Source organism: Burkholderia alba (assembly GCF_034721475.1).
GTDB lineage: Bacteria > Pseudomonadota > Gammaproteobacteria > Burkholderiales > Burkholderiaceae > Burkholderia > Burkholderia alba.
Genome location: NZ_JAWJWL010000036.1, coordinates 1 through 53,227 on the forward strand (window position 1 = coordinate 1; position 53,227 = coordinate 53,227).

General features: G+C 66.9%; 45 protein-coding genes and 4 pseudogenes. 28 read left to right on the forward strand and 21 right to left on the reverse strand.

The genetic code is table 11. The annotated features are described in order from the left end of the window. Positions 1 to 82: 82 nt before the first annotated feature. Positions 83 to 193 (forward strand): annotated as a pseudogene (locus RZR99_RS28140) (helix-turn-helix domain-containing protein); the annotation flags it as partial. Positions 194 to 348: 155 nt separating this feature from the next. Here RZR99_RS28140 and RZR99_RS28145 read toward each other — a convergent pair. Then, positions 349 to 2,187 (reverse strand): RNA-directed DNA polymerase, encoded by a 1,839-nt coding sequence (locus RZR99_RS28145; RefSeq protein ID WP_323123052.1) that lies wholly within the window; start codon positions 2,185 to 2,187, stop codon positions 349 to 351. Between the two features lie 836 nt (positions 2,188 to 3,023). Between RZR99_RS28145 and RZR99_RS28150 the strand changes: the two genes are divergently transcribed. From RZR99_RS28150 to RZR99_RS28160, 3 genes are all read left to right on the forward strand, one after another. After that, positions 3,024 to 3,317 carry a hypothetical protein gene (locus tag RZR99_RS28150; RefSeq protein ID WP_323123053.1) on the forward strand — a complete coding sequence of 98 codons (294 nt, stop codon included), beginning with the start codon at positions 3,024 to 3,026 and terminating at the stop codon, positions 3,315 to 3,317. Positions 3,318 to 3,446: 129 nt separating this feature from the next. Further along, positions 3,447 to 3,680: a hypothetical protein gene (locus tag RZR99_RS28155; protein WP_323123054.1), complete on the forward strand. Its 234-nt coding sequence runs from the start codon at positions 3,447 to 3,449 to the stop codon at positions 3,678 to 3,680. Between the two features lie 108 nt (positions 3,681 to 3,788). Further along, complete coding sequence (locus tag RZR99_RS28160; protein ID WP_323123055.1) at positions 3,789 to 4,913, forward strand: serine hydrolase; 1,125 nt, start codon at positions 3,789 to 3,791, stop codon at positions 4,911 to 4,913. A gap of 45 nt (positions 4,914 to 4,958) precedes the next feature. Here RZR99_RS28160 and eco read toward each other — a convergent pair whose 3' ends face one another. Next, positions 4,959 to 5,489 (reverse strand): serine protease inhibitor ecotin, encoded by a 531-nt coding sequence (eco, locus tag RZR99_RS28165; RefSeq protein ID WP_323123095.1) that lies wholly within the window; start codon positions 5,487 to 5,489, stop codon positions 4,959 to 4,961. A gap of 156 nt (positions 5,490 to 5,645) precedes the next feature. On the opposite strand from eco, the gene RZR99_RS28170 reads away from it, so the two are divergent. Then, on the forward strand, positions 5,646 to 5,963 hold the full coding sequence (locus RZR99_RS28170; protein WP_323123056.1) for a hypothetical protein: 318 nt from the start codon (positions 5,646 to 5,648) through the stop codon (positions 5,961 to 5,963). A gap of 649 nt (positions 5,964 to 6,612) precedes the next feature. Here RZR99_RS28170 and RZR99_RS28175 read toward each other — a convergent pair. Beyond that, positions 6,613 to 6,999, reverse strand: coding sequence for an ecotin precursor (locus RZR99_RS28175; RefSeq protein WP_323123057.1), 387 nt, complete (start codon positions 6,997 to 6,999; stop codon positions 6,613 to 6,615). Positions 7,000 to 7,217: 218 nt separating this feature from the next. Between RZR99_RS28175 and RZR99_RS28180 the strand changes: the two genes are divergently transcribed. From RZR99_RS28180 to RZR99_RS28195, 4 genes are all read left to right on the forward strand, one after another. Then, positions 7,218 to 7,598 (forward strand): DUF5594 family protein, encoded by a 381-nt coding sequence (locus RZR99_RS28180; protein WP_323123058.1) that lies wholly within the window; start codon positions 7,218 to 7,220, stop codon positions 7,596 to 7,598. A 216-nt stretch (positions 7,599 to 7,814) separates the two neighbouring features. Beyond that, positions 7,815 to 8,318, forward strand: coding sequence for a YbhB/YbcL family Raf kinase inhibitor-like protein (locus tag RZR99_RS28185; RefSeq protein ID WP_323123059.1), 504 nt, complete (start codon positions 7,815 to 7,817; stop codon positions 8,316 to 8,318). Between the two features lie 118 nt (positions 8,319 to 8,436). After that, positions 8,437 to 9,804, forward strand: a complete 1,368-nt coding sequence (locus RZR99_RS28190) for an MFS transporter (RefSeq protein ID WP_323123060.1) — start codon at positions 8,437 to 8,439, stop codon at positions 9,802 to 9,804. Between the two features lie 141 nt (positions 9,805 to 9,945). Then, the gene (locus RZR99_RS28195; protein ID WP_323123061.1) at positions 9,946 to 10,548 is read left to right on the forward strand and encodes a glycine zipper domain-containing protein; all 603 of its coding nucleotides are present in this window, start codon (positions 9,946 to 9,948) and stop codon (positions 10,546 to 10,548) included. Positions 10,549 to 10,619: 71 nt separating this feature from the next. Here RZR99_RS28195 and RZR99_RS28200 read toward each other — a convergent pair whose 3' ends face one another. The 3 genes from RZR99_RS28200 to RZR99_RS28210 all read right to left on the reverse strand — a co-directional run bounded on the left by RZR99_RS28200 (position 10,620) and on the right by RZR99_RS28210 (position 12,915). Further along, positions 10,620 to 11,177 carry an AAA family ATPase gene (locus tag RZR99_RS28200; protein ID WP_323123062.1) on the reverse strand — a complete coding sequence of 186 codons (558 nt, stop codon included), beginning with the start codon at positions 11,175 to 11,177 and terminating at the stop codon, positions 10,620 to 10,622. Then, complete coding sequence (otsA, locus tag RZR99_RS28205) at positions 11,170 to 12,588, reverse strand: alpha,alpha-trehalose-phosphate synthase (UDP-forming) (RefSeq protein WP_323123063.1); 1,419 nt, start codon at positions 12,586 to 12,588, stop codon at positions 11,170 to 11,172. Before otsA ends, RZR99_RS28200 begins: the two co-directional genes overlap by 8 nt. Before the next feature lie 132 nt (positions 12,589 to 12,720). Continuing rightward, on the reverse strand, positions 12,721 to 12,915 hold the full coding sequence (locus RZR99_RS28210; protein ID WP_323123064.1) for a hypothetical protein: 195 nt from the start codon (positions 12,913 to 12,915) through the stop codon (positions 12,721 to 12,723). A gap of 276 nt (positions 12,916 to 13,191) precedes the next feature. On the opposite strand from RZR99_RS28210, the gene RZR99_RS28215 reads away from it, so the two are divergent. After that, positions 13,192 to 13,743, forward strand: coding sequence for a hypothetical protein (locus RZR99_RS28215; protein ID WP_323123065.1), 552 nt, complete (start codon positions 13,192 to 13,194; stop codon positions 13,741 to 13,743). After that, a complete protein-coding gene (locus tag RZR99_RS28220; protein ID WP_323123066.1) occupies positions 13,740 to 14,243 on the forward strand; it encodes a hypothetical protein in 504 nt (167 codons plus the stop codon). Before RZR99_RS28215 ends, RZR99_RS28220 begins: the two co-directional genes overlap by 4 nt. 65 nt (positions 14,244 to 14,308) lie before the next feature. On the opposite strand, the gene RZR99_RS28225 is transcribed toward RZR99_RS28220, so the two are convergent. After that, complete coding sequence (locus RZR99_RS28225; RefSeq protein ID WP_323123067.1) at positions 14,309 to 15,646, reverse strand: ABC transporter ATP-binding protein; 1,338 nt, start codon at positions 15,644 to 15,646, stop codon at positions 14,309 to 14,311. A gap of 22 nt (positions 15,647 to 15,668) precedes the next feature. Continuing rightward, complete coding sequence (locus RZR99_RS28230) at positions 15,669 to 17,423, reverse strand: ABC transporter permease (RefSeq protein ID WP_323123068.1); 1,755 nt, start codon at positions 17,421 to 17,423, stop codon at positions 15,669 to 15,671. A gap of 493 nt (positions 17,424 to 17,916) precedes the next feature. On the opposite strand from RZR99_RS28230, the gene RZR99_RS28235 reads away from it, so the two are divergent. Continuing rightward, on the forward strand, positions 17,917 to 18,183 hold the full coding sequence (locus tag RZR99_RS28235; RefSeq protein WP_252982384.1) for a double-stranded DNA-specific endonuclease: 267 nt from the start codon (positions 17,917 to 17,919) through the stop codon (positions 18,181 to 18,183). A gap of 87 nt (positions 18,184 to 18,270) precedes the next feature. Here RZR99_RS28235 and RZR99_RS28240 read toward each other — a convergent pair whose 3' ends face one another. Continuing rightward, a complete protein-coding gene (locus RZR99_RS28240; RefSeq protein ID WP_323123069.1) occupies positions 18,271 to 19,584 on the reverse strand; it encodes an ATP-binding protein in 1,314 nt (437 codons plus the stop codon). Beyond that, positions 19,568 to 20,293 carry a response regulator gene (locus RZR99_RS28245; RefSeq protein WP_323123070.1) on the reverse strand — a complete coding sequence of 242 codons (726 nt, stop codon included), beginning with the start codon at positions 20,291 to 20,293 and terminating at the stop codon, positions 19,568 to 19,570. The genes RZR99_RS28240 and RZR99_RS28245 overlap by 17 nt, the downstream gene beginning before the upstream one ends. A 233-nt stretch (positions 20,294 to 20,526) precedes the next feature. Here RZR99_RS28245 and RZR99_RS28250 point away from each other — a divergent pair, with 233 nt between their 5' ends. Then, a complete protein-coding gene (locus RZR99_RS28250; RefSeq protein WP_323123071.1) occupies positions 20,527 to 21,090 on the forward strand; it encodes a periplasmic heavy metal sensor in 564 nt (187 codons plus the stop codon). A 119-nt stretch (positions 21,091 to 21,209) separates the two neighbouring features. Here RZR99_RS28250 and RZR99_RS28255 read toward each other — a convergent pair whose 3' ends face one another. Next, the gene (locus tag RZR99_RS28255) at positions 21,210 to 21,908 is read right to left on the reverse strand and encodes a pirin family protein (RefSeq protein ID WP_323123072.1); all 699 of its coding nucleotides are present in this window, start codon (positions 21,906 to 21,908) and stop codon (positions 21,210 to 21,212) included. A gap of 313 nt (positions 21,909 to 22,221) precedes the next feature. Here RZR99_RS28255 and RZR99_RS28260 point away from each other — a divergent pair, with 313 nt between their 5' ends. The 4 genes from RZR99_RS28260 (at position 22,222) to RZR99_RS28275 (ending at position 25,362) form a co-directional block, all read left to right on the forward strand. Further along, on the forward strand, positions 22,222 to 22,998 hold the full coding sequence (locus RZR99_RS28260; RefSeq protein WP_323123073.1) for an ABC transporter substrate-binding protein: 777 nt from the start codon (positions 22,222 to 22,224) through the stop codon (positions 22,996 to 22,998). A 169-nt stretch (positions 22,999 to 23,167) separates the two neighbouring features. After that, positions 23,168 to 23,857 (forward strand): ABC transporter permease, encoded by a 690-nt coding sequence (locus tag RZR99_RS28265; RefSeq protein ID WP_323123074.1) that lies wholly within the window; start codon positions 23,168 to 23,170, stop codon positions 23,855 to 23,857. Further along, complete coding sequence (locus RZR99_RS28270) at positions 23,854 to 24,567, forward strand: ABC transporter permease (protein ID WP_323123075.1); 714 nt, start codon at positions 23,854 to 23,856, stop codon at positions 24,565 to 24,567. The genes RZR99_RS28265 and RZR99_RS28270 overlap by 4 nt, the downstream gene beginning before the upstream one ends. A 15-nt stretch (positions 24,568 to 24,582) precedes the next feature. Continuing rightward, positions 24,583 to 25,362 (forward strand): ABC transporter ATP-binding protein, encoded by a 780-nt coding sequence (locus tag RZR99_RS28275; RefSeq protein ID WP_323123076.1) that lies wholly within the window; start codon positions 24,583 to 24,585, stop codon positions 25,360 to 25,362. Between the two features lie 53 nt (positions 25,363 to 25,415). Here the strand turns inward: RZR99_RS28275 and RZR99_RS28280 are convergent, their stop codons facing one another. Next, the gene (locus RZR99_RS28280; protein WP_323123077.1) at positions 25,416 to 25,913 is read right to left on the reverse strand and encodes a GNAT family N-acetyltransferase; all 498 of its coding nucleotides are present in this window, start codon (positions 25,911 to 25,913) and stop codon (positions 25,416 to 25,418) included. Between the two features lie 92 nt (positions 25,914 to 26,005). On the opposite strand from RZR99_RS28280, the gene RZR99_RS28285 reads away from it, so the two are divergent. From RZR99_RS28285 to RZR99_RS28295, 3 genes are all read left to right on the forward strand, one after another. Beyond that, positions 26,006 to 26,968 (forward strand): LysR family transcriptional regulator, encoded by a 963-nt coding sequence (locus tag RZR99_RS28285; RefSeq protein ID WP_323123078.1) that lies wholly within the window; start codon positions 26,006 to 26,008, stop codon positions 26,966 to 26,968. Positions 26,969 to 27,468: 500 nt separating this feature from the next. Then, on the forward strand, positions 27,469 to 28,563 hold the full coding sequence (locus RZR99_RS28290) for a porin (protein WP_323123079.1): 1,095 nt from the start codon (positions 27,469 to 27,471) through the stop codon (positions 28,561 to 28,563). Between the two features lie 914 nt (positions 28,564 to 29,477). Continuing rightward, on the forward strand, positions 29,478 to 32,510 hold the full coding sequence (locus RZR99_RS28295; RefSeq protein ID WP_323123080.1) for a GH92 family glycosyl hydrolase: 3,033 nt from the start codon (positions 29,478 to 29,480) through the stop codon (positions 32,508 to 32,510). Positions 32,511 to 32,765: 255 nt separating this feature from the next. On the opposite strand, the gene RZR99_RS28300 is transcribed toward RZR99_RS28295, so the two are convergent. Next, positions 32,766 to 33,104, reverse strand: coding sequence for a P-II family nitrogen regulator (locus RZR99_RS28300; protein WP_252982396.1), 339 nt, complete (start codon positions 33,102 to 33,104; stop codon positions 32,766 to 32,768). Positions 33,105 to 33,202: 98 nt separating this feature from the next. Then, entirely contained in the window at positions 33,203 to 34,888 is a 1,686-nt protein-coding gene (locus RZR99_RS28305; protein ID WP_323123081.1) for an NAD+ synthase, read from the reverse strand. A gap of 106 nt (positions 34,889 to 34,994) precedes the next feature. On the opposite strand from RZR99_RS28305, the gene RZR99_RS28310 reads away from it, so the two are divergent. Together RZR99_RS28310 and RZR99_RS33405 are read left to right on the forward strand one after the other, a co-directional pair. Beyond that, positions 34,995 to 36,173 carry a GNAT family N-acetyltransferase gene (locus tag RZR99_RS28310; protein WP_323123082.1) on the forward strand — a complete coding sequence of 393 codons (1,179 nt, stop codon included), beginning with the start codon at positions 34,995 to 34,997 and terminating at the stop codon, positions 36,171 to 36,173. An 87-nt stretch (positions 36,174 to 36,260) separates the two neighbouring features. After that, positions 36,261 to 36,534: pseudogene (locus tag RZR99_RS33405) on the forward strand (GIY-YIG nuclease family protein); the annotation flags it as partial. 1,193 nt (positions 36,535 to 37,727) lie between these two features. Here the strand turns inward: RZR99_RS33405 and ppa are convergent. Further along, a complete protein-coding gene (ppa, locus tag RZR99_RS28320) occupies positions 37,728 to 38,255 on the reverse strand; it encodes an inorganic diphosphatase (protein ID WP_323123084.1) in 528 nt (175 codons plus the stop codon). 163 nt (positions 38,256 to 38,418) lie between these two features. On the opposite strand from ppa, the gene RZR99_RS28325 reads away from it, so the two are divergent. The 3 genes from RZR99_RS28325 to RZR99_RS28335 all read left to right on the forward strand — a co-directional run bounded on the left by RZR99_RS28325 (position 38,419) and on the right by RZR99_RS28335 (position 42,121). After that, positions 38,419 to 39,858, forward strand: a complete 1,440-nt coding sequence (locus RZR99_RS28325) for an aldehyde dehydrogenase family protein (protein WP_323123085.1) — start codon at positions 38,419 to 38,421, stop codon at positions 39,856 to 39,858. 161 nt (positions 39,859 to 40,019) lie between these two features. After that, positions 40,020 to 40,778 carry an SDR family oxidoreductase gene (locus RZR99_RS28330; RefSeq protein WP_323123086.1) on the forward strand — a complete coding sequence of 253 codons (759 nt, stop codon included), beginning with the start codon at positions 40,020 to 40,022 and terminating at the stop codon, positions 40,776 to 40,778. Between the two features lie 38 nt (positions 40,779 to 40,816). After that, positions 40,817 to 42,121, forward strand: coding sequence for an MFS transporter (locus RZR99_RS28335; protein ID WP_323123087.1), 1,305 nt, complete (start codon positions 40,817 to 40,819; stop codon positions 42,119 to 42,121). A 69-nt stretch (positions 42,122 to 42,190) separates the two neighbouring features. Here the strand turns inward: RZR99_RS28335 and RZR99_RS28340 are convergent, their stop codons facing one another. From RZR99_RS28340 to hemC, 4 genes and pseudogenes are all read right to left on the reverse strand, one after another. Next, complete coding sequence (locus RZR99_RS28340) at positions 42,191 to 43,381, reverse strand: heme biosynthesis protein HemY (protein WP_323123088.1); 1,191 nt, start codon at positions 43,379 to 43,381, stop codon at positions 42,191 to 42,193. A gap of 2 nt (positions 43,382 to 43,383) precedes the next feature. Next, positions 43,384 to 43,965 (reverse strand): annotated as a pseudogene (locus tag RZR99_RS33585) (uroporphyrinogen-III C-methyltransferase); the annotation flags it as partial. Positions 43,966 to 43,968: 3 nt separating this feature from the next. Then, a pseudogene (gene hemDX / locus RZR99_RS28350) lies at positions 43,969 to 45,494 on the reverse strand (fused uroporphyrinogen-III synthase HemD/membrane protein HemX); the annotation flags it as partial. Continuing rightward, positions 45,494 to 46,477, reverse strand: a complete 984-nt coding sequence (hemC, locus tag RZR99_RS28355) for a hydroxymethylbilane synthase (protein WP_323123089.1) — start codon at positions 46,475 to 46,477, stop codon at positions 45,494 to 45,496. The gene hemC and the pseudogene hemDX, both read right to left, overlap by 1 nt. A gap of 189 nt (positions 46,478 to 46,666) precedes the next feature. Here hemC and ppc point away from each other — a divergent pair, with 189 nt between their 5' ends. Next, positions 46,667 to 49,627 carry a phosphoenolpyruvate carboxylase gene (ppc, locus tag RZR99_RS28360; RefSeq protein WP_323123090.1) on the forward strand — a complete coding sequence of 987 codons (2,961 nt, stop codon included), beginning with the start codon at positions 46,667 to 46,669 and terminating at the stop codon, positions 49,625 to 49,627. A 181-nt stretch (positions 49,628 to 49,808) separates the two neighbouring features. On the opposite strand, the gene RZR99_RS28365 is transcribed toward ppc, so the two are convergent. Next, positions 49,809 to 50,561: a class I SAM-dependent methyltransferase gene (locus tag RZR99_RS28365; protein ID WP_323123091.1), complete on the reverse strand. Its 753-nt coding sequence runs from the start codon at positions 50,559 to 50,561 to the stop codon at positions 49,809 to 49,811. Between the two features lie 147 nt (positions 50,562 to 50,708). Between RZR99_RS28365 and RZR99_RS28370 the strand changes: the two genes are divergently transcribed. Further along, positions 50,709 to 51,524, forward strand: coding sequence for a helix-turn-helix transcriptional regulator (locus tag RZR99_RS28370; protein WP_323123092.1), 816 nt, complete (start codon positions 50,709 to 50,711; stop codon positions 51,522 to 51,524). Between the two features lie 19 nt (positions 51,525 to 51,543). Here the strand turns inward: RZR99_RS28370 and RZR99_RS28375 are convergent, their stop codons facing one another. Further along, positions 51,544 to 52,503, reverse strand: coding sequence for a Csu type fimbrial protein (locus tag RZR99_RS28375; protein ID WP_323123093.1), 960 nt, complete (start codon positions 52,501 to 52,503; stop codon positions 51,544 to 51,546). A 473-nt stretch (positions 52,504 to 52,976) separates the two neighbouring features. On the opposite strand from RZR99_RS28375, the gene RZR99_RS28380 reads away from it, so the two are divergent. After that, positions 52,977 to 53,227, forward strand: a 251-nt coding sequence (locus tag RZR99_RS28380) for a spore coat protein U domain-containing protein (RefSeq protein ID WP_323123094.1), incomplete at its 3' end; no start/stop codon positions are given.

Below are 53,227 nucleotides of genomic sequence, written 5' to 3' on the forward strand. Positions count from 1 at the left end.
AATAGATGTACTACGCTGTCTCGGGGTGGGTCAGATTTAGATGAAATCGGTGGGTTAAGACTCTGTGGAAATCAACAAGCAGCAGCATGGCGAAGTGCGTCGACACCTGAGCGCAGGGGCGAGCGTAGCGAGTCTCGCGAAGCGCTACGGCACAAGCCGCCAGACGATCATGCGGATACGCGACGCAACGTAGAACTTAACCGGTCAAAGTTACTTTTCACGAAGTAGCCCTCATCCGGCATGCATTCCATCAAAAGAACAACGAAGAGCGGAACACGCGATGGCCGACCGACTGTCTGATTGACTGCCTACAGTCACTCCGAAGCAGTCGACCGATTCTTTTAATTATTAGAATAAATTCTCCATGTGTTTCAAAAAAATATCTTGCGACTGAGACAGTGAATTTTTGAAAAATGGTCGCTTCTCGCCTTTCGTTAGGTGGATATCCACCATCTTCGATATTTGCCTCCGCTCCGACTGATCAGCCCTTACAAAATAATCTCTGATTTCAATAACTTCCCCACGCTCAACAATTGGCTCCAATTGCTCCAAGAGCGCCCGACCGATATAGCTCCCGTCATTTCGCCTTAGCCTCCGGAAGCACTCCATCAACATGGACTTGCTTTTGAATCTCCCATGACCAAAAAATCTGATCACGAATATCGATACAAACTCCGGAGCGTGATCCCTATCAAGCCAATATGACAAGCACCCACTTAATTCATCTACGTGCGAGTCATCAAAAATACTCTCATTCTTGATAATCGCATCAATCACGTATGGGATGAATTGCGGGAATTTATTAAGATTCTTAACAACCTCCATCAGCCCAACAGGGGCAGCCTTAGCGACACACGACTTCACCAACGCAACCAAATTCGTTGGATCAATCAGCACCGACGATGAAATCTTATCAAGCCGATCCGATATATTCTCTTTGCTGAGTCTATTAAGCTCAGACGCAGTAAGTGCCCTGAATTTTGTTGGGATCAGACCAGAATACCCTCTAATGATACGCGCAACTTCGTCTCGATTTCTTTCCGACACTGGATCGGATGACTTGGCAGGCTCATCCTCGCTTTGACCGTCCGCCTCTGCTGCTACCGCTGCCTCAGGCTCCGCCTCTGCCTCGGGCTCGGGCTCAGCGACGACAGACACATCCTTGATCTGTGTTTTCCCCGTATTAAGAAACAGCCCTTCCTTGGAAAGTCGATCGACCAAAAGTGCCAGCCACCTGTGAGCGGTTGCCGCATCAGGAGCAAACAACTTGAAATCGTCAACGAATCGACAGTATGAGATTTTATGAGAGGTCAGAAAATTATCGACCTCTATTAAAGCAGCCTCAGCCAATATTCTGCTTGCATTGGAACCAACCGGGAGACCATACGAATCCCGGCCAGACCAAAACAACAAAAGTTCATTGATTTGGAAAATTATCTTTTTATCAATCTTCGGATTCGAAGAAAGAATGCATTCAAGTCTATGTAAATTCAATCGATCATAGAAATTAGAAATGTCGCAAGAGACAACGACATTTACATTCCTCTGCCTCGACTTCTTTGAAACGTGCTCTCTAAATGAAGTGTAGTTGTATTTTTGATCAAACAAATATCCCTTGGAAGGATGAAATCTGTAAGAAAATACATTATTTTTACTTTTATTCGGTCTCTTGACTTCAATCAGATCCGCAATTTGAAGCACCAGAGACAAATACCTCACTTCATCCACCGGCTCAATAATTGCGCACTTCCTAAAATCGAAAAGCTCTTTCTTTGGCACTAAAATATGCGATATCGGAGTAAAGCCCATCCCCTTAATCTGAGACTCCTTTAGAGTCGTTTTTATGTTCGCCTTTACCTCATCCAAGATATCTTGATTTTTCAGCAAATCCACCTCAAACGGCCGAGTGAATACTTCCACGTCGGTCAACCCTTCTTTCAGGATATTTTCGATTGCCAAATTAATCGCATTCTCTGTCTTCATCGAACTTTCCCAATATCTTAAGTTGGCATCGAGCGATTTCCCGCAAGATCGCCCCCCGAATCGACGCCCCAACTTTCGCCTGCATAGTAATACAAAATCCATGCCCCACCATTCACGCGCCGGAAGGCGGCGGTGCGGGGAGTTCTTTTGCGCGCAACGTCCCAGACTGCGAGGCAACTCGTAAAGCAGCCGCACGATCGCCATGCACTTATCGATGTATCTCCAACATTATCTCCAAGAAAATGTGTGTTCTGGAGATAGACTTGGAGATAGCCGCAGCCTTACCAGACAAGGTTGACAGGAGGAAACGAGTTCTTGTCTCCAAATCTCCAGAGTTTTTCGCTTCCGGGTCCGCTGCGTGGTTGCGTACAGCTAGCCCCGCCCCCCGATCGAGCCTATGCTTAGATATCTGTTGGTATTTTTGTTGGTATCTTGGAACGAGTGGAGCCGAAAAAGCACTATCAGCCTAGCGATATGAATTCTGTCGGGACCAGTCGATCTCCCAACCTTGCCCAACCTGCCTGCAAGTCGCCGACCGTTCACGCGCCGGCGGAACCTCGCTGGCGTCATTGCTGATCTCGGCTTCCTTCAAACCAGAGCACGCCGACACCGATAAGCCAGCCCGGTTTGACGGCAGGGAATCGAGATGATGTCCGACTCCGCGTCGAACCGGATATTCCTCGCTGTGCTCAACCCTCGGCCTCCCTAGCCGATCACTTCATTCTCGCCCATAGCGATCCCCCTTCGCCCAACCGGTCGGCGAAGAGACGTTCCACATCGCACGCACCCCGTCGTCGACCGCGGCATCCGTGAACATCGGCCGGGGTGTCCGTCATACGCTGCACCTTCCACCGCCTGCGTCGAACCGATCACCGCCACCGTTCCCCGCAGCCTTTCCATTACCCGCGAATCAGCGCCCAACCGCCCCCCATCCCCTCATTCCTCCCAACATCACCTAGACTTTTATCAACAGTGCAACGGGCCGCCCATCGCCCATACAACGCCGCGCGAACCCACGCGCCCGGCAAACGGAGACCGTCATGTCCGAACCGCCGCTCCTCGCCCGACAAGTCGATTACGAAGGCTTCGAGATCCACGTGTCGCCGATTCCGACGGCAGCCGATGCCGCCCTTTACACCTACACCGGCTACGTCTGCCACCCGGGCGTCGACCCCGCGCGCCCCGATCACACCGTCCCGTTTCGCGCGGACGGCGACGAGCGCTTCAGCGGCCTCGACGAGGCGGCCCGGGATGCCGTTCGGGTGGGGCGCAGCATCATCGACGGCACGCATCCGGACCTGTCGGTGCTCTCGCTGGTGACGCACGGCTTCTGATGCCGCGCAGCCTTGCGCGGCGACGCGCTTTGCTGCCATGATGGCCGGCGGCACGGCACGGCGCCGCGCGCGTCCGCGCCGACAGCCAGCCGGATTCCCTTCGATTGCCCGTCACCCTTTCGATCCACCATGCGCTCACCCTCGCCGCCCCCCGATCCGCACACCGCGACGAAATCCCGGCGCAGGACCCATCTCATGCTGAATCTCGTCGCCATCCTCGCCGGCCTCGTCACGTTCGGCCTCGGCGCGGGCTGGGTGATCTACAGCTATATCGTCGATCGGGAAGCCCCGTACTTCGCGATTCCGCTGGTGTTTTCGGTCCCGGTGATCGTCGCCGTCGCGGTACGCAGCTTCTGGGACTAGCCCGAATCCGCGCCGCATCCGACTGAAAACGGCCATTCCCCGAATTTATCCGCCGGTATCCTGTCCTACCCCGCAACGCCGCCTTCGCACCGCACCGTCTCGCCGCTCATGATCCGCTCCTCCCGCCGTCGACCGCTCGCTTCGATCCGCTACTTCCTGCCGTTCGCGCTGCTGTTCTGGCTCGCCACCAGCGTCTTGCCGGGCGCGGCCGCCCCGGCCCAGGCGGCGGGCATGAAGTGCGGCAAGGCAACCGCCTCCCACGGCAAGCACTGCCGGGCGGCCCGCAAGCCTCACATCAAGCCGGCCAAGCAGACTGCAAAAAAGAAATATCGGCACGCCCGCTCGAAACAGCACGCCGCGGCACCCAAACCCGCGAAACGCCGCGCAACCGCGCTGCACGCGAACGCGCCCGGCAAGAAGCGCGGCCAGGCCGCCCGCATCGCCGGCGCGCGACCGCAGTTGCTGCAGGCCTGCGGCTATACGCAGGCGTCGCGCAACCTGTTGCGCTCGCGCGTCGTCTACGTCGTCGACGAACGGACCGGCACCGTGCTCACTGAAAAGCACGCGAACCGCATCGTGCCGATCGCGTCGATCTCGAAACTGATGACCTCGGTAGTCGCCCTCGACAGCCACGCGCCGCTCTCTCGACGCGTGCGCGTCACGGCACAGGACCGCGACTACGAGAAACGCACGGGTTCGCGGCTGAAGGTCGGTTCGGTGTTGTCGCGCAAGGACATGCTGCACATCACGCTGATGTCGTCGGAGAATCGTGCCGCGGCGGCACTGTCGCGCGATTACGCCGGCGGACGCCCCGCATTCGTCGCGGCGATGAACCGCAAGGCGCGCGCGCTCGGGATGGTGAATACGCATTTCGTCAATGCGACCGGCCTGTCGCCGCGCAATGTCTCGACCGCGCGCGATCTCGCGAAGCTCGTCGCGGCCGCGCACCGCTATCCAACGATCCGGCAATACTCGGCGGACCGATCGCGGATCGTCTATCCCGGCAAGGGCCGGCTCGTTTACGTCAGTTCGAATGCGCTGGTGCGCGCGGGCGATGCACGCATCACGCTGCAGAAGACCGGCTTCATCAACGAAGCCGGGCATTGTGTCGTGATCCGCTACGTGATTCACGGACGGCCGGTCGACGTCGTACTGCTCGGCGCGCCGGGATCGCGCGACCACCTCGCGGACGCGGTCCGGATCCGCGACTGGCTCAGCTGTTCGCTGACGTAACGCCAAGGCGCCGGCGCGTTCACGCCGCCTGCGCCAGCTTGCGCCTTACTGCTCGACCGCCCTCGCCACTTCGTTCGATGCGCGCCACAGGCGATAGCGCACGTCGAACCCCTTCGGCACATAGACGACGATCGGCAGGCGGCTGTTGTAGCTCAGCAGATAACCGTCGCCGCGTACCCGCACGAAGTCATCCTGATTGGGCCGCCCCGGACACGCCATCAGCGTCGACGCCGGGCCCTTCGGATCGGCTAGCCGATAGTACGAATAGCCCCACCCCTGCACCGTCTCCTGCTTGAGGCTGCCCGCGAACCAGTGCTGGTTGCAGTCCACCTGCATCGTCTTGCCGATGATCAGCTCGACGCGGATATCGCTTTCGACCTGCTCCGCCGGCAACGCGATCACGACGCGCGTCTGCCCCGGCTGCGCGGCGGGAAACATCTTGATGTCCTCGGCCGGCACCCTGGGCGTCAGCGCATTATCGACGCCCGCCGCGGGCGACGCCGCGACGGCGCTGCCCGCCACGCCGGCCAGCGCCGCGCACAGCGCCCACGGTGCGAATCGGGAAACGAATTTCATTTTCATGGAAGAACTCCTGACAGTGAGGGATGCATCGTAGCAACGGCATCGTACCGCCACGCCGAATCAACTTACGCGATTGTAATCTGCGGACACAATTCGCTTCGAACTCGCTTTTTCCGCGGCTTTCCTAGGTAGAACGACAGGAGAAGCACCATGTTCAAACTGCTTGCAACGCTGGGAACGGTCGCCGCGCTGGCCGGCTGCGTCGCGGTGCCGGACGGCGGCTACGGCTACGGGCAGCCCTATTATCAGGATGGCTATGCATACGGCCCCGGCTACGCGCCGGCCTACGGCTCCATCAACATCTGGAGCGGCGGAGGCTACGATCGGGGCTGGCGCGGCGACCGCGGCTGGCATGGCAGCGGTTGGCGCGGCGGCAACGGCGGCTGGGGCGGCGGACATGGCGGCCGCGGTACCTGGCAAGGCGGCGGTGGAGGTCGCGGCGGACACGGCGGCGGCGGCCGTCACTAAACGCCGGATTTGCAACAAGTTGTATCGCGTCGCGCGAGCGGCCCGGCGCCCGCCGCGCGCCGACCCGACGAACCCGGGCCCCATCCGGCGTGCTCGCGTCGGCATCATCGACGCCTCGCACGGACCCGGTCGAACACACCGGAATGGCAGATCCTCCGTTCCGGATCTCGTCGACGGCCACGCCGCCCGATCTGACGTTTCCGCCCTTTACCCGCCGGATCACGGCTATCCCGGGCGGCAGCACGTCGATCTGCGTCAGACGAACCTGCTCCGCATCGAGCCACGCATCGTCGACACCAGCAACACGTATCTGATCGCGCATGCAGACGCCGCTCCACCCTAAAGACACCATCGAGTGCCCCGTGCATCGACACCGAGGCGATGAGTCCTGTCGCCGCCGTGAGATCAGCGCAAGGAAAGCCGCGCAAAGACAAGCGCTGGGTCACGCATCTGCAGCGACGCACATCGCGACGCGAAACCGGATGGCGGCGACGCGTACCGGAATGGCGATCGCCGGCAGGACATGCGCATGAAAACGGATAAGCACGGCGCAACCCGCCGGCACGCTCACCCGATTGCATCCACGCCACAGACACCACGGGCCGCGCGATTGCGCGGCCCGTGGCACATCCCGCATCCGCCCGGGCGCTTACCAGCCGGCCGGCTGCGGCTGCGCATACCCGTAGTTGCCGTAGCCGCCATACCCGCCGCCCGACGGCGCCGCGCCGCACGCAACGTACGCGCGCTGATACTGGTCGTAGCAATAGCCCGGGGGCGGGCCGGAATAGGCCGGCGCCGGCTGATACTGCGCCTGCTGATAGACCGGCGCGCTCTGATAGACGGGGGCGCTTTGATAGACCGGCGCCTGGTAGGCGACGACGGGCGGCGCGGGATTCAGCGCCGACGTGACGATCGCTCCCAGCACGGCGCCGCCGATCAGCGCGCCGACGATGGCGCCGCCGCGATCGTGCGCGGAAGCCGGACCCGCGACGGCCAGACTGCCGGCCAACACCAGAACTGCCGCGATCTTCTTCATGATGCTCTCCACTCGACGTGGTACGTGATGGAACGCAGTGTGGCCGCTGTCCACCGTAATAGATGCAGCAAGTGGTAACCCGGCATTACGCGTGTCACAGGTGCGCGCAAGCACCGTGCGGCGCCTCGTGCCGCCGGATACGCCGCGCGCCCTCGTTTCGTCCCGGATGCGCGGTCGGCGCGCGCCATGCTACGATTTTCCGTATCACGGAGACCCACATGAGCCCTGAGATCGCCTACCGGTTCGATCACCACTACGCGCCGCGCATCGCGCAGGCGATCGCCGGCCTGCTGGACGCCCGGCTCAGGACCGAAGTCGTCCCCTACGGCGGCCACGGCCATCCGACGCAGGTCCGCATCGTCAGCGTGACGGGCGAACACGTGCGCGGCTACGACCACCCGATCGACATCGGGCTGACCTGGGATATCGACGAGATCGAACGGCTGATGGAGGAGGAAGGCACGGCGCGCTTCGAGCGCTATCTGGCCGCGCTGCCGGCGAAGCTGCCGGCCTGGCAGGACGCGCGCGGCATCGACTTCGGCTCGCGCACGCAGGCCGATCCGCTCGTGCTGATCGGCGGTCTCGACTTCGAGGCGTAAGCCGCGCTGCGGCTCGCGTCGGACGCCGCGCGCGAACAGCCGCCCACCGGCATCGCACGCCCGCCCGATACGCCCGCCGGCCGGCTCGCGCCGCACCTCCCCCCGGCTTCACGATCCGAACGCCGGTGATACACTCGATCAGTTCACGCCGCGCGCCGCGCGCATCCGCCGCCGCGCGCAGGCGTCATTCTGTCGATCCCTTACAAGGAGGCCCCCATGGCTGATTTCCGGCTCTGGACCGACGAGTTTCCCGCGAACGGCTTCATGCCGAAAGCGCAGGAGTACAACCACGCAGGCTTCGGTGTCGATGGCGGCAATCGGTCGCCCGCGCTGCACTGGGAAGGCATCCCCGCCGACGCGAAAAGCCTCGCGCTGACGGTCTACGATCCCGACGCGCCGACCGGCAGCGGCTTCTGGCACTGGGTCGCGTTCAACCTCCCGACGGATTCGACCGGCCTGCCGGCGAACGCGGGCGCGACGGGCGGCGCGCAGCTGCCGGCGGGCTCGCTGCAGGTCCGCAACGACTACGGCGACGACGGCTTCGGCGGCGCCGCGCCGCCGCGCGGCGACAAGCCCCATCGCTACATCTTCCGCCTGCATGCGCTGAAAGTGGACAGCCTGCCCCTCACCGCGGACACGACCAACGCGGTCGCGCGCTTCATGATCCATCTGAACGAAATCGACTCGGCGACCTACACCGGTCTCTACGAATTGAAGTAAGCCGCACCGGCCGGGCTCGACGCCCGGCCTTTTTGTTTGGCCCACCCGTTGCGCGCGCAACGATCGTGCCGGCACCCGGCTCCGTCGCGCGCCCCCCGCCCACTTCATCCGTTCCGCCATGAACGCCGATACCGGCCTGCCCCTTCCCCAGCGCTACTGGGCCATTCTGTGCGTCGCGCTCGGCATCACGCTCGCGGTGCTCGACGGTGCGATCGCGAACGTCGCGCTGCCCACCATCGCCCGCGACTTGCGCGCATCCGACGCCGCGTCGATCTGGATCGTCAACGCATACCAGCTCGCGGTGACGATCTCGCTGCTGCCGCTCGCCGCGCTGGGCGACCGGATCGGCTACCGGCGCGTCTACATCGCGGGGCTCGCGCTCTTCACCGCGGCGTCGCTCGGCTGCGCGCTGTCGGGCTCGCTGACCTCGCTCGCGGTGCTGCGCGTGATCCAGGGCTTCGGCGCGGCCGGCATCATGAGCGTCAATACCGCGCTGGTCCGGATGATCTATCCGTCCTCACAGCTCGGCCGCGGCGTCGCGATCAACGCGATGGTTGTCGCGCTATCCTCGGCGGTCGGGCCGACCGTCGCGTCGGCGGTGCTCGCCGTCGCCTCGTGGCCGTGGCTGTTCGCGATCAACGTGCCGATCGGCGTCGCAGCGGTATTCGGCAGCCTGCGCGCGCTGCCCGCCAATCCGGGCCGCGACGCGCGCTACGACTACCTGGGCGCGGTGATGAACGCCTGCGTGTTCGGCCTGCTGATCGTCGCGGTCGACGGACTCGGACACGGCGAAAACCATGCCTACGTCGCGGCGGCCGCGCTCGCCGCCGTCGTGATCGGCTACTTCTTCGTGAAGCGGCAGCTCGTGCAGCCCGCGCCGCTGCTGCCGGTCGACCTGCTGCGGATTCCGATCTTCGCCTTGTCGATCGGCACGTCGATCGCGTCGTTCACGTCGCAGATGCTCGCGTTCGTCGCGTTGCCGTTCTGGCTGCAGAACACCCTCGGTTTCTCGCAGGTGCAGACGGGGCTCTACATGACGCCGTGGCCGCTCGTCATCGTGTTCGCCGCGCCGCTCGCCGGCGTGCTGTCCGACCGCTACTCGGCCGGCATGCTCGGCGGCATCGGGCTCGCGCTGTTCGCGGCGGGCCTGCTGTCGCTCGCGACGCTCGGCGCCTCGCCGGCGCCGCTCGACATCGTCTGGCGAATGGGGCTGTGCGGACTGGGCTTCGGCCTGTTCCAGTCGCCGAACAACCGCGCGATCCTGTCGTCCGCGCCGCGAGAACGCAGCGGCGGCGCGAGCGGCATGCTCGGCACCGCCCGCCTGACCGGCCAGACGTTCGGCGCCGCGCTGGTCGCGCTGATCTTCGGCGTTGCGCCGCAGCACGGACCGACCGTCGCCCTCTACGCGGCCACCGCCTTCGCCACGCTGGCGGCCGTCGTCAGCCTGTTCCGCATCCGCCCGCAGCGCAGCGTACCCGCGCTCTGAGCCGCCTTCGCGCACGCCGGATCGCACTCCGGCGCGCGCCGCCTGTCCAACGCATACCCGCGCCGCGCGGCTCCGCACCTTCCATTCGCCGCATCCGGCGACGGGTATCGGATGGCTTTTCGCCACCGTCAGGAGGGTGCCATGTCATTGATCGTCGCCGCCCGCTTCACGACCCAGCCCGCCGCCGAAGCCGCCGCCCGGCGGCTGTTCGAACACGGCTTCGTCGCAGAAGACGTCAGTCTCTTTTTCGTCAACCCGCGCGGCCAGCACGCGCGCCACGCGTCGGAGCACCTCAGCCCCGCCGCCGTCCCGCCGCCCGACGCGCATCTGCACGCCAGCCGGCACACGATGATCGGCGCGGTCGCCGGCGCGATCTGCGGGGTCGCGCTGTTCGCGCTCGTCACGCCGTCGCTCGTCATCGCGCTGTGCGCGGCCGGCGTGGGCGCCTATCTGGGCGCGATGATCGGCCGGTCGGTGCATCTGCGCGATTTTTCTCGGCAGCATTTGCGTACGCTCCGGCAAGACGCCGTGCATCACGAGACGCGCGCGTCGGGCATGCTGGTTGCCGTGCACGTGACCCCCGACACGCAACGCGACGCCGCGCTGGCGCTCGCTGACGCGGGCGGCCAGGACGTCGAACGGGCGAACGGCCGCTGGCAGCTCGGCCGCTGGTCGGATTTCGATCCGACCCGAGCACCGACGCTCGTCGACAGCGATGCCGAAATGACTCAACGGCCCGCCTGATTCGGGCGGACCGCTGACGGAAAACCGGGATTGAAGGGGCGGCGCGAGCCGCAGGAGGAAGGCTGCGCGCGTCAGGTCGCGGCGATCGCGTCGAGCAAGAAGCGGCAGCGCGCGTCGACGCTCGCGCGCGGCAGTTCGATCAGCCGGTAGCCGTGCGCGGCATAGGTGTCGAGCATCGTGTCGTGGGTGCGGACCGCCTCCGCATAGTCCTGCCTGCGCTCCGCGTCCTGCGTGTAGATGTCCGGCCAGGGCGGCGCGACGAACACCGTGCGGTGATAGCGAAACCGGTCGGCGGCGGCGAGCGCGTGCGCCGGCACGGCCAGCCCGGCGAGTGCCAGATAGCCGAGCACGTCGGGCACGCCGCGATCGAAGAACACCGGTCCGACGGTGCGCCGGGCCAGACCGTGCGAACGCATCTCCCATCCCAGCATCGCGTCGGCGAACGCGGCCGGATCGAGCCACGGCAGCGCGCGGCCGCCGATCGCCATCTGATCCCGGATCACGCCGCGCCCGGCCTCCTGCGAACGCGCGTAGCCGCGCGCCTCCAGCGCATCGATCAACGTGCTCTTGCCGGAGCCCGGCCCGCCCGTGACGACGAAAAAGCGCTGTGCCGCCGCGGCGTCATGCATTGGCGACGCGCCGGCCCGCCCGCTGCGTGACCGAAACGGCGGTCGCGACGCTGCGCAGGTCCGAAAGGCACGATTCCCGCCACACCGACAGATCGTTGCGCTGCAACGAGGCGAAATTCTCCGCATGGCGTGCCTGACGCTCGGCGAGCGGCATCGACAGCGCCCGTTCGAGCGTTTCGGCCGTCTGCGACAGGTCGAACGGATTGACGAGCAGCGCACCCTGCAGTTCGGCGGCCGCGCCGGCGAATTCCGACAGCACGAGCACACCCGGATCGGCCGGATCCTGCGACGCGACATATTCCTTCGCAACCAGGTTCATCCCATCGCGCAGCGGCGTTACATAGCCGACCTGCGATAGCCGGAACAGCGCCATCAGCAGATTCCGCTCGTACTTGCGGTTCAGATATTGGATCGGCGTCCAGTCGAGCTGGGAGAAACGGCCGTTGATGCGCCCCGCCTCGCCCTCGAGCGTCTGGCGGATGCGTTGATAGCTCTGCACGTCCGAGCGCGTCGGCGGCGCGATCTGCACCATCGATACACGGCCCTGCCAGCCGGGCGCGTTGGCCAGCATCCGTTCGAACGCCTGGAAGCGTTCGACGAGCCCCTTCGAATAATCGAGCCGGTCGACGCTCATCACGAGCTTGCGGCCGCCCATCGCCTCGCGCAGCGCCTTCACCGGCTTGCGCGCGCCGTGCTGCACGGCCGCCTTCGCGATCGCGTCCGGATAGATGCTGATCGGATACGCGGCGACCTTCACCATCCGACCGTGCGCATGCAGCATGCCGTCGTCGCTGGACATGCCCAGGCCGCGTCGCTCGATGTAATCGACGAACGCCTGCTTGTCGGCTTCGGTCTGGAAGCCCGCCACGTCGTACGCGCACATGAACTTCACCAGTTCCTCGTGCGGCGGCACCGCACGCAGGATTTCGGGCGTCGGGAACGGGATGTGGAGGAAGAAGCCGATCGGGTTCTTCACGCCCAGCTCGCGCAGGCAGTGCGCGAACGGCAGCAGATGATAGTCGTGCACCCAGATGATGTCGTCGGGCTCGATCAGCACGCTCAACTGCTTTGCCAGCGACGCGTTCACCCGCAGGTAGCCCGCGTACTCCTGGCGGTCGAAGCGCGCGAGATCGCCGCGGTAGTGGAACACCGGCCACAGGGTCGCATTCGAGAAGCCGCGATAGTACTGGTCGTAGTCGCGGCGCGTCAGGCCGACGGTCGCGTAGGTGACGTTGCCGTCCTGCTGGATCGCCGGCTCGCCGGGCGCGCCGGCAATCTCGCCGTTCCAGCCGAACCAGACGCCGCCGGTTTCCTGCAGCGCGTCGAGCACGCCGACCGCAAGCCCACCCGCCGAAGGGCGGGCATCCTGGCCGGCCGCCACACGATTCGATACCACGATCAATCTGCTCATTACGGCTTCACCTCCTTTGCTGGATCGACAAGGGCAGCGGGACGCGGGCCCCGTTGCCTCGGGCCGGCGGTATCCCGCTTTCGACGATTCACTTCAGACGATGGACGGACGGCGACGGCGGCCGCGACGCATTCAGGCGTCCTGCTCCGAACCCAGATCGCGCTGATAGTCGAGCCCTTCGGGACGGGCGCCGCCCTGATTGTGGTCGCCGTCGGCAGGCGGGTCGGAAGACGGCCCGGCGGGCGCGGACGAAGCCGGCCCGGAAGCCGGCTGCGCGGGACCGGGCCTTGCGTCCGGCCCTTGGCGAGGGCGCCTGGGGCGCCGCATGGCGGGGTGTCTCATGAGCGGAGCGGCATTTCGCCGTCGTTGAAACAGTCCATAGAGATTCAGTCTAGGTGGGAATCCGCGGCGCCAAGGTAACAATTACATTCAATTTGTAACGATGCGACCCTTGCGAGCGCGTTTCCCCCACACTGTGCGCCGCCGATCCACCGGCTGCGTTTGTCAATTCTTTGCATTTCACCTTAGACAATTGCAGAACAATGATGCCGTACGCCGCATCGACGACGCTCGCGGCGCACGAAGACAGGACCGCAATCAGGGATGAACCATCGCATCGAACCGCGACAGCGCCGTTTGACGACCTGGGCCTTGCTCGGAGTCGCCGCTCTCTCGACACTGCTCGCCGGCTGCAACTCGCTCTATAGCGAAGGGGCGACGGCGGGCGCCGGCATCGCCGGCGCCGCCATCGCATCGAAAGTCACCAGCAACGCCGCCGCCGCGACCGGCATCGGCCTCGGCGCCGTTGCCGGCGCGCGAGCGGGCGTGCAATACACGCAACGCGTCGCGCACCGCTACTCGCAGGCGCAGATCGCGAATGCGGCCGGCCCGCTCGACGTCGGCGGCGTCGCGCCGTGGGCGACCCATCACACCTTTCCGATCGAAGAAGACGAACGCGGCCGCGTGACCGTGAGCCGCCTGATCAGCGTCGGCCCGCTCGACTGCAAGGAAATCGTGTTCTCGGTCGACAGTCCCGCAACCAAGGAGGCCGCCGCGCAATCGGCGTTCTACGTCGCCACGCTCTGCCGCGACGGTCCGACCTGGAAATGGGCATCGGCCGAACCCGCGACCGAGCGCTGGGGAGCGCTGCAATGAGCGTCTCCCGCGCGGTGCTGGCGGGCGCGGCCGCCGCGCTGCTGGCCGCCGCGTCGGCAGGCCTGAGCGGCTGCGGTTCGGTGGGCGCCGCCAGCGGCGCGCTGGCGGGCGCGGCCACCGGCCTCGTGACCGCCAATCCGGCGGTCGGCGTGGGCGTGGGCATCGCCGTGCAGGCGGCGACCGACGAAGCGGTCAACCGCACGATGAAGGCGCTGCACGAAAATCAGCAGAATGCGATCGCGCAGGTCGCCGGCGGCCTCGCGGTCGGCGAAACCCACGCGTGGAAGGTGAAGAACCGCGTACCGCTCGAGAACGGCGAAGGCGAGGTGCGCGTCACGCGCGCGTTCTCGACGTCGCTCGCGCTCTGCAAGGAGTTCGTGTTCTCGGTGAAGGACGGCGAGCGCGCCGACTGGTTCATGGCGAGCGCATGCCAGCAGCAGCAAGGATGGAAATGGGCGTCGGCGGAACCCGCGGTGGACCGCTGGAGCAACCTGCAATGAACCCGGCCGCCCGGCCGGGTATCCGTACTCGATCGGCGGCCGCGATCGCCGCGCCCGCCTGACGGTCAGATCTCGACGTCCTCGAGACTGAAGATCTCGGTCTGGTCGTTGTACGAGAAGATCTCGCCGTAGCGGCCCCAGTCGATCACCGCGTCGAGCGTTTCCTCGGCGGCGCTGTCCGACAGGAAATCCTCCAGCTCCTGTTCGAAGCGCACGCGCGGCGCGCGGTGGCCCGGCCGCTCGTTCAGCACTTTCTTGATCCGCGCCGCGAGCGGTACGTGGCGCAGCAGATGCTCGGCGAACATCATCTTGCGCTCCTGCGTGCCGAATTCGGCGAACACCCGCGCGGGCGGCGTCAGGAACACGTCCCCCTCGCGCACGTCCGCGAAGCCCAGATGCTGCAGCACTTCGGCGATCGGGAACAGATCGTCGACCTCCAGATGCAGCGTGCGGGCGATTTCCGGCATGTCCGCGCGGCCGTGATACGGCGGCGCCGCCAGCGTCTCGATCAGGCCGGCCATCAGGTTGGTCGACACCTGCGGCAGCCAGCTGCCCAGCTCCAGGCCCTTCTTGGTCGTCTCCGTCTGGCGCGCGGTCATCTTCGCGTAGATGTCGTCGACGAGACGCCGGAACGCGGGGTCGAGCCGATTGCGCGGATGCTTGAACGGCACCTTGATCTCGGCGATCACGCGGCCCGGATTCGACGACAGCACGAGGATCCGGTCGCACATGAACACGGCTTCCTCGATATTGTGGGTGACGATCAGCACCGACTTGATCGGCATCCGGCCCTGCGTCCACAGATCGAGCAGGTCGGTCCGCAGCGTTTCGGCCGTCAGCACGTCGAGCGCGGAGAACGGCTCGTCCATCAACAGCAGCGTCGGATCGACGACCAGCGCCCGGGCAAAGCCCACGCGCTGCCGCATCCCGCCCGACAGCTCGCGCGGATACGCGTTCTCGAAGCCGTCGAGACCGATCAGGTCGATCGCGGCGAGGGGGCGCTCGCGCCGCTCGCGCGCGCCGACGCCTAGCGCCTCGAGGCCCGCTTCCACGTTCTGCAGCACGGTGAGCCACGGGAACAGCGCGAAGGTCTGGAACACCATCGCGACGCCTTCGGCCGGACCGTCGAGCGGCTTGCCGAGATAGGTGATGTCGCCGCCCGTCGGCTCGATCAGCCCGGCGATGATGCGCAGCAGCGTCGATTTTCCCGATCCCGAGCGGCCGAGCAGGCCGACGATCTCGCCGGAACGCAGCGACAGGTTGACTCCGTCGAGCACCAGCAGCTCGCCTTGCGTCTTGTTGAAGCCACGGCTCACGTCATCGACGCGCAGGATTTCCTCGTCGACGCGCGTGGGCGCCGACGACGTCTGAACGGGTGCGTTTACAGCATTCGGATTTTGCATCGCGTTTCGCTCTCAATCGGTCTCAATCAAGCCGCAGCTTCGCTTCGGCATAGGCGTACAGCGGACGCCACAACACACGGTTGAACAAGGTGACGAACAGGGACATCACGGCGATGCCCAGGATGATCTTCGGGAAATCGCCCGCGGCCGTGGTCTGCGCGATATAGGCGCCCAGGCCGTGCGCCTCGATCTTGGTGTCGCCCCACTGGACGAACTCCGACACGATACTGGCGTTCCACGCGCCGCCCGACGCGGTGATCGCGCCCGTGATGTAGTACGGGAAGATGCCGGGCAGGATCGCCTGGCGCCACCATTGCCAGCCGCGAATGCGGAAGTTGGTCGCGGCTTCGCGATAGTCGTTCGGATACGAGGTCGCGCCGGCGATCACGTTGAACAGGATATACCACTGGGTTCCGAGCACGATCAGCGGCGACAGCCAGATATCCGCGTTCAGGTGGAAGCGCGCGATCACGATCACGAACACCGGGAACAGCAGGTTGGCCGGGAACGCGGCGAGGAACTGCGCGATCGGCTGGACCTTCTCGGCGAGCGCGGGGCGCAGGCCGATCCAGACCCCGATCGGCACCCAGATCACCGACGCGATCACGATCAGCAGCATCACGCGCAACAAGGTGATGAGGCCGAGCACGAACACGTGGCCGACCTCCGCCATCGACACGCCCGTCTGCACGTAAAGGATCACGCGCCACACCACGTAGATCGTGCCGGCGATCACGAGGATCGCCCAGCAGATGTCGGCGACGCGCGACGCCTTCTTCTCGACGCGCGGCAGCGCGAAGCGCACCCCGCCGAACGACGGCAGCCGCAGCGGAATCCGGGCCGCCTTCGCGAACAGCCAGCCGGCCGGCACCAGCAGCTGGTGAATCAGCCGCGTGCGGCGCACCAGGTCGAGCAGCCAGGACTCCGGCGCATTGCCCGAGCTGGTGGTCTCCATCCGGAACTTGTCCGCCCACGCGACGAGCGGACGGAACAGCAGTTGGTCGTACGCGAGGATCACGATCGTCATCGCGAGAATCACCCAGCCGACGGCGTGCAGATTCTGATCGGTGATCGCCTGAGCGAGATACGCGCCGATGCCCGGCAGCGTGATCGTGTGATTGCCGACCGTGATCGCCTCGGACGCCACCACGAAGAACCAGCCGCCCGACATCGACATCATCATGTTCCAGATGAGGCCCGGCATCGAGAACGGCACCTCGAGCTTCCAGAAGCGCTGCCAGGACGTCAGGTGGAACCCGCGCGACACCTCGTCGAGATCGCGCGGCACCGTGCGCAGCGACTGATAGAAGCTGAACGTCATGTTCCACGCCTGGCTCGTGAAGATCGCGAAGATCGCGGCCAGCTCGGCGCCCAGCACGCGGCTCGGGAACAGCGCGAGGAAGAAGGTCACCGTGAACGAGATGTAGCCCAGCACCGGCACCGACTGCAGGATGTCGAGGATCGGCACGAGCACCATGCCGGCGCGCCGGCTTTTTGCCGCGAGCGTGCCGTAGACGAGCGTGAAGACGAGCGACGCGACCATCGCGGCGAGCATCCGCAGCGTGGTGCGCAACGCGTACTCGGGCAGGTTCGACGGATCGAGCGAGATCTTCTGCGTGTCCAGCACGGCGATGGGCGCCATCGTCTGGTGGAAGCCGACCGCCGCCATCGCGATGATGCAGATGATCAGCGGGAACGCAATGAAGTCCCAGCGGTTCGGCAGGACCCGCCACGCGGATGCGTTGGCGATCCGGTTCGGATTGAATCCGAGATCCATCAGGCGCCCTCCCCGGCAAGGCCGTAAGAATCGAAAAATAAGGCCAGAAAGCGAATATGACTCATGGCTTGGCGCGCGGACGCGATCAATCGTTTTGACTTCGGACACCACCGGAGCGGCCGCGCATCCCTCGCACATCGGCTCCGTGCGCAAGCAGAAATCACGCTGCTTTGCGACGGCACGACACTACTACATCCTGTATTTCAGGCACAACCTTCTGGGTCGCTACGGTGGAAATTCCCCCACAGCCGCAGGCAAGGCGAGCCCGGAACGGGTGGGCGGCAGGGGAATCTGAAAGGAGTTGTAGGCTGCTTGCCAACCGGCGGGAGCGGGTCTACAGGCCGCGATTATGCCGTGATCCGGCCCGCCCGTGAACCCGCCACGTGCCGGCAGGGGCCAAAAACGAGACTTTCGTCGGCAGAGGCGCGCGGCGAAGCAGGTATGATCGGGATTCGCCCCGTGAGGATGGATGGTTAATTAGCTGGAGGGATGAATGGCAGGAAATCTGGTAATCGTATGCCGCGACCAGGACGCCGAAGCGTTCTATCACCTGATGCAGGAATACGGGACGTTCCAGACGAGGCTGTCGTCGACGGCCTGGTATCTGAACATGAACATCGTCCCCGAAACGCTGCAGGACGATATCCTGGACCGGCTGGGCAAGTACACGACGCTCTACATCTTCGATGCGAAGAGCGTCACCTACAACACGATCGACAGCAACGCCGCCGAGACGCTCAGCACGCTCTTCGGCGAATGATCCGCCGCCGGCGGCAGCCTGCCGCCCGGCACCCGCGCCCGGCCAGCCCCGCCGGCCGCGCAGCGGCTGGCGCCCGCCGCTCCGCCGTCAGGACGCCGCGACCTGCGGCTCTTCCTTCGACATCACGTCGAGCGGGAACGTCATCGTGACGCGCAGCCCGCCCTCTTCCCGATTGCCGATATCGCAGGCGCCGCCCGTGCGCTGCACGAGCCGCTCGACGATCGCGAGCCCGAGCCCGCTGTGCCCGTTGCCGCCCCGTGCCGGGTCGAGCCGCACGAACGGCCGGCTCGCGTCCGCCAGATCGCGCGGCGCGATGCCCTTGCCGTGGTCGCTGACCGTCAGGGTGTAACCGCTGCCGGTGCGCGCCGTCGAGATCACGACGGGGGGCGCGCCGTACGCATGAGCGTTGTCCAGCAGATTCGACAGGATCCGGTCGAGCGACGCGGTCGGCAGCCGGAACCCGGCGCCGGCACCCAGCTCGGTCTGCACGGCGGGCGCATTGGGCGCCACCGCGCGGTAGGTTCGCGCTACCCGCTCGCAGGCCTGATCGACCGCCACGACCTCGCTGCGATCGGCGCCGCCGTGGGCGAACACCAGGAACTGGTCGACGATGTGCGACATCGAGTCGACGTCGCGCACCACACCGTCGCGCAGGCGCGCGTCGTCCATCATTTCGGCCCGCAGCCGCATCCGCGCGAGCGGCGTGCGCAGGTCGTGCGCGACGCCCGCGAGCATCACCGCGCGGTCGTTCTCCGCGCTCGACACCTGCTGCACCATCTGGTTGAAGCCGTGCGTCAGCTGGCGCAGTTCGCGCGGCCCCCGCTCCCGCACCGGCGGAACCGGCATGCCGCGGCCGAAGCGCGCGACCGCGCGCGCGAGCGAACTCAGCGGCTGCTGCAGCTGCCAGGCCGCAAACAACGCGGCCATCACCGCCGCGGAGAAGATGGTCGCGAGCCACATCACCATCCGGTCGAGCGAGCGCGGCGGGCGCAGCGGCTGCGCGGGCACCACGATCCAGTCGCGGTCGGAGGGCTCCTTCACCCACAGCACGGGCGGGCGGCCCGGCGCCCCGATCCGCACCTGCGTGCCGGCCGGCATCCGCTCGCGCAGATCCTCGACGAAACGCCGCAGCGGCGGCGGCATGTCCTGGTCGCCGGCCGGCACGTCGGCGCTGTCGGGCGCGACGAGCCGGACCCGCGACGGCAACGGCAGGTCGGGGGTGCGCTCGACGTGCTGCCGCACCGCATCGACCAGGAACGCCGCCTCCTCGACCGCATAGCGCGTCTGGAACTGGTTGCGTTCGAGCCTGATCGCCGTGTACCACGCGAAATGCGACAGCAGCAGCACGCCGACCACCAGCAGCGCGAGCCGACCGAACAGCGAATCAATGGGTTTGCGCATGAGCCTCGCCGTTCGGCACGAAGACGTAGCCGCGGCCCCGGACGGTCTGGATGAAACGCGGCGTCGACGGATCGGTTTCCAGGATGCGGCGCAGGCGCCAGACCTGCACGTCGATGCCGCGATCGGTGCCGTCGTACTCCGGCCCGTGCAGCAGTTCGAGCAGCCGTTCGCGGGTCAGCGTGCGCAGCGCGTTGTTGACGAAGATCTTCAGCAGAGCGAATTCGCTGCTCGACAGCGTCGCGGGCTTGCCGTCCACCGCCAGCGTGCGCGCCTGGAAATCGAGCAGGAAGCGGCCGAACGCATAGGGCTCGCGCTGCTCGGGCGCCGCCGCCGACGGCGTCGTGCGGCGCCGCCGCAGCACCGCCTGCACGCGCGCGAGCAGCTCGCGCGGGTTGAACGGCTTGCCGAGGTAGTCGTCCGCGCCGAGCTCGAGGCCGACGATGCGGTCGACGTCGTCCGCGCGGGCCGTCAGCATGATGACGGGGATGTCGTCGCCCGACGCGCGCAGCTGCCGCAGCGCGGTCAGCCCGTCGACGCCCGGCATCATCAGGTCGAGCACGATGAGGTCGGGCCGCTCGCGTTCGAGCCGCTTCTCCAGCGACGCGGCGTCGTGCAGCACCGATACCTCCATGCCCTGGCGCACGAGATAGTCGCGCAGCAGGTCGCGCAATTCTTGGTCGTCGTCGACGATGAGGATCTGTGTAGTCATGGCGTGAAGTTTACCGTGCGAGTTGGATGACTTAGGAGAAAGAAACCCGGCAAAGGGTTACTGGGGGTTACGACGCAAGCCAAGTGTAATAGCCCGTAAACACGGCCGCGCGCCACGTAACACAGCACTTCGGCGCCTTGACTACGCTGCGTCTTACCGGATGCCGACCGGCAACAGGCAGCACGCCTGAAGCCGGCCCCATCGCCGGACCTTATTAAACAGGAGTTTCCGAAATGTATAAGAAGACGTCCCGCGTGGCCATCGCCGCCGCCGCCGTGCTCGCTCTCACCTTCGGCGCCGCTGCCCGGGCCCAGACCGCCGATGCGCCGCCGGCCGGCCCCGCCGCTCACCAGCCATGGCATGGCGGCCATGAAGGCGGCCCGTTCATGATGATGAAGCGCCTGCACGACAAGCTGAACCTGTCGGCGGCGCAGGAGCAACAATGGCAGGCCGCCGTCGGCACCATGAAGCAGAACGGCGAGGCGATGCGCAAGAACCACGAACAGCTCCGCCAGCAGTTCCAGGCGCAGCAGAACCAGCCGATTCTCGACATGAACGCGCTGCATGCGGCCCGCCAGCAGGTCGAGCAGCAGAACGCGCAGTTGCGCGAGCAGTCGTCGGCCGCCTGGCTGTCGTTCTATAACGGCCTGAACGACCAGCAGAAGACCACGGTCAGCACCGCGTTCAAGGAGCGCATGGCGAAGATGGCGCAGCGCCGCGAGAAGATGAAGCAGCACTGGCAGCAGCACCGCGCGGCGCAGGGCGCCTCGGCAAGCGCGCCGGCCCAGCCGCAGTAACAGAGTGAATCGCGGCCCCTCGCGAGCCGCAAGCGACAACGCCGCGGCAGGGTTCCCCCTGCCGCGGCGTTGTCGCATCGGCGGGAACCCGACAGGCCCCCGCGCCGTCCGGCCCGTCCTCAGGCCAGATCGAACAGCAGCACCTCGGCGCGCTTGCCGTGCTCGAACGACACGGTGTCGATCCCGGCGATCCGCACGCCGTCGCCCGCGGCCAGCGCCTCGCCGTTGACCGATACCTCGCCGCGCGCGACATGCACATAGACCCGCCGCCCGGCCGGCACGCGGAAATCGGCCCGCTCGGCACCGTCGAACAGCCCCGCATGGATCGACGCATCGGTACGCATCGACACCGAGCCGTCGCGCCCGTCTGGCGACGCGACGAGACGCAGCCGGCCGCGCTTGTCGTCGTCGGTGAAGCGCCGCTCCTCGTAGCCGGGCTTGCCGCCCCGCTCGGTCGGCAGCAGCCAGATCTGCAGCAGGTGCAGCGGCTCCTCCCGCGACGCGTTGTATTCGCTGTGCATGATGCCGGTCCCGGCGCTCATCCGCTGCACGTCGCCCGGCCGGATGATCGAGCCGTTGCCCATGCTGTCGCGATGCGCGAGCGCTCCTTCGAGCACATAGGTGACGATCTCCATGTCGCGGTGCGGATGCATGCCGAAGCCGCGCGTCGGCGCGATGCGGTCGTCGTTCAGCACGCGCAGCGCGCCGAACTGGAGGTGCGCTTCGTCGTAGTAGTCGGCGAATGAAAAGCTGTGATGGCTGTCCAGCCATCCATGATTGGCGTGGCCGCGGTCGGCGGCGCGACGAATCTGGAACATGGGGTTCTCCGCTTGAAATTGATCTGTAGCCAATGTATGGGCGGGGTGCCCTTGCAACAATCCGCGCCAATGCACCGGATCGTTGCCTGGATAGAGTCAATTGCCGCACGGGACGAGGGCCGGCAGGCGCCGCCGGTTTCTTCCGGCCCGGGGCCGGCGTTCGGGTAAAATACCGCGCTTTTGGCCGCCCCTCCCCTGGAGGACGCGAGAAAAGCCGGCGAACGCGAATTTTGGCTACCTAGAATACGGCCGGCGCGCGGCGGGCCCGGATTGCTCCGGCCCCGCGGCCCGGGAAGTCTGGAAGAGGAACGACATGAAGAAGCTCGCCCTGTGCGCCCTCCTTGCCCTCGCGGCAGGCGGCGCCTTCGCGAAAGAATGGAAGACCGTGCGGATCGGCGTCGACGCCAGCTATCCGCCGTTCGAATCGACGGCCCCCAGCGGCGACATCGTCGGTTTCGACGTCGACCTGACCCGGGAGGTCTGCAAGCGGATCAACGTGAAGTGCGTGTGGGTCCCGCAGGATCTCGACGGCATCATCCCCGCGCTGAAAGCGAAGAAGTTCGACGTGATCGTGTCGTCGCTGACGATCACCGACAAGCGCCGCGAACAGATCGATTTCTCCGACAAGCTGTACGACGCGCCGGCGCGGATGATCGCGCCGGCAGGCTCGCCGCTGCGGCCGACGCTCGCCTCGCTGAAAGGCCGGCGGGTGGGCGTCGAGCAGGGCTCGACCCAGGAAACCTTCGCGAAGACCTACTGGGAGCCGCAAGGCGTGACGATCGTCCCGTACCAGAACCAGGATCAGGTGTACGCCGATCTGGAATCGGGCCGCCTCGACGCGGCGCTGCAGGATGAGTTGCAAGCCGATTACGGCTTCCTGCGCACCCCGCGAGGCCAGCGTTTCGCGTGGGCCGGCCCGGCCGTGCAGGATCCGAAGACGCTCGGCGACGGCACGGCGATGGGCCTGCGCAAGGAGGACGGCGACCTGAAGGAGAAGATCAACCGGGCGCTGGCCGCCATGCACAAGGACGGCACGTACGACCGGCTGTCGCACCGGTACTTCTCGTTCAGCATCTATTCGGCGAAGTAGGTCGTCGGCCGGGGCCGCCCGCGCAGACGGGCAGGCCGCTCCGGCAGTCGAGGATTCAACCACGCGCTGCCCTCGCCTCGGCCGGGCAGTCCGATACGCACGGGGCGTTCCGCGCAGCAGGCGGGACGCGTCTTTCGCGGCGCCGACGACGCGCCGTCGAGGACTACATATGTTTCTTCAAGGCTACGGCCCGCTGATTCTTTCCGGCACCTGGCAGACCGTCAAACTCGCGGTCCTGTCGCTCGTGCTGTCGTTCCTGCTGGGCCTGCTCGGCGCGACGGCGAAACTGTCGAAGAACCGGCTCTCGCACGGCGCGGGCACGCTCTATACGACGCTGATCCGCGGCGTGCCCGACCTGGTGCTGATGCTGCTGCTGTTCTACAGCCTGCAGATCTGGCTGAACCACCTGACCGACCTGATGAACTGGGACCAGATCGACATCGATCCGTTCGCGGCGGGCGTGCTGGTGCTCGGGTTCATCTACGGCGCGTACTTCACCGAGACCTTCCGGGGCGCGTTCCTGTCGGTGCCGCGCGGCCAGCTCGAGGCGGGCAGCGCGTACGGCATGACCAGTTGGCAGGTGTTCACGCGAATCATGTTCCCGCAGATGATGCGCTTCGCGCTGCCGGGCATCGGCAACAACTGGCAGGTGCTCGTCAAGTCGACCGCGCTGGTGTCGATCATCGGCCTGGCGGACGTCGTGAAGGCGTCGCAGGACGCGGGCAAGGGCACGCTGCGGTTCTTCTTCTTCACGCTGCTGGCCGGGGCGATCTATCTCGCGATCACGACGGTCTCGAACCTCGTGCTGATGTGGCTTGAAAAGCGTTATTCGACCGGCGTCCGAAAGGCAGACCTATGATCGACCTGATCCAAGAATACTGGCGCAACTACCTGTACACCGACGGCTATCGCTTCACCGGCCTCGCGATCACGCTGTGGCTGCTCGTCGTGTCGATCGGCCTCGGGTTCTGCCTGTCGATCCCGCTCGCCGTCGCGCGCGTGTCGAAGCGGAAATGGCTGTCGGGCGCCGTGTGGCTCTATACCTACGTGTTCCGCGGCACACCGCTCTACGTGCAGCTGCTGCTCTGCTACACGGGCCTCTACAGCCTGCAGTTCGTGCGCGGCACGCCGCTGCTCGATTCGTTCTTCCGCGACGGGATGAACTGCACGCTGCTCGCCTTTACGCTCAATACCTGCGCCTACACGACGGAAATCTTCGCCGGCGCGATCAAGGCGACCTCCTACGGCGAGATCGAGGCGGCCCGCGCCTACGGGATGTCGGGCTTCACGCTGTACCGGCGCGTCGTGCTGCCGTCCGCGCTGCGCCGCGCGCTGCCGCTGTACAGCAACGAGGTGATCCTGATGCTGCACGCGACCACCGTCGCGTTCACCGCCACCGTGCCCGACATCCTCAAGATCGCCCGCGACGTGAATTCCGCGACCTACATGTCGTTCCACGCGTTCGGCATCGCCGCCCTTCTCTATCTCGCGATCTCGTTTACGCTCGTGTGGCTGTTCCGCCGCGCCGAGCATCGCTGGCTCGCCTATCTGCGCCCGCAAGGCAAGTAACCGGCAGGAACCTGAATGAATACCCAGATGCACAAGCTTTTCGTCGACGATCTCCACAAGCAGTACGGCAGCAACGAAGTACTCAAGGGCGTGTCGCTGAAGGCGAACGCCGGCGACGTGATCAGCGTGATCGGCTCGTCCGGCTCGGGCAAGAGCACGATGCTCCGCTGCATCAACTTCCTCGAGCAGCCCAATGCGGGCCGCATCTTCGTCGACGGCGAGGAAGTGCGCACCGCGAAGGACAAGACGGGTGCGCTGAAGGCCGCCGATCCGAAGCAGCTGCAGCGCGTGCGCACCAAGCTCGCGATGGTGTTCCAGCACTTCAACCTGTGGTCGCACATGAACGTGCTCGAGAACGTGATGGAGGCGCCGGTGCACGTGCTCGGGCTGTCGAAGCGCGAAGCCGAGGAACGCGCGCGCACCTATCTGGAGAAGGTCGGGCTGGCGCCGCGGGTCGAGAAGCAGTACCCGTCGCATCTGTCAGGCGGCCAGCAGCAGCGGGTGGCGATTGCCCGCGCGCTGGCGATGGATCCTGACGTGATGCTGTTCGACGAGCCGACGTCGGCGCTGGATCCGGAGTTGGTGGGCGAAGTGCTGAAGGTGATGCAGAAGCTGGCGGAGGAAGGCCGGACCATGATCGTCGTCACGCACGAGATGGGTTTTGCGCGCAACGTATCGAATCATGTGATGTTTCTGCATCAGGGCCGCGTCGAGGAAGAAGGCACGCCCGCCGACGTGTTCGGCGGCACGAAGAGCGAACGCCTGAAGCAGTTCCTGTCCGGCAGCCTCAAGTAACGCCCTCCCGGTTCCCGCGCGCGGGCCGCGCCGGAACCGGGTTCGCCCCGCCCTCACCCCGCCGTCGCGGGCGCATCGTTCGCGACCGCGCGCAGCGCGTCGCCCGCCAGCCGATAGCGCACCCACTCGCGCTGCGCGCTCGCACCGAGTCCTTCGTAGAAACGGATCGCCGGCGCGTTCCAGTCGAGCACGCTCCATTCGAAGCGGCCGCAGCCGTGTTCGACCGCGATCCGCGCGAGCGTCTGCAGCAGGCGCTTGCCCGCGCCGCTGCCGCGAAAGCGCGGCGATACGTACAGATCCTCCAGGTACAGGCCCGGCTGGCCGAGCCACGTCGAGTACGAGAAAAAGTACACCGCGAAACCCGCCGCCGCGCCGTCCACCTCGCACATCAGCGCACGCGCGGGCGATGCCGCGCCGAACAGGCTGCGCCCGATCGAGTCGAGCGTCGTGACGACCTGTTCCTCGGCTTTCTCGTAGACCGCCAGCTCGATGATGAAGCGCAGGATCTGCGCGGCGTCGTCGGGTATGGCGGGTCGGATCTGGATAGTCACGGCTGGGGGCTCCTGGTCGGATCGGTCGAAAACGGCGGCCGGCGCGCGCAGGCTGGCGTCGGCGAAACCCTCATGCTACGGTTCGCTTTTGCATGCAGGAAGTGCAATTTCTTCATTCCGATATGAATTTCATGCATCCCAATCTGCGCCGGCTCGACCTTAACCTGCTGCTTGTCTTCGATGCGCTGTTCCGCCATCGCTCCGTCAGCGCGGCCGCCCAGGATATGGCGCTCAGCCCGTCGGCGCTGAGCCACGCGCTGGCGCGGCTGCGCAATGCGACGGGCGACGAACTGTTCGTGCGGCTCGGCAACGAAATGCAGCCCACCGTGCGCGCCGAACAGATGGCAGGCTGGGTCGGCGAAGCGCTCGACGTGATGTCGAAGGGCTTGCAGCACAGCCGCCGCTTCGATCCCGAGCACAGCGATCACACGTTCGTCTTCGCCGCGACCGATTACACCGCGTTCGCCGTGCTGCCCGCCTTCATCGCGCGCATGCAGCACGTCGCGCCGCGGCTGCGCTTCCGGATCGTCTATTCGAGCCGCAGGATCGCCACCGACGAACTCGCGTCGGGGCGCCTCGATTTCGCGCTCGGCTACCACGAGGATCCGGCCGCCGCCGCGCCGGGCATCGAGGAGTCCGACTGGTTTTCCGACGACTACGTGGTGATCGCCAGCGCGCACCATCCCCGGATTCGCGGGCGCTTGAGTCTCGATCAGTACCTGGCCGAACGGCATGTGGTCGTGACGCCGTGGAACGAGACGCGCGGCATGGTCGACGGCGTGCTCGACGCGCTCGGGCTTGCACGGCAAGTCGCCGTGCAGTTGCCCACCGTGCTGGCCGCGCCGTTCATCATCGGCGACTCGGCGCTATTGATGACGGTGCCGCAACGCGCGGCGCAGGCGCTGCGGCATGCGGCGCCGATCCGGATCTTCGACGCGCCGTTCGGCATCCCGCGCTACACGGTCAAGATCTACTCGCACGCGAAGCACGCGCGCACCGATGCGCATCAGTGGATCCGCGCGCAATTGCTGCACGCGGTGCCGTCGTTCGAATGATCCGGACACCCGCTTATTCATTACGAAATCCTTACCGGAATTCTTGCCTCCGCGCTTTACGCCCGCCACTTTTCAGCGTCAATAGTGGCAATCCTTGAGCCACCCGGCTCGAATCTCTGAATCCTTTACCGAGCAAGGGGTTGCGCCTTTTTTTCAGATGCATTTCGGGGTGCTGCCACACACCATTATTGCAATTTGGAGACACGGCCTAGTGAAACAACGATTTTCGTCGCCACCAAATTGTATTTTTGCTAAATTAGTAACCAAAGTAGCAAAACGAAGTTCATGAAAAGTAGTTTTACTTCATGACGACAGGAGACCCCGGCAGGCCATCACTGGCCGCACGGGCCCGCAAACGGCACCCCCGTCCGCTCGCTAACGTGCCCCGCCTATCCGGCCCCGCACGCGGTCTCCCTGGTTATCCCAATTTTGTCCGGAGCACGGTTCCGGACATCTCGCGTAGTACTGGGTTGACTTTTTGACAGGGTATGGAGGAGATGATGAAGAAAGCTTTGCTCGCGGCAGCACTGATGACTGCCGGGGTGGCGGCGCAGGCTCAAAGCAGCGTGACGCTGTACGGCCGTCTGGACGCCGGTATCGAATACATGAGCGGCCTGCCCAGCGCGAACGGCGGTAGCGCCAGCCGCTGGCGCGCGGAGAGCGGCAACTGGGGCACGAGTCTGTGGGGCTTGAAAGGCTCGGAAGACATCGGCGGCGGCAATAAGGTCGTGTTCCAGTTGGAAGGCAGCTTCGACACGATGAGCGGCAACGGCCCCGGCGCCGGCAGCCTCTGGAATCGCTGGGCGACCATCGGTATCGCCAACGACGCCTACGGTACCCTGCTGCTGGGCCGCGAACTCGCGATCGCGAACGGCGTGTGGGACTTCGACCCGTTCGGTCAATCGTCGTGGTCGACGGCATCGCTCGTGCGCGGCCGTAACTGGAACAAGACCAGCAACAACATTTCGTATCAGTCGCCGAAGTATTACGGCCTGGACTTCTACGGCCAGTTCTCGCTGTCGAACTCGACGAGCTTCAACGGCAACACCACGGCGGGCCAGCCGGGTCGCGCGGCAGGCGGCCAGGTCACCTACACGAACTCGCTGATCCAGGTGCGCGGTATCTATGACGAAACGCGCGACAGCAACGGCAAGTTCTCCGACGTGTTCAACTACTCGCGCGAATACTTCGCGGGCGTGAACGTGTTCCTCGGCCAGTTCAAGCTGCAGGCAGCCTACCAAGCCTCGCACGCGGACGGCACGGGCGGCCCGGCGGTCAACAACGGCATCACGACCACCCAGCAGGTGTGGGGCGGCGTGACGTGGCAAGCCACGCCGGCGGCCGCGCTGATCGCAGCCGTCTATCACGTGAACGCGAACAACGGCGGCGGCAACGCCAACATCTACACGGTCGGCGGCTCGTACAACCTGTCGAAGCGCACGCTGCTCGACCTCCAGGTCGCGACGGTGCGCAACAGCAAGACGGCCAACTTCGGCCTGAACGCGAACGGCGCGGGTACCGACGTGTCGACCGGCAATCCGAAATTCGGCGGCAGCCAGACGGGCGTGTACGCCGGCATCCAGCATCTGTTCTAAACCGACGGAACCACTCCGTTCGATCTAGCAAGAGTTTTCACGCTGCTGCGAGAGGCGCGTATCGGTGCGATACCCAACCGGGTATCGCACCATTTTTTATGGGCGCGAGATACGCCGCGCGTCGTGCGGGCGTGATGACGCGCCCCCATCGCAAGCACCGGATCAGGGTGGGGTCCGGCCGGATCCGCGACGAGCGCGCGCCTGCGGGAACAGGTTGAATACGATCGGCCCCGTGCCGTTGCCGGCCCACTCGCCGACCTCATTCGGCGGGAACCGGTTTCCTCCCGACGCGCACCGCGTCGCGATCCGCCCGTGCTCCCGATTTCCGCTCCACGGGTTGCGCAACGCAATTCCGCCGGCGGCCGAATTCGCCTCGACCGGCGCGTGCGTCGAAAAAGTCACGCGGCGCATCGCGCCGGCGTGCCGGCCATAGCAATGGGTATCGGTTCGCGCACTACGGATTCCGATCCGCTCACGCTATGCGGTCAAGGTCGAACGACAACGCAAAGGCGCGAGACGCGCCTCCATACGCGCTTCCCCCAAGAAAGGATTCGCTGTTCCGATGCGCCGCGTGAGCCATCCCGCCCGACGTCCCGGCGGCCTGCCGCGCAACGCCGCATCCCTCCCCTTCATTCGCACGCGGGGCTGCCGCCACGGCTGTTTAGCGCGTTTAAGTAAATTCGCCGACAGGGTTTCCTTGACAGCGTTGCGCAGATAGTTATGCTTTGTAAGCAACCTGACGCGCAGACGTAAGCAAGCTTCGAATTCGGCGACAGGCGCATATAAGCCAATTCATTAGTAATGCGATATTTAAGAGCGGTTTCGCCGCCACCCGGTTTTGGGCTCCGCAGGAACGCGGGCACCAGACGAAGCCGGGGCGGACACACCGCCAAGCTCATTCACAAGGAGGGCACATGCGAGGAAGACACTACGGCACGCTCATGGCGTGCCTGATGGGCCTGCTGCTGGGCGGCTGCAACGGCGACGACGGCGCGGCTTCGTCTCCGCTCGCCAAAGCGGCCGGCAGCGGCACGGCAAACGCGGGGAATGCAACGCAGGCCGGCGCGAACGGCGCGGCGAACGTCACGGCGAACACCGCACAGGCGGGCGCCGACGACGTCGCCGCCGAACCCTACGTCAAGGCCGCGCTGACCCAATACGTGAATCCGTTCATCGGCACGGCCAACGCCAGCGCCAAGGCCTCCGACCCGGTGCCGGCCGGCGAGCGCGGCGGCACGTTCCCCGGTGCGACGACGCCGTTCGGGATGGTCCAGTGGTCGCCGATGACGCCGAGCATCAAGCCGGGAGGCGGCAAGGACACGCCGGTCGGCTACGTGTACACCGAGAACACCATCATCGGCTTTCCGCTCACGCAGATGAGCGGCTCCGGATGCGACGGCAATTCCGGCGAACTGCCGATCATGCCCACGTTCGACCCCGCCGCCGTCGCTTCGAATCTCGTCAAGCCGGTAGCGAACTTCAAGCATGAAAACGAAACGGCATCGCCGGGCTACTATCGCGTCGCGCTAAACGACGGCATCACGGCCGAGCTGACCGCGACGACCCGCACCGGCTTCGGCCGCTTCAGCTTTCCGGACGGCACGAAGCCGGCGACGCTCGTGATCGACGCGACGCGCACCAACACCAAGACGTCGACGACCGGCAGCATGAGCTACAGCGGCAACGACGCGCTGTCCGGTTCGACGGTCGGCGGCGGCTTCTGCGGCGCCCGCAACTACACGGTCTACTTCCACATCCAGTTCGACCGGAACATCGACAAGACCGCGAGCGACCTCGGCAAGGGCAACGCGAAGATCCGCTTCGCGGCCAAGAACGGGCCGGTCCTGATGAAAGTGGCGCTGTCCTATGTCAGCGCCGCCAACGCGAAACGGAATCTCGATGCGGAAAACCCGTCGACGAACTGGAATTTCGACGCCGTGCGCAAGGCCGCGAACGACGCATGGGACGCGCGCCTGAACGCGATCCAGGTCGCGGGCGGCTCGAACACCGACAAGCGCAAGTTCTATACCGCGCTCTATCACTCGCTGCTGTCGCCGAACATCAACAGCGACGTGAACGGCGACTACATCGGCTTCGACCAGAAGGTCCATCAGGTGGCGAGCGGCCGCACCCAATACGTCAACTACTCGAACTGGGACATCTACCGCAGTCTGATGCCGCTCCTCGGCATGCTGTACCCGCGCGAGACGAGCGACATGCTGCAGTCGCTCGTCACCGACGCCGACCAGTGCGGCGCCATTCCCCGCTGGTCGCCGATCAACGTCGATCAGGGCATCATGCCGGGCGACTCCGGCGTGCCCGCCGTCGTCGGCGGCTATGCGTTCGGCGCGACCGGCTTCGATACCGCCGGCGCGCTCAAGTACATGAAGCTGGCGGGCAACAAGCGCGTCGTCCGCTGCGGCTCGACGATTCCCCGCGACGCCGACGACCGGATGGGCGACCACCTGGTACGCGGCTACGTATCGCTCAGCCGCGGCTGGTGGGCCGGATCGCTCACGCCGGAGTTCAGCACGGTGGATTTCGCGATCGCGTCGTTCGCGCAATCGCTCGGCGACGATGCCGCGCACCGTCAGTTCCTCGCGCGCGCCGCGCAGTGGAAGAACATGTACAACGCGCAGCAGAAGCAGATCCTGCCGCGCTACGACGACGGCTCGTGGAACCTGTCGCCCGTTCCGAATCAGGACATGGTCGAAGGCAACGCCGAGCAGTACACGTGGATGATGACGCACGACACGCGCGGGCTGTTCGCGCTCGCCGGCGGCAACGACGCCGTCGTCAAGCGGCTCGACGACTATTTCTCCGACCTCAACGCGGGGATGTCGCCGCCGCACTTCTACATCGGCAACGAGCCGAGCTTCGCGTCGCCGTGGCTCTACAACTGGGCCGGCGCGCCGTGGCGCACGCAGAAAGTGGTGCGCGACATCGTCAACGGCAACCCCGGCGAGAAGATCGCCGCGGTGTTCAGCGACGGCCCCGGGGGCCTGCCCGGCAACGACGACCTCGGCGCGGTATCGTCGTGGTACGTGTGGGCGGCGCTGGGCGCGTATCCGGCGATCCAGTCGGTCGGCGGACTGGCGCTGCACGCGCCCGTATTCGACAAGGCCGTGGTGCGCTGGGCCGACGGCGCGAAGCAGCTCGTGATCAACACCAGCGGCAACGGCGTCGAATCGCGCTACGTCCAGAGCGCCACGCTCAACGGCAAGACGCTCGACGCGCCGTGGGTGTGGCTGAAGGACGACCTGCGCGCGGTGGCGAAGCTCGACATCGCGCTGGGCTCCGCTCCGTCGCAATGGGGGAAGGCCGGCGCCGGCCGCCTGCCGTCCTACGGCCTCGACGGCTTCGCGAGCGTCGCCGACGCGGTCAACAACGTCGGAGCCGGCGCGAAAGGCTCGAAACCGGATCTCGCCGCCGAGGGCTACACCTTCGACGGCGCCGGCTGGCGCTATTCGCAGGAAGCCCTGGCCTCGGCCGGTGCGAAACCGAACGCGGTCCTCAACCTCAACGGCATGACGTTCGCGTGGCCGGACGGCAAGACAGGGCTCGACAACATGATCGTGCAGGGCCAGACGATCACCTTCGCGACGCCGGTGCGCGGCAAATCGCTGTCGCTGCTGGGCAGCGCGAGCAGCGGCCCGTCGGCCGGCAAGCTGACCGTGACCTACGCCGACGGCACGCAGGCGACCTTCGACCTGAAGTTCGACGACTGGACCCTGAACGGCGGAAGCCGGCAACCCGGCGCCTACAACACGATCGCGCTGACGACCCGGACCCGGGTGCAGATGGACGGCAGCGAGGACGGCGTCTCGGCGAAGGTGTTCCAGTGGACGCAAGCGCTCGATCCGGCGCGCGCGGTCAGGAGCGTGACGTTCCCCTATCAGGTCGACCAGGGCCGCCAGCACGTGTTCGCGATGGCGGTGGGCGGATAGCGCGACCGGGTTGGCCGGCAGTCGCCGGGCGCGCGGACCGCGGGTAGCGGGTCCGCTCCGCTCGGCGATGGCAGGGAAGCGTCACGCCGTACCCGGGAATGCGAGATCGGGATGGACAAGCGCCGTGCGAACCCCGACGTGTTGGGAAACGGCCGGGGCACGGAGCCGCCGGACGCCGGGCCCGGCGGCATGCGGCGAACCCCGCGGCGGTAAAAGAAAACGGAACGACGCAACGGCGCATCGCGCGCCGTTCGCTCAGACCGCGGCTTCGTTCTCCTCGCCCGTGCGGATCCGAATCACCCGCTCGACGTCCGACACGAAGATCTTGCCGTCGCCGATCTTGCCCGTGCGCGCGGCGCCGATCACAGCGTCGATCACCTGATCGACCTGGCTCGCCGCGACGACCACCTCGATCTTCATCTTCGGCAGGAAATCGACCACGTATTCCGCGCCGCGATACAGCTCCGTATGCCCTTTCTGGCGGCCGAACCCCTTCACTTCGGTCACGGTGAGGCCCGTCAGACCGACTTCGGCGAGCGCCTCGCGAACCTCGTCCAGCTTGAACGGCTTGATGATGGCGGTGATGCGTTTCATGATGAATCCCCCTCTGTGCTCTGATTGGATAAAACCGCGCGGATTGATTCTACGCCGGGCGGGACGGCCGGCGCCGCGGCGCCGCGCATCCCGCCCGCTCAGTCGATGCTTTCGGTGAAGCGCGACGTGATCGGATAACGCCAGTCGCGCCCGAACGCGCGATGCGTGACGCGAATCCCGATCGGCGCCTGACGCCGCTTGTACTCGTTGATCTTGATGAGCCGCGTGACGCGCGCCACGTCGGCGGGCGCATAGCCGGCCGCGACGATCTCGGCGAGCGGCCGGTCCTCTTCCATGTACATCCGCATGATCGCGTCGAGCACCTCGTACGGCGGCAGGCTGTCCTGGTCGGTCTGGTTCTCGCGCAGCTCGGCCGACGGCGCGCGCGTCAGGATCCGCTCGGGAATGATGTCGAGCTTGCCGTACTCGGCCGCCGCGTTGCGGTACCGGCACAGCCGGTACACGAGCGTCTTCGCGATGTCCTTGATGACGGCGAAGCCGCCCGCCATGTCGCCGTACAGCGTGCAGTAGCCGACCGCCATCTCGCTCTTGTTGCCTGTCGTCAGCACGATCGAGCCGAACTTGTTCGACAGCGCCATCAGCAGCGTGCCGCGAATCCGCGCCTGGATGTTCTCCTCGGTCGCATCCTCCGCGCGGCCGGCGAATTCCCCGGCGAGCGACGCGCGGAACGCGTCGAACATCGGCGCGATCGCGATCTCGTCGTAGCGCACGCCGACGCGGCGCGCCATCTCGGCCGCGTCCGTCGTCGAGATGTCGGCGGTGTAGCGCGACGGCATCATCACCGCGCGCACCCGGTCCGCGCCGAGCGCGTCGCACGCGATCGCCAGCACGAGCGCCGAATCGACGCCGCCCGACAGGCCGATCAACGCCCCCGGAAACCCGTTCTTGCCGATGTAGTCGCGCACGCCGAGCACCAGCGCGCGATAGACCTGCGCGTCCGTCGACAACGCCGGCGCGATCGCGCCGGGCAGCGGCCGCGCGCCGTCGAACTCGACGATCGCATGCCCCTCGTCGAACTGCGGCAGCTTCGCGACCAGTTCGCCCGCGCCGTCGAGCACGAACGAGCCGCCGTCGAACACCAGTTCGTCCTGCGCGCCGACCAGATTCACATACACCATCGGCAGGCCGGTCTCGCGAATCCGCGCGCGCAGGATGTCGATCCGCACCGCCTCCTTGTTCATGTGATACGGCGAACCGTTCGGCACGATCAGCACCTGCGCGCCGGCCGCCTTCGCGATCTGCGCGGCCGACGCATGCCAGACGTCCTCGCAGATCACGACGCCGTAGCGCACGCCGCGCAGCTCGAACACGAACGGCTCGGCGTCGGTCGCGAAGTAGCGGCGTTCGTCGAACACCTCGGCGTTCGGCAGATCCTGCTTGCGATACGTGCCGGCAACCTCGCCGCCGACGATCAGCGACGCCGCGTTGTAGGTGTCGCCGGGCGCCGCGCCGCGCTCGATCGGGCGGTTTGCATTACCATCGGCGCTTGGCGCGCGCAGCGGATGGCCGACCAGCACCGCGAGGCCATCGAACGGCTTCAGTTGTGCGGCAAGCTCGGCGAGCGCCGCGGCGGACGCCGCGTAGAACGCGGGACGCAGCAGCAGATCCTCGGGCGGATAGCCCGACAGCGCAAGCTCCGGCGCGATCAGCAGCTGCGCACCATCGTTGTGCGCGTCGCGCGCGGCGGCCACCAGTCTGGCGACATTGCCGGCGAAATCGCCGACGGTGACGTTGAGTTGGGCTAGAGCGATACGGGTCTTCATGACGGATCAGCGCGGCCTCGCGGGCCGCTTGCGCGAACGGCTTTGGACAAACCGGCAGGCGGCGCGACGCAGCGCCGGCCGCCTGGAACGAAACGGATTCACACCGTTGAAACACGAACGCTTCGATTATCGCATGGGCATTCTGTCGTCTCCGCTCGAAGCGGATGCGGCCGAATGGGATGCACTCGTCGCCCGCGAAGCGCGGCCGACGCCCTTTCTCCGGCACGCGTTCCTGAGCGCGCTGCACGACGCGCAGTGCGCGGTCGACGGCACCGGCTGGTCGCCGCGCTTCGTCGTGCTCACCGACGCGCGCACCGGCCGGCTCGCCGCCGCCGCGCCCGTCTACCTGAAGTCCCATTCCTATGGCGAATATGTGTTCGACTGGGCGTGGGCCGATGCGTACCAGCGCAACGGCGTGCCGTACTACCCGAAGCTGCTGTGCGCGGTGCCGTTCACGCCCGTGCAGGGCAGCCGGCTGCTGGCGGAAAACGACGCCGCGCGCCGCCAGCTGGCCGCCACGCTGGTCGCACTGGCCGAACAGAGCGACGTGTCGTCGCTGCACGTGCTGTTTCCGACCGAGGCGGAAGCCGGCATGCTCGGCGAGCTGGGCATGATGCTGCGCGAAGGCGTGCAGTTCCACTGGCTCAACCGCGCCTACCGCGATTTCGACGCGTTCCTCGCGACGCTCGAACAGAAGAAGCGCAAGAACATCCGCGCGGAGCGCCGCAAGGTCGCGGACGCGGGCGTCACGTTCCGGCGCGTGCGCGGCGAGGACGCGACCGATGCCGACTGGCGCTTCTTCACCCGCTGCTATCAGCATACCTATCGCGAGCACTACTCGACGCCCTACCTGAATCTGGCGTTCTTCCGCGCGCTCGGCGCGACGATGCCCGACAACCTGCTGCTCGTGATCGCGGAACGCGCGGGCAAGCCGATCGCCAGCGCCCTCGCCGTCTATCGGCGCGACGCGGACGGCGGCGGCACGCTGTACGGCCGCTACTGGGGTACGCTCGAACAAGTGCCGTGCCTGCACTTCGAGACCGCGTACTACCAACTGCTCGAATTCTGCATCGAGGCCGGGCTGGATACCTTCGAGGGCGGGGCGCAAGGCGAGCACAAGCTCGCGCGCGGTTTCCTGCCGACCGTCACGCGCTCCGCGCACTGGCTCGCGCATCCGGCGTTCGCGGACGCGATCGGCCGCTTCCTCGATCGCGAGACCGAACACATCCACGCCTACGTCGACGAATTGCGCGATCACGATCCGTTCAAGGAAGGCTCGCGTTAGCCGTCAGGCGGGGGCGCCGTCACATGGGCCGGGGTCGGGTCGACCGTTTTCTGCGACACTGGCGGCTTCGTCTCATGCCGCCCTGTCATGTCCTGGTACCTGTATCTGATCGAATGCGCCGACGGCAGCGTCTATACCGGCATCACCACCGATGTCGCGGCGCGCTTCGAGCAGCATGCGAACGGCTCGGGCGCACGCTATACGCGCTCGCGCAAGCCGCTCGCCGTGCTCGCGTCGTTTCCGCTCGCGAATCGCTCCAGCGCGTCGAGCGCCGAATACTGGGTGAAACGGTTGAGTCCCGCGCAAAAGCGTGAACTGGCGGCGGGCCAGCGCACGCTCGAGTCGGTACTGCCGGTCGTAGCGGTCATACCCGCCGAAATCGAGGTGGCCGAGGCGGAAACCGGCGATCCCGCCGGGGACGCCGCGGCGGTCAGCGCGAACGGAACCATCGACGACGCCGGACAACCCAACCCATCGAAGGTGGCGAAGGTGGCGAAGGTGGCGAAGGTGGCGAAGGTGGCGAAGGTGGCGAAGGTGGCGAAGGTGGCGAAGGTGGCGAAGGTGGCGAAGGTGGCGAAGGTGGCGAAGGTGGCGAAGGTGGCGAAGGTGGCGAAGGTGGCGAAGGTGGCGAAGGTGGCGAAGGTGGCGAAGGTGGCGAAGGTGGCGAAGGTGGCGAAGGTGGCGAAGGTGGCGAAGGTGGCGAAGGTGGCGAAGGTGGCGAAGGTGGCGAAGGTGGCGAAGGTGGCGAAGGTGGCGAAGGTGGCGAAGGTGGCGAAGGTGGCGAAGGTGGCGAAGGTGGCGAAGGTGGCGAAGGTGGCGAAGGTGGCGAAGGTGGCGAAGGTGGCGAAGGTGGCGAAGGTGGCGAAGGTGGCGAAGGTGGCGAAGGTGGCGAAGGTGGCGAAGGTGGCGAAGGTGGCGAAGGTGGCGAAGGTGGCGAAGGTGGCGAAGGTGGCGAAGGTGGCGAAGGTGGCGAAGGTGGCGAAGGTGGCGAAGGTGGCGAAGGTGGCGAAGGTGGCGAAGGTGGCGAAGGTGGCGAAGGTGGCGAAGGTGGCGAAGGTGGCGAAGGTGGCGAAGGTGGCGAAGGTGGCGAAGGTGGCGAAGGTGGCGAAGGTGGCGAAGGTGGCGAAGGTGGCGAAGGTGGCGAAGGTGGCGAAGGTGGCGAAGGTGGCGAAGGTGGCGAAGGTGGCGAAGGTGGCGAAGGTGGCGAAGGTGGCGAAGGTGGCGAAGGTGGCGAAGGTGGCGAAGGTGGCGAAGGTGGCGAAGGTGGCGAAGGTGGCGAAGGTGGCGAAGGTGGCGAAGGTGGCGAAGGTCGCGAAGGTCGCGAAGGTCGCGAAGAAAACACCGAAGACGGCAAAAATACCAAAGGCAGTTGAAACAAACGAAATGCCCAAAGCCCCCAAAGCAGCGAAACCGATCGCCGCGGTCGGCCCAAGCCCGACCGTCCGCCGCCCCACCCGCCCAAAACAAAACCGCGCGGCCTCGTAACGAGGCGCGCGCGGTCCGTTGACGCGATGCGGCAACGCGGGCCGGCGAGGCGGCCGCGCGAAGCGGCGCTTACTTCTTGAAGTTCGCGATGCCTTCAGTGATTTCCTTGTGCGCGGCGTCGATGCCCGCCCAGCCCTCGACCTTCACCCACTTGCCCTTCTCGAGCGCCTTGTACTGTTCGAAGAAATGCTTGATCTGGTCCTTCAGGTACTCGGGCACGTCGTCGATCGACTTCAGGTTGGCCGTCATCGGGCACACCTTGTCATGCGGCACCGCGACGAGCTTCGCGTCGACGCCCGATTCGTCGGTCATCTGCAGCATGCCGAGCGCACGGGAGCGCACCACCGAACCGGCGAGCAGCGGGAACGGCGTGATGACGAGGACGTCGACGGGGTCGCCGTCGCCCGACAGCGTCTGCGGGATGAAACCGTAGTTCACCGGATAACGCATGCCGGTGCCGATGAAACGGTCGACCACGAGGAGACCCATCTCCTTGTCGGCCTCGTACTTCACCGGCTCGCTTTGCGCCGGAATCTCGATGATCACGTTGAAATCTTGCGGCAGATCCTTGCCGGCCGGGACATTGCTAAAGCTCATGGCGTTCTCTGAAGTGCGGATGGATATCGGGACAGGGTGCGCCACAATAGCGCGCCCCCGAAGGAATGCGCCATTATAGCCAATCGACCGGCGACGCTTCGATGACGGACGGCGGATAATCGCCCGGTCGATCCGACGCACGACCAGAAAGCGAGGAGCAGGCATGGAAGAGGCGAAGCACTTCATCGCGGGCGAATGGGCCGCGCCGGCGGCCGGCGAAACGATCGCCGTGATCGATCCGTCCGACGGCGCGCCGTTCGCGCAGCTCGCGCGCGGCAACGCGACCGACATCGACGCCGCGGTGCGCGCCGCCCGCGCCGCCTTCGACGGCGCCTGGGGCGCCGCGAGCGCGGCCGAACGCGGACGGGCGCTGTACCGGCTGTCGATGCGCGTCGCCGCCTGCCAGGAGGAACTCGCGCAGATCGAGGCGCGCGACACCGGCAAGCCGCTCAGGCAGGCCCGCGCCGATGCAGCCGCGCTCGCCCGCTACTTCGAATTCTATGCCGGCGCCGCCGACAAGCTGCACGGCGAGACGCTGCCCTACCAGGCCGGTTATACGGTGCTCACGATCCGCGAGCCGCACGGCGTCACGGGCCATATCGTGCCGTGGAACTACCCGATGCAGATCTTCGGGCGCAGCATCGGCGCCGCGCTCGCGGCCGGCAATGCGTGCGTGGTGAAACCGGCCGAGGATGCCTGCCTGTCGCTGCTGCGGGTCGCCGAACTGGCCGCCGAGGCCGGCCTGCCGCCCGGCGCGCTGAACCTCGTGACGGGCTACGGCCACGAGGCGGGCGCGGCGCTCGCGCGCCACCCCGGCATCGATCACATCTCGTTCACCGGCTCCCCCGATACCGGCCGGCTGGTCGCGCAGATGGCCGCCGAGCACCACGCGCCCGTCACGCTCGAGCTGGGCGGGAAATCGCCGCAAATCGTCTTCGCCGACGCCGATCTCGAAGCGGCGCTGCCCGTGCTCGTCGCCGCGATCGTGCAGAACGGCGGGCAGACCTGCTCGGCCGGCAGCCGCGTGCTGATCGAGCATGCGGTCTACGAGCCGCTCGTCGACCGGCTCGCGACCGCGTTTAACGCGCTGCGGGTCGGCCCGAGCCGGGCCGATCTCGATTGCGGCCCGCTGATCAACGCGAAACAGCAGCAGCGCGTTTGGGATTTCCTGTCCGACGCGCAGCACGACGGCATCGCGATGGCCGCGCACGGCGAAGTGGTACCCGACGCGCCCGAAACCGGCTTCTACCAGGCGCCCGCGCTGCTGCGCGACGTGCCGCCGACGCACCGGCTCGCCCAGGAAGAAGTGTTCGGTCCCGTGCTCGCCGCGATGCGCTTCCGCGACGAGGACGAGGCGCTCGCGCTCGCGAATAGCACCCGCTACGGTCTCGTCGCGGGCATCTGGACCCGCGACGGCGCGCGGCAGCTGCGCATCGCGCGTCGCGTGCGCGCGGGCCAGGTATTCGTCAACAACTACGGCGCGGGGGGCGGCGTCGAGCTGCCGTTCGGCGGCGTCGGCCATTCGGGTCATGGCCGCGAGAAAGGCTTCGAAGCGCTGTACGGCTTCACCGCGCTGAAAACCATCGCGCTGAAGCACGGCTAGACCCATTCGAGCGGCGGCGCGGGGCGACCGGCTTCGCCCGCGCGCCGGAAGTCGTTACGACCCGGCGGCGCGCATGCCGGCGGCACGGCGCCGAACCCGCAACAGCCGGCGCGGCGCACGGCGCCCGCCCGGCTTCCACGATCAACAGACAGGAGATAGACATGCGGTTGAGCGGCAAGACAGCGATCGTCACGGGCGGCGGCTCGGGATTCGGCGAAGGCATCGCGAAAACCTATGCGCGCGAAGGCGCGAACGTCGTCGTCAACGATCTGAACGGCGCGGCCGCCGAGCGGGTCGCGAGCGAGATCGCGCTGGCGGGCGGACGCGCGATCGCGGTGCAGGGCGACGTATCGAAGGGCGACGACTGGCGCGCGCTGCTCGCCGCGGCGCTCGACGACTTCGGCACCGTGCAGATCATCGTCAACAACGCCGGCACCACCCATCGCAACAAGCCCGTGCTCGACGTGACGGAAGCCGAGTACGACCGGGTCTACGCGGTCAACATGAAGAGCCTGTTCTGGAGCGTGCAGACCCTGGTGCCGTACTTTCGCGGCCAGGGCGGCGGCGTGTTCGTCAACATCGCGTCGACCGCGGGCGTGCGCCCGCGCCCCGGCCTCGTCTGGTACAACAGCACGAAGGGCGCGATGATCACCGCCAGCAAGACGCTCGCCGCCGAACTCGGCGCCGAGCGCATCCGCGTGAACTGCATCAACCCCGTGCTCGGCGAAACGGCGCTGATGACGGAGTTCATGGGCGTGGCGGACACTCCGGACAACCGCCGGCGCTTTCTCGCGACGATTCCGCTCGGCCGGCTGTCGACGCCGCAGGACATCGCCAACGCGGCGCTCTACCTCGCGTCCGACGAGGCCGAGTTCATCACCGGCGTCTGCCTGGAGGTCGACGGCGGCCGCTGCATCTGACGCGGCGCGCCGCTCGATCCATAACAAGAGGAGACATCATGACCAGTACCGCATCGCCCATTCCGGGCGCGCCGTCCGCGTTCGAGGAGGCCACCTACCGCAAGGTCTCGTGGCGGCTCACGCCGCTGCTGCTGCTCTGCTACGTGGTCGCGTATCTCGACCGCGTCAACGTCGGCTTCGCGAAGCTGCAGATGGCGGCCGACCTGAATCTGTCGGACACCGTCTACGGTCTCGGCGCGGGGATCTTCTTCTTCGGCTACTTCCTGTTCGAGGTGCCGAGCAACATCATCCTGCACCGGGTCGGCGCGCGCGTCTGGATCGCGCGGATCATGGTCACATGGGGGATCATCTCGGCGCTGATGATGTTCGTCACCACCCCCACGATGTTCTACACGATGCGCTTCCTGCTCGGCGTCGCCGAGGCTGGCTTCTTCCCCGGCGTAATCCTGTACCTGACCTACTGGTACCCGGCCAACCGGCGCGGCCGGATGACGACCTTCTTCATGACGGCCGTCGCGCTGTCCGGCGTGATCGGCGGCCCGGTATCCGGCTACATCCTCAAGACCTTCCACGGATCGAACGGCTGGCACGGCTGGCAGTGGCTCTTCCTGCTCGAAGGGATTCCGTCGGTGCTGGTCGGCGTGCTGGTGTTCTTCCGGCTCGACGACCGGATCGCGAAGGCGCGCTGGCTGACCGACGCTGAAAAAGCGCTGCTCGAACGCAACATCCAAGTCGAGGAGGCGGTCAAGGACAATCCGTCGCTCGGCGGCGTGTTCTCGAGCCCGCGCGTGTGGCTGATGTGCCTGATCTACTTTTCGTTCGTGATGGGACTGTACGGCGTCGGCTTCTGGCTGCCGACGATCATCAAATCGACCGGCGTCACCGATGCCTTCTCGATCGGCCTCCTGTCCGCGATTCCCTACGCGGCCGCCGTGGTCGGGATGATCCTGATCGCTCGCAGCGCCGACCGCCGCCGCGAACGGCGCTGGCACATCGCGATGCCCGCCGCGATGGGCGCGATCGGCCTGCTGCTGTCCGTCGCCTGGGCGCACGAAACCGCGCTCGCGATGGTGGGCCTCACGCTCGCGACCGTGGGCATCCTGACCACGCTGCCGCTGTTCTGGAGCCTGCCCACCGCCTTCCTCGGCGGCGCGGCGGCCGCGGCGGGCATCGCGATGATCAACTCGGTCGGCAACCTCGCCGGCTTCCTGAGCCCGTACATGGTCGGCTGGCTCAAGCAGGCCACCGCATCCAACGACGCGGGCATGTACATGCTCGCCGCGTTCATGCTGCTCGGCGGCCTGCTCGCGTTGTCGGTGCCGAAGGCGCTCGTCAACCGGTAGCCGGCCGGCGCGCGCGGGTAAAAAAAACGGCGGCCGAACGGCCGCCGTTTTCGCTCCTGCTGCGGCGGCTTACGCCACCGTGATCGCCAGCGCGCTTTCGCGGTAATGCCGGGCCGCCTTGTCGGTCTCGCCCAGATGCTCGAACAGGCGGGCGAGCGCGCGATGCGCGCGGACCTTCAGCGGCTCGTTGTCCGCCAGCTTGAGCGCGGCCTCGAGGAACGACTGCGCCTTGCCCCACAGCTGTTGCTGCTGGCACAACCGGCCCAGCGCGAACAGCAGATCGGCGTCTTCCGCATGATCCTTCTTCCAGGTCTCCGCCTTCTGGATCAGCGGCAACACGTCCGCGCCGGCGGTATCCGGATAGCGGCGCAGCAGCCGCGCGTCCCAGTTGTGCGCGAGCGCATCCTCGACGATCCGGCGCGCTTCCGGACGACGCTCGAGCACCACCAGCAGCTCGGCGGCCAGATCGGCGAGGCGCGGCGACTGCCGCTCCGTCGCGGACAGCGATTGCCACACTTCCAGCAGCGCGTCGGCGTCATGCCGCCGATCGCGCAGCAGATGTTCCGCCGCTTGCTGGCGCAGCCGCACCGCCGCCGCCGGATGCAGCGCCTCGCGCTTCTCGAGCGTCTTGGCGAGCTTCAGCACCTCGGCCCAGTTCTTCAATTGCTGCTGCGCGCGCAGCGCCACCTGCTGCGCGTGGATCCGCTTGCCGCCGGATGCCTGCATCTCGGCGAGCGCGGCGAGCGCCCCTTCCGCGTCGCGGCCGTCGGCGCGCATGTCGGCGGTCGCGAGAAGCCGCGCATCCTGCCACTCGGGCGCGCTGACCTTGCCGAGCCATTCGTCGCGGCGCGCGTACTCGTGCATCCGGTGCGCGGCCGCCGCGGCGACCAGCCCCGCCGCGCCCTGGTTCGCATCGATCGTCAGCGAATCGCGCGCGGCCTTCTCCGCGCGCGAGAAACGGCCCGCGTACAGATTCGAGATCGCATCGCGCAGCGACGCCTGCGCCTTCTCGTTGCGCGCGCGCGCGCGATAGGCCGCGACCCGCTGCGGCATCCGCCAGATGTTGCGCACGATGCGCAGCAACGCATAGAGCGCGATGAACAGCACGATGATCGCGAACACGAACAGGTTCAGCGACAGGTCGACCCGGTACGGCGGATAGACGAGCAGCACCTGGCCGGTGTCGAAGCGTCCCACCGTCGCGAGCGCCGCGGCGACAGCGAACAGGATGGCGAGCCAAATGATTCCACGCAGCGTCATCGTCAACCCCGGCTCTTGAACTGTTGAACCGCGTTCAGGCTGGTGTTCAGGTTCGGCACCGCGACGGTCAGCGACGCGGCATCGACCTGCTTCAGCAGATCCTGAACCACCTGGGTGTTCTTCGACGCGCCGTCGAAGTAGCGCGCGAGCGTCGCCTGCGCGGCGTGCAGGTCGGACTTCATCGCGGGCTCGTTGCGCGCGAGCAGCGACAGCCGCGCGGCGAGCAGCCGCAGCTTCACGTTCTCGCGCACGAAATAACCCTGGTCGGGCGACGTCAGCATCGCATCGGCGTTGTCGATCCGGCGCACCTGCACGAGCCCTTTCAGCTGCTCGCCGATGCCGGCCGAGAAATCCCGCCACCATCCCTTCCAGCGCGGCTCGCCGGCCGCGGCCGGCGCGGCCGCGGCGCTCGCCTTCGGCGCCGCGTGCAGCACCAGCGCCTCGCCCGCGAGCGGCAGGTCGTCGACCTTGCCGATCGCGTCGTCGAGCTTGATCGCGAGGCCGGTGAGATCGGCGGACGGCGCGGCCTTCAGCTTGTCGATGTCCTGCGCGAGCGCCTTGCGCACGGTGACCGCCTGNCGAGCGGCAGGTCGTCGACCTTGCCGATCGCGTCGTCGAGCTTGATCGCGAGGCCGGTGAGATCGGCGGACGGCGCGGCCTTCAGCTTGTCGATGTCCTGCGCGAGCGCCTTGCGCACGGTGACCGCCTGCGCGCTCTGCGACGTGGCGAGCCGCGAATCGGCGTTCTGCAGCGCGATCAGCGCGAGCTGCGTATTGCCCGTCAGCTGCAGCTGCTGGCTCGCGCTCGACAGCATCTGGTCGACTTCCTCGAGCATCCACGCGTCGCGGTTGCGGGCGAGATCCTGATATTGCTGCTGCAGCGCCTGCTGCGCGTTCTGCGCATCGGACAGCTTGCCCTCGAACTGCGACAGCTGCGCGTCGACCTGATGCACGCTCGCCAGCGCCTGATCCGTCTTCATCCGCGTTTCGGCGGTCTGCGCGTCGAGCGCCTTCTGGCGATCGACCGCGTGCTGGTCGAGCCGGTCGACCTTGCGGTTCAGCGCGTAGCCGCCGACGCCCGCCGCGCAGACGATCACGACGACCACGAACCACAGCGCGGCGAGCGCGCCGCCGCTGCCGCCGCCGCGCCGCTCCTTCGCCTCGAAGGGCGTGAACGGCTGATTGGGCGGCACGGCGGATGCGGTCGGCCGGGAGGGGGAAGCTTGCTTGGAATCGTTGGTATCAGTCATGCGTGGAGGCACCGGTGCGGCTGTCGCCGCTTGAACGGCCGTGTCGGCCAACGAACGGAAGGCGCGTACGATGCGCTCATCGCCCGCGCCGGACAGCGTAATCCTATCAAAACCCAATGCGCGCGCGGTTTCCGCGATGCGGGGATGCGGCGCGATGAGCGGCGCGTGCCTGAGCGCGTCGATCTCGGCGTCGTTCAGGTGCTCGTGCGCGAGTTCGTTCAGGTTGCGCACGCCCTCGGAACTGGTGACGAGCCACGCATGCGGGGCGCCGGCCAGCAGCGCATGCACGCGCTCCCACGCGGCGATCGACGGCTCGGGCGCGACGCGCCGGTAGGCGGCCACCAGCTCGACCTCCGCGCCCGCTTCGCGCAGCCGCTCGGCGAGCCATTCGCGGCCGCCGTCGCCGCGCACGATCAGCACGCGCTTGCCGGCCAGGCCGGCCGCGCCGCCGAACGCGGCGTCGATCGCCACGAACAGGCTTTCGGAATCGTAATGCGGCTCGGCGCCGTCGTCGGGCGTATGCGGCGCGATCACCCGATAGGCGTCGCCCGCGATGCCGTGCCGTTCCAGCGCCGCGACGCTGCCCGGCCCGACCACGCCGACCGGCAGCGGATGCGGCCAGATCGACCGGTAGCGCGCGAGCGCGTGGTCGATCGCGTTCGGCGACACGAACACGACGAGCGCATAGGCGTCGAGCCGCGCGAACGCGGCGACGAGCGGCGCATCGTCGGCGAGCGGCGCGATCTCGATCAGCGGGAAATCGAGCACGTCGAGCCCCGCGTCGGCCAGCCGTGCGGCGAGCGGCGCCGACTGCCCGTCGGGCCGGGTCAGGATCGCGGCGAACCTGCGCGGCGCGCCCGCCATCACGCGTCGCCCCGCCGCGCGCTCGCCGCGAGCAGCGCCTCGACGATCTCGCGGGCGCCCTGGCGCTCCAGATCGTCGGACACGGCCAGGCCGAGCGCGAGCGCATCGTCGACGGTGGTCGCCGCGGCCCGCGCCTGCGCGGTCAGCACCCGGCTGCCGTCCGTCGTCGACACGCGGCCGGTGAGGTGCAATCCGTCGTCCCGCCAGACCGCGTGCGCGGCAAGCGGCACCTCGCAACTGCCGCCGAGCCGGCGCGACACCATCCGCTCGGCCTCGACCGCCAGCGCCGTCGACGGGTCGTGCAGCGGCGCGAGCCAGCCCGCGACGTCCGCGCGATGCGCGGCGATCTCGATGCCGAGCGCGCCCTGGCCGGCGGCGGGCGGACTGTCCGCGACGTCGAGCAGCGCGCGGATCCGCGCGCCGAGGCCCAGGCGCTTCAAGCCGGCGGCCGCCAGGATGATCCCCGCGTAATCGCCGCGGTCGAGCTTGCCGAGGCGCGTGTCGAGATTGCCGCGCAGCGGCCGGACCTCGAGATGCGGGTAGCGGGCCCGCAGCATCGCCTCGCGGCGCAGGCTCGACGTGCCGACCACCGCGCCCGCGGGCAGTTCGGCGAGCGAGGCATGATGATTCGACACGAACGCGTCGCGCGGATCCTCGCGGCGCAGGATCGCCGCGAGCGCGAAGCCGTCGGGCAGCGCCATCGGCACATCCTTCAGCGAATGCACGGCGAGATCGGCGCGGCCGTCGGCCAGCGCGGTCTCCAGTTCCTTCACGAACAGGCCCTTGCCGCCCACCTTCGACAGCGTGCGGTCGAGAATTTGATCGCCGCGCGTGGTCATCCCGAGGATTTTCACGTCGCAAGCTGGATATAATTTGCGCAGCGCATCACGCACATGTTCGGCCTGCCACATGGCGAGGCGGCTCTCACGCGAGGCAATCGTCAGCGTCGCGGGGGGCGTGGCCGAAAGGGTCTCGGAATTCATTGCAGAAACATCGCAGGACGGGATCTAGGAACGAACAATGGTAGCACGCACGCCTTCCCCGCTTTCCCAGGCTGGGCGCGGCATGCGCGCCCAGCCGGCCCCCTCGCGGGCCGCTTGATGCGCCGCCGTTCCGCAGCCTAGCCAGACCGCAGTCCCCTGTTCACTCGTGCTTTCCCAAGGAAACCCATCGTGAAGTCTTCCGGATCGGCGCGCACGGCGCGCCGCAATGCTGCCCCCTCCTCCTCCGCCACCCCTGCCGCCGCGCCCGTCCGCGCCAAACCGGCCCGCACGCCGAAAGATGCGATACGCACCGCCAACGGCGCGGCTCCGGCCAAAACGAACGGTCGTACGCGCGAGGACAAGGATCAGCCGCTGTTCGAGGACATCCGCTATCTGGGCCGGTTGCTGGGCGACGTGGTGCGCGAACAGGAAGGCGATTCGGTATTCGATGTGGTCGAGACCATCCGCCAGACCGCCGTCAAGTTCCGCCGCGAGGACGACAAGGACGCCGCGCAAACCCTGGAGAAGAAGCTGCGCAAGCTGACGCCCGAGCAGACCGTGAGCGTCGTGCGCGCGTTCAGCTACTTCTCGCATCTCGCGAACATCGCGGAGGACCGCCATCACAATCGCCGGCGCCGCATCCACGCGCTCGCCGGCTCGACGTCGCAGGCGGGCACGGTCGCGTATGCGCTGGAGAAGCTGCAGCAGACGGGCGACGCATCGTCGAAGGTCGTCAAGCGCTTCTTCGACAACGCGCTGATCGTGCCGGTGCTCACCGCGCATCCGACCGAGGTGCAGCGCAAGAGCATCCTCGACGCGCAGCACGACATCGCGCGGCTGCTCGCCGAGCGCGACCAGCCGCTCACGACGCGCGAGCGCGCAACCAACGAAACCCTGCTGCGCGCCCGCGTGACGACGCTGTGGCAGACCCGGATGCTGCGCGACGCCCGCCTGACGGTCGCGGACGAAATCGAGAACGCGCTGTCCTACTACCGCGCGACCTTCCTCGACGAGCTGCCCGCGCTGTACGGCGACATCGAAGCCGCGCTCGCCGAACACGGCCTGCCCGCGCGGCTGCCCGCGTTCTTCCAGATGGGCAGCTGGATCGGCGGCGACCGCGACGGCAACCCGAACGTGACCGCTGCGACGCTCGACGAAGCGATCAACCGCCAGGCGACGGTGATCCTCGAGCACTACCTGGAACAGGTACACAAGCTCGGCGCCGAGCTGTCGGTGTCGAACCTGCTGGTGGGCGCGAGCGATGCGCTGAAGGCGCTCGCCGCCGCATCGCCCGACCAGTCGCCGCACCGCGTCGACGAACCGTACCGGCGCGCGCTGATCGGCGTCTACACGCGGCTGGCCGCGAGCGCCCGGGTGCGGCTCGGCCAGGGCGTGGTGGCGGTGCGCAGCGCGGGACGCGGCGCCGCGCCGGTGCGCGCGACGCCGTATGACGACGCCGCGGACTTCGCGCGCGACCTGCAGGTGCTGCTCGATTCGCTCGCCCGGCATCACGGCGAGTCGCTCGCGACGCCGCGCCTCAAGCCGCTGATCCGCGCCGCCGAAGTGTTCGGCTTCCATCTGGCCAGCATCGACCTGCGCCAAAGCTCCGACATCCACGAGGCGGTGATCGCCGAGCTGTTCGCGCGCGCGGGCGTCGAGCCCGACTATGCGGCGCTGTCCGAAGCCGACAAGTTGCGCGTGCTGCTCGACGCGCTCGCGCAGCCGCGTCCGCTGCGCTCGCCGTATCTCGCCTACTCGGCGCTCGCGCAGAGCGAACTGGGCGTGCTCGAAAAGGCCCGCGAGGTGCGCGCGCAGTTCGGCGCGCGCGCGGTGCGCAACTACATCATCTCGCACACCGAAACGGTCAGCGATCTCGTCGAGGTCCTGCTACTGCAGAAGGAAACCGGCCTGCTCGACGGCACCTTCGGCCGCGGCGACGCACACAGCGGGCTGATGGTGATTCCGCTGTTCGAGACCATCGCCGATTTGCGCAATGCGTCGCACATCATGAGCGATTTCTTCGCGCTGCCCGGCGTCAAGGCGCTCGTCGCGCATCAGGGCGGCGAGCAGGAAGTAATGCTCGGCTACTCCGACAGCAACAAGGACGGCGGCTTCCTGACGTCGAACTGGGAGCTGTACCGCGCCGAGCTTGCGCTCGTCGAGCTGTTCCACCAGCGCAACATCACGCTGCGTCTGTTCCACGGGCGCGGCGGCACGGTCGGCCGAGGCGGCGGCCCGACCTACCAGGCGATCCTGTCGCAGCCGCCCGGCACGGTGGACGGCCAGATCCGGCTCACCGAGCAGGGCGAGGTGATCGCGAGCAAGTTCGGCAACCCCGAGATCGGCCGCCGCAACCTGGAAACGGTGGTCGCCGCGACGCTCGAGGCGTCGCTGCTGCCGCGCAGCAACGCGCCCGCGCAGTTGCCCGCGTTCGAGGCCGCGATGCAGACGCTATCCGACGCCGCGATGGCCGCCTACCGCGCGCTCGTCTACGAGACCCCCGGCTTCACCGACTACTTTTTCCTGTCGACGCCGATCAGCGAGATCGCCGAGCTGAACATCGGCAGCCGGCCCGCGTCACGCAAGCTGCAGGATCCGAAGCAGCGCAAGATCGAGGATCTGCGGGCGATTCCGTGGGGTTTCTCGTGGGGCCAGTGCAGGCTGCTGCTAACCGGCTGGTACGGGTTCGGCAGCGCGGTGGCCGCCTACCTCGACGGCGCGCCGGGCGACGCCGAGCGCGCGAAGCGGATCGCGCTGCTCAGGAAGATGAACAAGACCTGGCCGTTCTTCGCGAACCTGCTGTCGAACATGGACATGGTGCTGGCGAAGACCGATCTCGCGGTCGCGTCGCGCTACGCACAGCTCGTCGCGGACAAGAAGCTGCGCAAGCACGTGTTCGAGCGGATCGTCGCCGAATGGGAACGCACGTCGGCGGCACTGGCCGAGATCACCGGGCACGATGCGCGCCTCGCCGCCAATCCGCTGCTCGCGCGCTCGATCAAGAACCGCTTCCCGTACCTCGATCCGCTTAATCACCTGCAGGTCGAACTGCTCAAGCGGCACCGCGCGGGCGACACCAACGCACGGCTGCGGCGCGGGATTCACCTGACCATCAACGGTATCGCGGCCGGCCTGCGCAACACCGGCTGAGCACGGCGGCCGGCGCGTGTCGGCGCGGCATGGCGGCAACCGTTCCGCGCCGACATGGATCGGCACGGAGCGGCCCGCCGGGACGCCGAACACAGCCCGCGCAGCCGCTCCCGCCCGGCAACGACGATCGGACCCCTCCGGCAATCCGCCGTCACGCCGCATCCGGCCGCGCGTTGCGCCGCTATCGCGCGTCGATCATCAGCGCGTCGAGCTTGAACGAGCCGTCGGGCTGCACGTCGAAGTACGCGCGTACCTCGTCGGGCGCGCCGCGCCACAGCGAACGGATCGCGGCCACCCGCTCGTCCGGCGTGCGCATCCGCGCGACCCACGTCGCGAACTCGATCGACAGCCGCCAGCGCTCGGCCACCCGCGCGGCAAAACCCGCCTGCGCGAACAGCGCGAGCCATTCGTCCGCGCGGTAGTCGCGGATGTGCGATGCGTCGCGCAGCACCTCCACGGCCTGCAGATGCGTATCGAGCAGCGGATGGTCGCTGCCGGCGATATCGATGAAGCGCACCTGTCCGCCCGGCTTCAGCACGCGGCGCACTTCGGCGAGCGCGCGCGGCACATCGTGCCAGTGATGCGCGCTCATCCGGCTCACGACCCAGTCGAACGAACCGTCCGCGAACGGCAGTTGCTCGGCCGGCCCCTGCTGCACGCGGATATTGCCCAGCCCGCGCTCGCGCGCCGCCTCGGCGACGGTCGCCAGCATCGGCGGCGCGATGTCGTAGGCCACCACCTCGCGCGCGCCGGGCGCCGCCGCGAAGCTCGCGTGCCCCGCGCCGCAGCCCAGGTCCAGCACCACCGCGCCCGGCGTCGCGGCGATCCCGGCGGCGAGCGCGCGCAGATCCTCGCCCGTCGCATGGACGGTGCTCGTCAGATAGGCGGCGGCGGTCGAGCCGAACGCATCGGCGACCTGGTCGTGGTGTTTCATGGACAGCTCCTGGTAGGTGGGGATGCGCCGGTTCACGCCACCGCGGACCGGCATGCCGCTACAATAGGGCCCGTTTTGTACCAGTACAAGCTAAGCAATTATTCTGGTATTCATTCCACCTGCCTATCCCGGTTGCCTGTCCGCCGCATGAATCCCAAGACCGTCTCCCCGCCTCCTCCGCCCCTCGACGCCACGCCGGCGCGCGCATTGGGCGAATTCATCCGCGCGCATCGCGAGCGCCTGTCGCCGCAGGCCGTCGGCCTGCCACCCGGGCCCAGGCGGCGCACGCCGGGGCTGCGGCGCGAGGAAGTCGCGCAGCTGTGCGGGGTGAGCCCCACCTGGTACACGTGGATCGAACAGGGCCGCGAGGTGTCGGCATCCGCCGACGCGCTCGCCCGGATCGCCGTCGCGCTGCAGCTGTCGCGCGCCGAGCGCGCCTATCTGTTCGAACTGGCCGCGCAGCGCGACCCGGCCGAACCCGAGCTGGCCGCGACCGACGTGCCGGCCACGCTGCTCGCGACGGTCCAGCTCGTCGCCACGCCCGCCTACGTGCTGGATCGCCAGTGGAACGCGCTGGCGTGGAATCCGCCCGCCGCCGCGCTGTTCGCCGGCTGGCTGGACGGCGAGCACGACCGCAACCTGCTGCGCTTCACGTTCATCGAGCCCGCGGCGCGAACCTTGATCGTCGATTGGGAAATCCGCGCGCGGCGGCTCGCGGCCGAGTTCCGCGCCGATTCGATCCGCCACCTGAACGATGCGCCGACCCGCGCGCTGATCGATGCGCTGCTCGCCGGCAGCGATGCGTTCGCTCACTACTGGGCATCGCAGGATGTCGGCGAGCGCGAAGGCGGCGCCCGCGAATTCGATCATCCGCGCGAGGGCCGCGTGGTCTACCAGCAGATGACGCTGAAGCCCGCGCATCGCGAAGACCTGAAGCTGGTCGTGCTGGTGCGCGACGTCTGAACGCCGCGGCCGTCCGCCGTCAGAAGCTGATCGTCGCGGTGATCGTGTCGCTGTAGCTGCCGGGCGCGGGCGTCGCCTGCACCGGCACCAGTCCGTAGACGGTCAGCGCCTGCGACGTGCCGCTGCCCGTGCCCGTCGCCATCGACGTGCCGCTGGTGCCGTCTCCCCACGCGATCGAGTGCGCCGCGTCCTGATAGAGCTGGTAATTGACCGATCCGCCGCCGCCCGAGCGCAGCATCGTGCGCGCCGCGACACTGCCGCTCCCGCCGCCGTTCAGCGCGATCTCGAACGCGTCGCCGTTGGTGCACTGCGCATTGATCGTGCCGGTCGCGGTCAGCGCCGTGCGGATCACGCCCGTCGGCGCGAACGCGACGTTGGTCGCCGTGATGTTGCAGTTGTTGATGACGGTCGCCGTCGCGGTGAACGAGAACGTGCCGGACGACGTCTGCGACGCGCACGGCGTCGGCGTCAGCAGGTAGAAGCTGTAGTTGAGCGACGTCTGGCTGCCGGTAAACGCCTGCGAGTAGACCGTGCTCGCATTGCCGACGCTCGGCACGGTCGGCTGGTTCGCCGCGATCTGGCCGTAGATCGTCACGTTCGCGCTCGTGCTCGTCGTCAGCACCGGCTTCGCCAGCGTGACGGAGATCGGCGTCGTGCCCGAATAGGTCGAGCCCCACATCGTCGTATACCCGGCGTCCTGGTACAGGTTGTACTGCAGCTGGTTCGAGCCGTTGGTCAGGTAGCGCGGGCTGGTGCCGCTGAGGTTGAGGCACACGAGCACGCTCGGCGTCAGCGTAATCGCCGGCCACGTACAGGTGACCGTCATCGTCGCCGTGGTGGTCACCGCCGACAGCGCGATCGGGCTCACCGAGCCGAAGTTGGGCGCGGGCGCCGTGACCGAGCAGCTTTGGGCATGCGCCGCGGCCCAGGGGCCGCCCAGCCCCAGCACAGCCGCCAACGCCAGCATCCATCGTTTCATCTCGAGCACTCGCCGAAGCCGTTCTTGTGATCGCCGAACCCGATGCTCGGTCGAATCTGATTGACATCAAAAATATCTCGAATAATTTACCCGCGGCTCTGCTTTGCAAATCGAAACAATCTCGTCCGAATTGGATGAGTCAGTCAATTACAAATTATTTCGACACTGTCATTAAATTTGCCTGATGAATCGGTTTCCGGCACGAGCGGCCCGGCGAAAGCCATTGCGGAGGAAATCGAAAGCAGCCGGCAGCCCATTTCTCAAAAAAATAAGCCCGCGCGACTCATGGGATCGCCCGCCGGCCGCTCAGGGCTTTTCCCGTTGCACCCCAATAATCCGTGCGCTAATCTTACTAAAAAGTCTGAATGCGTCTTGAATTTATTATCTGAAAGAAACCTTAAAAGACGTTAATTGTTTCAATACCCGAGCCCGGACCAGGTCGCCAAAAATCAGATCAGCAGGAGCGCTTCGCGATGAAAACTTTTTCCCGCTCGCTCGGGTCGGCCGCAATCGCTGCAATGCTCGCCGCCACCCCCGCCTTTCATTCCGCCGAAGCCGCCGTCTATTCGAACGGCACGGCCACCGCTACCTTTCTCGTCACGCTGACGATCCAGGCGAACTGCACGATCGCGGCCAACCCGCTCGCGTTCGGCACCACCGGCGTGCTCGCGTCCGCGCTCAACCAACAGACGACCCTGAGCGTCACCTGCTCGAACACCACGCC

Bases quoted from the DNA above. Each gene is read 5' to 3' on its own strand.
- RZR99_RS28145 (WP_323123052.1), bottom strand. From the start codon at position 2,187: ATGGCGATCGTGCGGCTGCTTTACGAGTTGCCTCGCAGTCTGGGACGT.
- RZR99_RS28150 (WP_323123053.1), top strand. From the start codon at position 3,024: ATGTCCGAACCGCCGCTCCTCGCCCGACAAGTCGATTACGAAGGCTTC.
- RZR99_RS28155 (WP_323123054.1), top strand. From the start codon at position 3,447: ATGCGCTCACCCTCGCCGCCCCCCGATCCGCACACCGCGACGAAATCC.
- RZR99_RS28160 (WP_323123055.1), top strand. From the start codon at position 3,789: ATGATCCGCTCCTCCCGCCGTCGACCGCTCGCTTCGATCCGCTACTTC.
- eco (WP_323123095.1), bottom strand. From the start codon at position 5,489: ATGAAATTCGTTTCCCGATTCGCACCGTGGGCGCTGTGCGCGGCGCTG.
- RZR99_RS28170 (WP_323123056.1), top strand. From the start codon at position 5,646: ATGTTCAAACTGCTTGCAACGCTGGGAACGGTCGCCGCGCTGGCCGGC.
- RZR99_RS28175 (WP_323123057.1), bottom strand. From the start codon at position 6,999: ATGAAGAAGATCGCGGCAGTTCTGGTGTTGGCCGGCAGTCTGGCCGTC.
- RZR99_RS28180 (WP_323123058.1), top strand. From the start codon at position 7,218: ATGAGCCCTGAGATCGCCTACCGGTTCGATCACCACTACGCGCCGCGC.
- RZR99_RS28185 (WP_323123059.1), top strand. From the start codon at position 7,815: ATGGCTGATTTCCGGCTCTGGACCGACGAGTTTCCCGCGAACGGCTTC.
- RZR99_RS28190 (WP_323123060.1), top strand. From the start codon at position 8,437: ATGAACGCCGATACCGGCCTGCCCCTTCCCCAGCGCTACTGGGCCATT.
- RZR99_RS28195 (WP_323123061.1), top strand. From the start codon at position 9,946: ATGTCATTGATCGTCGCCGCCCGCTTCACGACCCAGCCCGCCGCCGAA.
- RZR99_RS28200 (WP_323123062.1), bottom strand. From the start codon at position 11,177: ATGCATGACGCCGCGGCGGCACAGCGCTTTTTCGTCGTCACGGGCGGG.
- otsA (WP_323123063.1), bottom strand. From the start codon at position 12,588: ATGAGCAGATTGATCGTGGTATCGAATCGTGTGGCGGCCGGCCAGGAT.
- RZR99_RS28210 (WP_323123064.1), bottom strand. From the start codon at position 12,915: ATGCGGCGCCCCAGGCGCCCTCGCCAAGGGCCGGACGCAAGGCCCGGT.
- RZR99_RS28215 (WP_323123065.1), top strand. From the start codon at position 13,192: ATGAACCATCGCATCGAACCGCGACAGCGCCGTTTGACGACCTGGGCC.
- RZR99_RS28220 (WP_323123066.1), top strand. From the start codon at position 13,740: ATGAGCGTCTCCCGCGCGGTGCTGGCGGGCGCGGCCGCCGCGCTGCTG.
- RZR99_RS28225 (WP_323123067.1), bottom strand. From the start codon at position 15,646: ATGCAAAATCCGAATGCTGTAAACGCACCCGTTCAGACGTCGTCGGCG.
- RZR99_RS28230 (WP_323123068.1), bottom strand. From the start codon at position 17,423: ATGGATCTCGGATTCAATCCGAACCGGATCGCCAACGCATCCGCGTGG.
- RZR99_RS28235 (WP_252982384.1), top strand. From the start codon at position 17,917: ATGGCAGGAAATCTGGTAATCGTATGCCGCGACCAGGACGCCGAAGCG.
- RZR99_RS28240 (WP_323123069.1), bottom strand. From the start codon at position 19,584: ATGCGCAAACCCATTGATTCGCTGTTCGGTCGGCTCGCGCTGCTGGTG.
- RZR99_RS28245 (WP_323123070.1), bottom strand. From the start codon at position 20,293: ATGACTACACAGATCCTCATCGTCGACGACGACCAAGAATTGCGCGAC.
- RZR99_RS28250 (WP_323123071.1), top strand. From the start codon at position 20,527: ATGTATAAGAAGACGTCCCGCGTGGCCATCGCCGCCGCCGCCGTGCTC.
- RZR99_RS28255 (WP_323123072.1), bottom strand. From the start codon at position 21,908: ATGTTCCAGATTCGTCGCGCCGCCGACCGCGGCCACGCCAATCATGGA.
- RZR99_RS28260 (WP_323123073.1), top strand. From the start codon at position 22,222: ATGAAGAAGCTCGCCCTGTGCGCCCTCCTTGCCCTCGCGGCAGGCGGC.
- RZR99_RS28265 (WP_323123074.1), top strand. From the start codon at position 23,168: ATGTTTCTTCAAGGCTACGGCCCGCTGATTCTTTCCGGCACCTGGCAG.
- RZR99_RS28270 (WP_323123075.1), top strand. From the start codon at position 23,854: ATGATCGACCTGATCCAAGAATACTGGCGCAACTACCTGTACACCGAC.
- RZR99_RS28275 (WP_323123076.1), top strand. From the start codon at position 24,583: ATGAATACCCAGATGCACAAGCTTTTCGTCGACGATCTCCACAAGCAG.
- RZR99_RS28285 (WP_323123078.1), top strand. From the start codon at position 26,006: ATGCAGGAAGTGCAATTTCTTCATTCCGATATGAATTTCATGCATCCC.
- RZR99_RS28290 (WP_323123079.1), top strand. From the start codon at position 27,469: ATGAAGAAAGCTTTGCTCGCGGCAGCACTGATGACTGCCGGGGTGGCG.
- RZR99_RS28295 (WP_323123080.1), top strand. From the start codon at position 29,478: ATGCGAGGAAGACACTACGGCACGCTCATGGCGTGCCTGATGGGCCTG.
- RZR99_RS28300 (WP_252982396.1), bottom strand. From the start codon at position 33,104: ATGAAACGCATCACCGCCATCATCAAGCCGTTCAAGCTGGACGAGGTT.
- RZR99_RS28305 (WP_323123081.1), bottom strand. From the start codon at position 34,888: ATGAAGACCCGTATCGCTCTAGCCCAACTCAACGTCACCGTCGGCGAT.
- ppa (WP_323123084.1), bottom strand. From the start codon at position 38,255: ATGAGCTTTAGCAATGTCCCGGCCGGCAAGGATCTGCCGCAAGATTTC.
- RZR99_RS28325 (WP_323123085.1), top strand. From the start codon at position 38,419: ATGGAAGAGGCGAAGCACTTCATCGCGGGCGAATGGGCCGCGCCGGCG.
- RZR99_RS28330 (WP_323123086.1), top strand. From the start codon at position 40,020: ATGCGGTTGAGCGGCAAGACAGCGATCGTCACGGGCGGCGGCTCGGGA.
- RZR99_RS28335 (WP_323123087.1), top strand. From the start codon at position 40,817: ATGACCAGTACCGCATCGCCCATTCCGGGCGCGCCGTCCGCGTTCGAG.
- RZR99_RS28340 (WP_323123088.1), bottom strand. From the start codon at position 43,381: ATGACGCTGCGTGGAATCATTTGGCTCGCCATCCTGTTCGCTGTCGCC.
- hemC (WP_323123089.1), bottom strand. From the start codon at position 46,477: ATGAATTCCGAGACCCTTTCGGCCACGCCCCCCGCGACGCTGACGATT.
- RZR99_RS28365 (WP_323123091.1), bottom strand. From the start codon at position 50,561: ATGAAACACCACGACCAGGTCGCCGATGCGTTCGGCTCGACCGCCGCC.
- RZR99_RS28370 (WP_323123092.1), top strand. From the start codon at position 50,709: ATGAATCCCAAGACCGTCTCCCCGCCTCCTCCGCCCCTCGACGCCACG.
- RZR99_RS28375 (WP_323123093.1), bottom strand. From the start codon at position 52,503: ATGAAACGATGGATGCTGGCGTTGGCGGCTGTGCTGGGGCTGGGCGGC.